This window comes from Cyclobacterium sp. 10D3-21, from assembly GCF_055809755.1.
The window spans coordinates 6669385-6727055 of record NZ_CM147924.1 but is presented as its reverse complement, the minus strand read 5'-3'; the positions used below and the strand labels follow the sequence as shown (position 1 = coordinate 6727055).

Sequence of the window (57671 nt, the reverse complement as noted above, 5' to 3'; positions counted from 1 at the left end):
ATCTTTCGAGTTTGCCCTGATTCATTGCCACACCACCTGATGTCTTGTCTGCCAAAAATAACAGCTTCAGGGGCTAGTTTTCTGATTAAGGTTTTCCAGGAGGAGTAATCATAGGTTTGGCCACCTTTTCTTTTCGGGTGGGCGCCATCAAACCAAACTTCTTTTATAGAACCATACTCGGTAAGTAATTCAAAAAGTTGATTAAGGAAATATTCATTATAATCATCTACCTCAAATTCGAAAGTAGTTTGGTTTTCAAAAGGCCTTCCTTTTACAACTGCAGGGATGGTTCTTTTCGTTTTTTTACTAAGATTTCCATACAGACCCAAAGGGTTTTCGATTTGGTACAAATCTGCAGGAGAAAGGTATACACCAAGGTCAAGCCCATATTTTTCGCAAGAGGCAGCGAGGTCTTTCAATACATCGCCTTTGCCATTTCTAAAACCTGTAGACATCAGGCCATGTGTGGTGTACCTTGATTGCCATAATACAAAGCCATCATGATGTTTGGCAGTAAAGATCACCTTGGTCATGCCAGCAGCTTTCATTGCTTCGCACCATTGGTCCGTATCAAGTTCTTTTAAATCAATTGAATAAGGCACTTATCAAATAAAGGATTTGTATGGATAAGGTGGCTTTGCCACCATCCTTTGCATTAGGTTTTCAAAAATCCCTTCTTTCATTTTGTGCCTATTGTATCTGTAGGTATACTCATTGATATAAGGTTGAAGGTTCCTAACAGAATGATGAGTTCCCCTCAGCCAGGCCTTGAACATCATTATCACCCGATGCATCTGTTTAAAATTTTCGCCTTTTTTTCCAGATTTTTCACGTACAAGTTTCGGGAAATGTTCCTCCATACCCTTGTAGCCACTCCAGCAGTCAGTCTTAACTTCGGCGTCCTTATCGATGTAATCTTTCATAAATCCTCCAAGATTGACCTTTGAGGCGGTTTCTATAACTCTTCCGTACCAACGAGAAACACCGCCTAATCCCCTTTCTATGCCCACCACCATGATTTTCTTTTTCCCCTCGTTTCTTCCCAATGCTTTGTCGTCCTGACCGCCTACGTATGATTCGTCTACTTCTACTTTCCCCATCATCGGGAAGTTCTGGCTGCTTTCCATCGCCTTCATCACTTTCTGCTTAAAGAACCAGCAGGTCTTTTGCCTAAGCTCAAGCCTACGGCTTAATTCACCGCTACTGACACCATTCTTGTCTGTAGAAACATAATAAACGATATAGAATGCTTTAAGAAGTGAGAACTTACATTTATGAAAAAGGGTACCAGCCTTTGGAGACTCTAGCCGGCCACATTTAGTACATTGCCTATCAAACTCATTAATCCCCTTGCAATAGTGGTTATGGTTACACTTTTTACAAACATATCCATCCTTCCACTTCATATCTGCCAAATATTCATAACATGACCTGTCATCAGGGAACCGCTTCTGAAATTCAAATATTGATAGACTCTTATATCTTTTTTCCATAAAATCAGTGTTTAAAGGAAATATAGCCCTATTTTTATCATTTAACAAACGCCTTATTCAATAAATCAAATACGGTAGGATCCTCCATGCCGGAACCCCATTCTTTGGCCGTAAAAGTATTTGGGCCAAAATGAACAAAACCAATAAACTCATCTTTAAGCGCATTGTATAGGTTTTCTGTCGGTACAACATGGGCAGCCTTGAGACGAATGCTGTCTTGGTTGTCATCCTTGTCAATGTCATAAGTTGATCTAGGTGCTAATAAAAAGCCATTCTTTGAAGGACTGCAAGCAATAGAGATGAGCAGGCAAAGGCCTATCAAGATTTTCGTAGGCTTCTTTGGGTCTAAGGCTGATTTCATATTGAATGTTTTGTTATTTTTTTATATAAAAAACCAAACATAATAAAAAAATTTATTTTTCTGTAAAGGGTTTGGTCTTATATTAGGTTTTATTCCTTGGGAGGTAAATAATATTTTTCTACCTTGGAGTTGTGGAATAGATCGCCTCCCAATTGTCATTCGAAACGAATGAATGGATGAAAACAAGGGAATATTGAAAAGGGGAGTTCCCAAAGAAATGAATATAAAATAGTAAAAAAAATATCGACAACCATTCATATGGGAGTTCATATGTATTGGTTTGAATAGTAGGAGATTAAATATAAATTCATTGATAAACCAAGTACCTCTATAAATAAAATGAAAATTCAATTCAAAGTTTTTTTAGCCTCATTGTTGGCATGTGTTTGCTTTCAATCAGTGGCACAAGTAATAGAGATTAAACCCTACCTACAAGATGTAGAGCCAAATTCTGCCATAGTAATGTGGCAAACATCTGAAGGAGAAGAAAGCATTGTAGAATGGGGTTCAAGTCCCAAGCTAAACAAAAAAGCCAATGGCACTTCTGAAGCAATTAATTTTGATGAGGTACAAGTTCATACCGTTAAAATCACAGGATTAGAGCGATTTACTGAATATTACTATCGGGTACGTACTGGAAATGCCATATCAGATATTTTTCAATTTAAAACCCCACCTTTTTCAAATGATGGGGAAGATTTTAAGATAGTTGCAATGAGTGATATGCAATATGACCACAATCAACCTGATAAATTTAGTGAAGTGTTGAATGAAGGGGTGATCGGCTATCTTGAAAAAGAGTTTGGGGGATCTTTGCCTGACAATTTGGCCATGGTGCTTATACCAGGAGATTTGGTTCAAACAGGATCTAAGTTTTACCAATGGAAAGATCACTTTTTTAATCCGGCAGAGAAATTGTTTTCTGAAGTGCCCGTATATCCTGTACCTGGAAATCATGAAAGGAATTCGGTGTATTACTTTAAGTATTTCAGTTTGCCAGAGAATGGCACTCCGGCCTATGCCGAACATTGGTGGTACAAAGATTATGGTAACACACGTGTAATTGGTTTGGATTCAAATGATGGTTACAGGGATTTAAGGGAACAACTTGATTGGCTAAAAGAACTACTTGCAGACACAGAGAAAGACGACAATATCGATTTCGTTTTTGCTCAATTGCATCATCCCTTTAAATCAGAACTTTGGATTCCTGGTGAAGAAGATTTTACAGGCCAAATCGTTAAAGAATTGGAACAGTTTTCAACCAAAACAGGAAAGCCTAGTATTCACTTTTTTGGACATACACACGGCTATTCAAGAGGACAATCCAGGGACCATAAACACCTTTGGGTAAATGTTGCTTCGGCAGGTGGCGCAATAGACAATTGGGGTGAATTTGAAGGTAGGGATTACGATGAGTTTACTGTTACCCAGGATGAATACGGATTTGTAATGGTGTCAATTGATGGTGATAGAAAAGACCCTAAATTCACCATGAAGCGAATCAGCCGTGGGAATACCGTCGAACATAGGGAAAATGAATTGAGAGATAGTATTACTGTATGGAGAAAAGAACGCAAGCCAAATGCTCCTGAAGCCCTTTCCCCTGCTGGAGAAGGAGTTTCAATAAAGGGTGCTGTTTTGAAAGCGGGAGAGTTTAAAAGTGATTTTACAGGTACTTTTCACGCCGCCTCGCATTGGCAGGTGTCAAAATCAGAGGGGTTCGAAAATCTTGCCTATGAGAGCTGGCAACAGTTTGAAAACTGGTATTATAAAGAAAACCGACAAAAGGACGATGACTTAACCGATGAAAAAACGGAGCGACTTAATCCAAATACTACCTATTATTGGAGGGTGCGCTATCGGGATCAAAACTTGAATTGGAGTGATTGGTCTGAGGTTAAGACTTTTAAAACAGAGTAAAATTATACAGCCATTTGGGTGTAAGCAATCTGGGAGGAATAAATCTACGAAAGTTGGGTTTGTTCTTCCCAGATTTATTTAGAGGGCTACTGGTTTTCTAATGGAGATTTGTTGTCAGTATGTTTTTCCTAATAGAATTATACCAATTCAAAAGCGTGGTCCATTTACTATAAATCATGGTATGCACTAGAGGTCAAAATATTTTCATTTACCCAAAATATGACAATACATGAGAAAGATTATAGCGACAGCTTGCTGTCTATTTTTTATTTTCGCAAATACCATAGCCCAGGAATCTCTCCTAGAGAAAGCGTTTTCAGTGCAAAAGAAATTACTATTATTCCCGATTAACAGCGATGGACAAAAGTACAACCTGGACTTTAATGCGGGCGATTTCAAGACTTATTTTGACCTGAGGCTTGCTTTTCATGAAGACAGCACCGACTATTGGGTATTTATGGACGTAAGCAAGTTCCATGGTCAAAAAGTGAACATTAGTGGCGAAAAAAGCGCAGGGCTAAGTGACGGGTTCAAGCTTATTCACCAAAGTGATGAAATAAAAACAGATGTCCCCATTTATAGTGAAAAACTAAGGCAACAAATTCATTTTTCCAGTAAGCGGGGTTGGATCAATGATCCCAACGGCTTGGTGTACTACGATGGGGTGTACCATTTGTATTACCAGCACAATCCGTATGACTGGGCATGGGGAAATATGCATTGGGGCCATGCAGTCAGTAAGGATTTGGTGCATTGGGAGGAAATGCCAATTGTATTGCATCCAGATGAGATGGGAACCATGTTTTCTGGTTCAGCAGTGGTGGACAAAAAAAATACCTCAGGTTTCAAGACCGGTAGTGAAGATGTTATTGTTTATGCCTATTCAACCAACTTGGATAAAGTGGCCCAGGCGCAGAACCTGGCCTATAGCAATGACGGGGGAAAAACGCTCCAGAAATACGAGAACAATCCAGTGCTTCCCGCAATTAAGCGGTTTGGTACAAACGACGAGCGTGATCCCAAAGTATTTTGGTATGCGCCGAACAATAACTGGGTGATGGTTTTGCATGAAGGCCTAGGACAATCGATCTATACCTCCAATGATCTGAAAAAATGGAATTTTGAGAGCCATGTAAAAGGATTTTGGGAATGCCCAGAACTATTTGAATTGCCAATTGATGGAGATGAAACCAATAAAAAATGGGTGCTGTCTGGTGCTTCAGGGAATTATAAACTTGGCTCGTTTGACGGCAAAGTATTCATCCCTGAAACGGATAAATTGAATTACCTAAAAGGGGAAATGTATGCCGCACAAACCTATAATAATAACCCTGACGGAAGGCGCATTCAAATTGGTTGGGGCACTGTTGATTTTCCAGGAATGCCATTTAACAAGATGATGGCTTTCCCAACTGAATTGTCGTTGAAATCCACAAAACAAGGTCCGCGTTTGCACTTAAACCCTGTAAAAGAGATCGCTAATTTGTACAAAAGCTCGAAGTCATACAAAGACTTGATATTTGGAGACAAGGATGTCAATAAGGAAATCGATGCTGTGAGTACGCCTTTGCTTCATATAAAAACAAGCATAGAACCTGTTACAAATAGGAAGTTTACGATCTTGATTAATGGTTATGAGTTTAATTATAACCTCAATGACAATTTGCTCAATGATGTTTTTGTACCGCTGATCGACTACACTATCGATTTAGAGTTTATTGTTGATATCAACTCTATTGAAGTGTTTATAAATGGTGGTCAGCAAGTGATGGTCATTCCGCATGATTCCAATCAACAAAAACCGGGAATCACCTTTTCTAGCAAAAATAAAACACTAATAAAATACCTGGAAATCCATGAGTTAAACTCCATTTGGTAATTGGGTACAAGAAATCAAAAAAAAGACCAGACTACTAAAGTCCGGTCTTTTTTTTGATCCATTGAAATCGGAAATAATTCAAAAGGGGAAATGCTACTGATAAAAGCCAATAAACCCTAAATCACATTTCGATTTCCAATTGATACTTAATAACCAACCAGCTATTCTTTATATTGAGAAGTGAATTTCGATAATTGTGAAATCCGAATCTTTAAAATCATTAGCATGGGAGATTACACTTCATTTTGTCATCGTCTTTCATTCTAAAACATGCGCATTAGGAATGTGCTGAAGTTCCTGATCGATGAATTCATAGGACTCCAGCCTAACCTTCGTAGGGAAATCGTGGTCACCTTCCGGATATCGAACTGGTAATTTATCATCAACGTTGAAAAAATGATATACCCCTTTTACCATGTCCAAACCTTTGATCACGCCTCTTGGGTCAAAATATTGATCTTTTAAGGGTGCATTGGAAAAGAAGCCACGAGGCGCCAGCAAGGCGATTATTTCATGGTAATCAATTGGGATGAGCGCTCCATCCAAATTGTATTTGTCTCGAAAAAGGGGCATATATCGATCTTGTGCATAAGCGCCCAAACGGCCACCGAACTGTGTAATACCTCTTGGGCCAAGATCATAATATTCCAATTGGTTCCAGCCCCCACTGCTAACGATGACTTTCAATCGTTCATCAAATGCACCAACAAACATGGCATTGTGTCCACCCAGGGAATGACCAATTGCTCCAATACGGTTAGGATCTACATCCCCACGCTCCATCAACAAATCCACGCACCGCATATGATAAAAAATACCAGCCATAGTCCCTGATTGGTAGCGGTCTTTATTAAAATCGTAATCAGATAAATCACCCAAGCTGGGGTAATCAGGTGCAATGACTATATACCCTCGTTCGGCGAGCTCTTTTGCATAAGCCCGATTTGGCAATCCCTCTCCGTCCACAATCTTTTTGCCTTCATTTCCTGTGGGGTGAAGTGCCAGCATGGCGGGTAACATTCCAGTAATTGAACTGCGATTAGGAATGTACAAATAGGCCGGGACCCGCTCTCCTTTGACTGCCAGGAAGTCAATGGTCAATCTTAAGTATAGGTCTGTCTGAAGAGAGTCCTTGATACGGATATCCAGCTCTGGTAAATTATGCCGCTTGGGTAGTTTCCCCATCACGGCCTCCATATTTTGCTTCAGACGCCAACGGTATTGCTCCCATGCTGCCAGATTATTTATTTGAACCATCTCGTGTGTCTCGCTTGAGTAAATAGAAAATCCTTTATGGTTCAGGGATTTATTAGAAAAGTCTGCTGCCTGTTGTGCCAATATTGGAAAAGAAAGGAATGCAATCAATCCTGAAAGGACAATCCATTTAAAGGTCCAATTTGAAATTTGAAGCATTCTAATTCGGTTTATATCATCAGTTTGAGTCATTGTTTTGAGGTTGCTTCCTTGTTTGGTTTGCCTTTCTTTTTTGCTGATAACATTTTTAGATGTCGGGGTTGTATTTACTCCAGTTCGTTCCTCTTGCAGGACGAGGTGTGGGTTTTATTGTATGGTAAAGAATCTTTTCGGCTTTTGGCCCGTAAGGTCCATTAAGCATTTCCTTACCATCGGGACCGACAAGTAAAGAACAACCTATGGTGTTCCAATTCTCCCAAGGTCCTGCAGTTATTGGCCCCACATTACTTGCTGCAGCAATCCAGACAGAGAATTCTCTTGCCACAGGCATGTAAAATCCACGCCAGGCATCGCCATAAGGATCGGTCTTATTATTGTGATCTGGTGGAACTGCCCAGCTTGCAGGAGATAAAATCACATCCGCACCCATATAACAAAGCGATCGGCTTAGCACGTGGTCTTTGGCAAATGCATCCGCACATATCATCAAGCCGAGAGTACCAAATGGAGTATGACAAACTCCCAAACGATCTCCCTGGTCATATACATCTTGTCCAACAGAAAGTTCGTTGAGTTTACGATGTTTGATTAAGACCTCTCCTTTGTTGTCAATAATTACTGCGGTATTATAAATGGCGTCTCCATCTCTTTCAACTATCCCGGCACAGACATAAACATTGTTCTTTTTCGCCGCTTCACTAAGCCGTTGGCATGTTTCTCCATTGGGTATAGGTTGGGCAAACGCCTTGGCCGAGGGATGGGTCCAACCAAGATCCATTACCTCAGGGAGAAGTACCACATCGGCTTTATTAGCGGCGGCTTCCTTTATAAGTTCTTCGGCATGGGCAAGGTTTTTATCCAATTCTCCTGGTTCAACATACATCTGAACGATTGCCAGGTTAAATTCTTTGGGCATTTTGGTCGTCTGAGAGTAAGAATTAGCGGTAATAAAAAGGAAAGATCCAATGAATAATGCCTTTAAAAGGCAATTTAATCGCTTGTCCATAATTGAAAATTTATTTAATAGGAACGCTATAAATTACTCTTTTCAGTGGCGTTCTTTAGCTTAAAAGTATTTAATAACCTGAGTTTAAGCTAATTTAATAAAATAATCGATCTTCGAAGCTTAGTGTTAGTTTTAAGACAATCTTATTAAGAACAATACAATTGGAACCGTGGGTATAAAAAAAATGGTTTTGGTTTTTGAGCATAAAAAGAATTGGAAGATAGGTTAAAGCTAAACCTATCTTCCATGCATTTATAATTTTTCAATTAAAGCTTCCTGCTCCAACTGGGTAATGATTCGTGTTACATAATCATCTACAGTCGAGGTAATATTTACTGGGTCAACGATGCTAAATGTACCGACCCAAACCAAAGATTTATCCTCATCATCTTTGATATTATAAATCGAAGTCTCAATATGGAAAACTTTATAGTCCTCATAATAGTCTGGGGTAGTATAAATATCCTGAAATCTATAAAAATAGGGTCCGAACCGGTACCACCTGTTGTACCCAAAAGTGTAATGACCGGACCTGCGTATTGTTTTGTCATCGACCCCAACAACTGCAGTGATTACTACTGCATCAAAACCCTTTTGCAATAACTCTTCCTTCATGTTTTCTATTTCTTCTTCGCTTCTTTTTGAAGCTGTGAAAGATTGATCTATGGCCACATCACTTTCATATGCATTGATTCCATGGTTTATAAACTCTTCTTTAAGTTTTTCCTCAAAGATTTTCCGGGCCGTAAGGTTTTTCGTCATACCTAGGACTAAAAGCTTTTGGGGGTTGAACGAAGTTATTTCCTTGTTTTTCCAGCTATCCACAAATCGCGTTGAGGAACATGCCGTCAATGTCAGTATTCCGAGTATAAAAGCTATTTTCTTCATGATCTGTATGTTTAGTTATAATAGTATGATTTGTAGGTGTTTACAATACTAATATATCGAGTTATACAGCTCCCTAAAATGACCTAGATCAGGATATGTGTTTTTTTATGGGTTATTTTTCCAACAGATTGTTCGCCCAAACCTGCAATGACAAATCTTACAATTATCAAGCACTTTCGGGAACATTCTATTCCACTTTTAAAGTCTCCACAGGATTTTTATTGGCTATTCTTAGGCTTTGGGGCACCACTGTGAAAAGAGCTAATACTGTTACGATGAGTGAGCCAAGGATCAAAGTACCTATTCCAAAATCAGCTCGGACGATCATAAATTCCAACCAAAATTTGTTGAAAAAATAACTTGCCGGGGCAGCGATTAATATGGCGATCAAGATCATTTTTAAAAACTCTTTGGAAAGCAGGTAGTTCAATGTCAACAGGTCGGCCCCAAGTACTTTGCGAACTCCGATTTCCTTGGTCCGTCTTTCGGTACTATAAATCGCCATGCCAAATAGGCCAAGACAAGCAATCAATATGGCGATAAAGGCCAAAAATCCAATAATAGAAATGAGGTCTAAAATCGCTTGATTGTTAGCAGCCAGCTGATTTTCGTAATATTCATATTTTAAGGGGTGAATAGGATCAATTTTTTGCCAGGCAGCTTCTAAATTGGCCAGGGTTCTTTCTTGGTCTCCTTCGGAGATTTTAACTGTTGCAAACTTGAAAATCGAGGGATCATACTGGAAGACAATTGGACCTGTCTCACGACCTGTAAATAATAAAAAGAAATTGAAATTCTTGAAAACACCTGATACGGTTTTGTTATGGCCTCCGATTTCAAATGTTTCTCCAATAATTGAAGAAGGCTGTGCATAGCCAAGTTCTCTGACTGCCATCTCGTTCACCATAACGGAATTGGATATACTGTCATTTCCCATTGGTATTTTTTCACCGGCCAACAATTCAATTCCCAATATCTCCGCAAAATTCCGATCCACACTAAGTTTTATGGCCGATTTGCTGGTTTCTGAATCAAGTTTTTTTATTTCTGTATTGTCATTACGGCCATCAGCAGGAACATAGGCACAGGCAGAAACATCATCAACTCCGGGAACTTCAAGAAAGGCACTCTTTAAAAGTTGATAGTCGTTGCTCTGCAAATTAATATGGAGTATGTTTTTCGGTTTAAACCCATAATCGAATTTTGTAAACAATTCCATCTGACGGTAAACAAGAATACTTCCGATAATGAAAAATAAGGAAATGGCGAACTGTGAAACGGTAAGTATCTTTCTTAAGCCCATCTTTCCTGAGCCTAAATTCCCAATTCCTTTTAAGGCCTTAACCGAATTGAATTTTGACATGTGTATGGCTGGATACACACCCGCTAGAAACCCTACAAGCAAGGTGAATACCAGGATGAAACCAAATACTTTTAAATTGAAATCCAGACTAAAATTGAGATACTGGTTCATCCATAGCCCTAGAAATGCATTTTTCAGATAAATTAAAAATACAAAGGCCAGTAGCAATGAAAGGAAGACGGTAATAAAGGCCTCGCTCACAAATTGATAAATGAGATCAATCTTGGCTGCCCCATTCACTTTGCGTACTCCGATCTCATTGGACCGGGTAATTGCTCGTGCCACCGAAAGACTGGTATAGTTAAGGCAACTTGCCAACAAAATAATCAAGGCCAAACCTCCCAATATATAATAAGCGAAAAGTGGAAGGGTAGTGTCCGTTCCATTACCAGTGGCCTCTCCCGGGGTTATCTTGGTAAGTGGTTGGAAATTGTATCTAATCTTTTGTAAATATTCGTTTTCGCTTTTCTCCAAATAAGTTGAAGTGAAGGACCCCAAGGTATTTGTTAGCTCCTTTTCTCCAAAAGAGGGCTTTAGCATAACGTAACCATAGGTTTTGTGATCAATGCTCCAATTGTCACGAATATCTTCTATTTTTGATTCCTTGTAAAGGGTCTCCAAAGTTGACGAAGAAGCCATCACGTCAAATTTTAAATGTGATTTTGGCTGATCAGAGAAAACACCCGTAACAGTAAATAATCCCCAATCTACAGGATCCGTACTTTCATCTGTCCAGAAATTAAGTCCTCGATCGGTAAATTGCACCGTTTTACCTATGGGATTTTCATCGTCGAAAAGCTTTTGATTTACCTCATGACTTATTACTATCGAGTTAGGTTCACTAAGCGCTGAATTTTTGTCTCCGGCCTCCAAGGCAAAATCGAAAACATTGAAAAAGGAGGGATTTGTGAAATAACCCTTCATTTCCACATAAGACTTCTGATTGTTTTCATTTGTATAAATGGCGTCACCACCAAAGCCCGTTCGCAAGAAGGTGGCATCTTCAACTATGGCAGATTCGTTTTTCAAGGCATCAATGGTAGGGAAAGGTATTGTTGCCCGCATACGGTTGTTGTCAAGAGGGCTGGTAACGATTCTAAATATTCTGTCTTTGTTATCATGGAAATCATCATAGGACTTCTGATCCACCCACATCATAATAATCAACATACATATTGACATTGCCGCTGCCAATCCAAAAACATTGATTAGCGAATAGGTTCTGTTTTTGAAGAAAACCCTAAGTCCTATTTTTAAATAATTAAAGAACATGATACTGTTATTTATATTAACCGTGATAAGCGCAATGAGGGCATAACCTTAAAAGTTCTGCTTATACCAAATATACTATGTCTAATATTTGTGCCAAAAACATAAAAAGCTGTAGATCAGTTCATTATGTTTAAAAAGTATTAAGGTGCGCTTTAAAATGTAATATAATGTTACAACAAGTGTCTAATATTTTTACACTGTATCAGTTGGTCTGGTAGAAGATTTAACTTCACTGATTTTTTTATGTCAATTTCATAAAAAAAATGTTTTGAATTGACCATAAGGATTGCCTTGGTTACCTATTGTATTTCACTTTTACTTGAACGTCATTTTCCGGGTAAAATTAGAATGAATTGACCCAGGAAAATTTCTCATCAATCTAAAACCTTAGAGAGAAACAGTCGGCTAAATCAATTTTATTTAAAGGTAAATTTGGCAATTATTGAAAAGGAGGTTTAGGGTTTTGAGTCTGCGCTAGGTTTATTAAAGCGTTCATACATTTCAATGTCAAAGTAAGAAACGGTAACAAGGTTGTCTAAGGTTATGATCAAATCAACATCCAATTCATAAAGTGACTGGAATTTGACTTCTTCTACATATTCAGAATAAACATCAAGATAATGTGTTGTAAAGACCAATTTCTTTTGTACATCTCGATATCCGCTAAATACCGGAATGACTCTGATGTAGTTACTGACAGTAGGAATAGGTAATTCTTTTACCCATGCGATATAAAACTTATCAGTATCCAATGTGAATTCCAGAAGTTTAGCATCCTTGAATGAGGATCTAAGTAATAATTCGAGTTCATTTCCGACTACTTTGATAGCCTTCTCAATTTGTCTTTTAGGATCTCTGCAAAAAGTTAAGTTTCCAATTTCTGTTATCAACACAGCTATAAGAAACGAAAAAAACGTGGTTCCAATATAAGGGGTTTTTATTGGGAAATATCCGTGAATAAAAGGAATTAGACTAGGGGATGCCCATTGCACAATTAGGCGGGTAATAAATGAAAAAAATAATAACCAAGTTCCTATTAAAATTGTATCAAAAACAAGCCTTTGTCGATCTAGCCTTTGTTGCTTGAATTTGAATTTATTAAACCTGGATAATAAGTAGTACCCTCCTAATAGAGGCAGTATTAAAAGGTTCCAAGGCATTTGAAATTAGGTAATTTCGGGATTCAATTCCTTTTTTTTGGATTCTATTTCTTTGAAAATGGAAGACTTTTTTAATCTGCTGATAAGACTTTGAACTTTTTCTTGTTTGAAAAAGTCTTCATTTTCTATGTAAATTCTTCCTTCTTTGGTCGCTTTTACGACGTCTTTATTTTTCTTTACTTCAATCATATCAAAATCTAATATTTTTCTGTATAAATCAAAAACGTAATCAATGGTTTCTTGGTTTAAACACAATTATAAAAATCTAAAAAGCCATATAAATTGAAACTTGGTTTGCAAATTGGTAGAATTATCATAACATTAGTTTAAAGTAGTTGATTTTTTTCATTTATCCCAATTTTATTGGTGGGAACTTAATGGTCCAAACTCTCTAAGTAGACTTACATTGATTCCTCCTTTAAAATTTCAATATGCCGTTTTAGTCGCTCCAAATCCAACTCAAGGGTTCCGTTGTAAACGCCCCTGATATAGCCTTGTTTGTCTACGAGGATAAAATTTTCGGTATGGATAAAGGTTTCAGGATCCTGCGTCTTTGTAAAATCCTCATCGGCGAAATAGCCGTTTCTGGCAATATCATAAATGGCCTCTTTTGGACCTGTGACCAAATGCCACTTTGCGTCGTTTACTCCTTTTTCAACGGCATAATTCTTCAATACAGGCACACTGTCATTCCAAGGCATCACTGAATAGGACAGCAACATAAAGTCAGGATCATCTTTATAGGCTTCCTGCAAAAGGCTCATATTGCTCGTGAGCTTTGGACATATGCCGGGGCAAATGGTAAAAAAGAAATTGGCCACATAATTTTTCCCTGCATAGCTCTCATTGGTGATCCGCTCTCCATTTTGATTCAGGAATGAAAAATTGGGGATTCTATGCTCTTTGGTGTCCCAATCTGGCGTAAAGTCAGCAGAATTAAAGTAGGGCAATTTCGTGACTTCTGTAATTGCGGCTTTCTTGTTATTGCCTATCTGCTCCTTGCATGAATAGCCAACACCTATCAAAGCTAATGCTAAAAGGATGTTAATTCTAGTTCGTATCATGGCCATTTGTTTCAACAGGATTGCATTTCTTTAGTCCAATAAGTCCATACCGCTCACCATTTTTAGTGAAGTAATTGGCTTTTATCCGGCCGTCTTCCTGCCAAAGTTGTTGGCTTCCACTCTCTTTCCCATCTACATAGTTAAAAGCCATGAATTTTTGTCCTGAGGTATACCATTCTGTTACTGGTCCATTGTATTGCCCATTATTATTGAAATGGTATTCAAATTTAACATTGCCATTGGGCCACCAACCCTGGTGAGTTCCTACTTTATGCCCCTTCAAATAAACTCTTTTGGATTCCATGGTTCCTTCCGGATACCATTGTTTTTCCTCTCCATCTTTCCGTCCATCATTATAGAGCGCTTCAGATTTCTTGTTGCCATTGTCATAAGTGCTTATTAGTCTTCCTTTAAATAGCATTCCCTTATAATAGAGTGAGCCATTGTTCAAATGCAACTGTGGGTCAGCGGCATCCACAACAAGATTACCCTTGGTACTTTCACATGAAATGAATACCAATAAGAGGATCAAGGTGGTCTTATATAGGTAATTCTTTGGCATTATTTTGTGATGCTTCCCGGAGTTCCAAAATAACCGCTTCCATTAAGATAAGGGTCCTCACTACTGATATGATAATGGTAAATGCCTTCAGGAAAATCTTCAGTAATGGAGAAGTGTCCATGATAAGCATCCAGGTCATCATTGGTAATGGTGTGGCCATTTTCAACTGGCCCATATACAGGAAAGCCATCGGACAAAAGCCCTAAAAATGCGTCATTACCAAATTCGGATGTCAAGTAAGTTGGTTCAATGTGATAATGGTATTCGCCACGCATCTGCGGATGGCCTGCCCATTGATCAAAAGAATCGATTTCATTGGTCAATGGCTGGTCGGGACCGGCATATTGATTGTAGAAAACGACCCCATTTCTGGAAACGCCAATTGCTCCAAGAGGGGTTGACTGGTGAAAGCTTGCCTCAGAGGGATACAGCGGTATGGTCAAAACAATGTTTTGGCTGGCAATGGTATTCGGGTTTTTATTATAAGCTGGATTGTTGCCGCTATACTCACTGTATAAAGGATTGCTTGTGGGCCAATAAGGACTTGTGTGGTTAGGGAGATCCTGGGTAGTGAAAATCACATTGTCCCCACGTATTTCATAGGAAAGGCCAGTCCCTTCAAATTTTGTCAATAGGGCGCTGATGTCATACTCTGTAGAAGTTTCTTCCAAATCCATTTCTTCCATTTCATTGGAACAAGCCATGGTGAGGGCCATAATAATAAAGTAAATAGGCATTGTATTCTTTATTTGCTTCATTATGATAATTTATTTTAAAGATTTTAATCCTGTACTTATCTTAGTTTATCGGCAGCAGTTTTTTTCGTTTAATATAATACGCCAATAGTAAAAATGAAATAATCCCTACTAGCCAATAGTTGAAACTGGATTGTATTGTTTCATCCTGTAAAAGGCCAAAAATTAAGTTCGCTTCCTGAATTACAAATTGTTCCTCCTCTACTTTGAGATTGGCTGTATGCTGGTTCTCGTTGTTTAGGATAAATTGGACATTGTTCTTGCCTTCTCCCAAAACCATAAAAATACTTTGATTTCGATTGATATCCTTAAAACTTGGATTTTTTACGACAATGGTCTCAATGGTTTCAGGTATTCCTTCTGCCTGGAAAACCACATTGGTGTCGTGCCCCAGTTTTACGAAACCATTTTTAAGCGCAAGTGACTTGTCTTGTCCATTAATATTTATGGTAATATTATCCATTAAATACTCCATAACCAATTCCTGAAATTCTTCAGGGGTAGCAAAAGCTCCCTCACCATAATGCTGTTTAATTACATATTCAAAAGCTGTGAGAGGCGATCTTACTTGCAGTATCCAGCCCTGATGCGCTTGTTCTGTTAAAATTATAGAAGATATAGCAGGCTGGTGCGCTTGGGCAATCCCTGCCCAGGTCAATAGTATAAAACTTGCAATCCATTTAATCATTTTTTCTAATGTTTTAGTTGACGTAAGCACCCGCAAGGCAGTCAATGAAATTGTTATTCCCTGCTGCATCTACATGGTAATGGTAACCTCTTGTATCATCATAGTGACCTCTGCATTGGTCCAGGTCGCTGGGCTCTTCACCACTCTCATTGAGTTGGGTATGAATACTATGCCCATCCATGGCATAACCAATCATGGCTGCATGGCCGTCTTCCTGAGCAATTTCAGTACTGGTTCCGGTGGCGGCATGATAATGGTAGCCCTGATGTACATTGATATGACCACCCGCATCGTCAAAAGGAGCAAGGGTATAGGCAGATAGAATGGCATCTGTTGGGGCTGCTCCTGAAAATTCAATTCCATTAAATGCTATTCCTCTGACCGTTGGTCCGGAAGCACCCGTTGGTCCTCCGCCTACAGCAAAACTACTTGAGCTGCTTTGCTTCACCGGAGTAACAGGTATCACCCATGTCTGTGCCAGGTCCGTAATATAAGAAGGCAGGCATTCCACACAGAAATTTTGGTATTCAGCACCTACATTTGGGTTGGCTGCATTGATACAATCGTCTTCCGTGCTGGTAATGTAGATGTCCCCATTGTCATCATACATCATCCAGGTGTCGTCATTGTAAAAGGAAGCCAGGTTTTTAATGAATTCACCGTCAACATCATATACTTGTCCACTTTCTAACCAAATGCCCCCAGCCTCTTCTCCATCGGAAATATTGCTGGGACACCATGGCCCCATTTGATGATCAGAAGCGGTACTTGTGGTTACTATCTGGTAGCAATCCGTTACCGTGCCATCAGATAAAGTACATGGTATGGTGGATACAGTGGTTCCATCAAGAAAGAAAGACATATCAACATCTAAAACCAAACCATCAGAATTCAAAATGTCCTGTTCATTCTCATCATTGTCACAAGAAGAAAAAATTGCCAACGCTCCAATGATTAGGAAGCTTAATCTAAAATTTACCATAATGTTTTCGTTTAAAACCTTAAGTTTTGTCTTAGTATAGACGCAAACCACGTTGAATCCCCTCGGTCGCTTAACGATATTTTATTGAAAGCCTGAATAAATGATAGGGCTTGGAAAAAAAATCACTGAAAGGGGTTGGTCAATTATGCTTTTTGGACCAAAAGTGGAATGGCTTAAAAAATCTATTTCAAAGATAATACTTTATACTTTAAAATACAAAACCACGATTTTGTTAGAGGGCTGTATATGAGTTGGTTGGAAAGGATGATCAGTAGGGATCGATTGAATGTTAACTTTCTTTTTGTCAGTATTGTTGCACAAAAAAAGGCAACAATTCAGCCAAAATCAGGTTGTTCTTGTTGTTTTATTTTTCCAGGGGTTGGCACCCCTTTCTACAAAAGTTTCACTCCTTCGGAGTTTTGTATTCGTATAGTTTCGGATTTGATATTGACATAAAAAGTAATGTTAAGCGACCAAGGGCTGGGGGAGAATTCTAGTACCTCGAAAATCACGTTTTGAATTGCGCTTCCGGTGAGATTTTGTCAGCATTGTTGCACAAAAAAAGGCAACAATACCGCCAAAATCATAGTGTTTTCAATATGTTATTACCAAGGGCTGGCACCCTTGGCTATGTTATATCGCCCTGTCAGGGCTAGGGAATTTGGTATGATTAAATTTTCGTCCATCTCTGCTCGTCACTGCGAGCCCTTTTGGGTGGGCGATTCAGGTGGGAAAGGGTGCGGCAGTCTCTCGATATAGGTGGATTTCGAAATGATGACAAAGTCTCAATTGATTGCGAACTTCGATCGGGATTTTGTCAGCATTGTTGCAGAAAAAAAAGCAACAATACCGCCAAAATCAGGGTGTGCTTGTTGTTTTATTTTTCCAGGGGTTGGCACCCCTTTCTACAAAAGTTTCACTCCTTCGGAGTTTTGTATTCGTATAGTTTCGGATTTGATATTGACATAAAAAGTAATGTTAAGCGACCAAGGGCTGGGGGAGAATTCTAGTACCTCGAAAATCACGTTTTGAATGGCGCTTCCGGTGAGATTTTGTCAGCATTGTTGCAGAAAAAAAAGCAACAATACCGCCAAAATCATAGTGTTTTCCTTATGTTATTACCAAGGGCTGACACCCTTGGCTATGCTATTTCGCCCTGTCAGGGCTGGGGAATTTGATGCGAATAAATTCTCGCACCTCTCTGCTCGTCACTGCGAGCCCTTTTGGGTGGGCGATTCAGGTGGGAAAGGGTGCGGCAGTCCCTCGTAATACGTGGATTTCGAAATGGTGACAACGTTTCAATTGATTGTTAACTTAGGTTGTGATTTTTTCAGTATTGTTGCAGAAAAAAGGGCAACAATACCGTCAAAATCGGGATGTACTTCTTATCTATTTACCAAGGGCTGACACACCTGGCTATGGTATTTCGCTCTGTTGGGGCTGGGGAATTCGGAGTGCTAAACTTCCATTAATCTACATATGCACCTGAAAGGCAATTGATGAAATTGTTTTCGCCAGCAGCATCTACATGGTAGTGATAGCCCCTGGTTTCATCGTAATGCCCACGGCATCGGTCCAAATCTGTAGGTTCATTGCCATCCTCATTGAGTTGGGTATAGATTCCATGACCGTCCATGGCATAACCTATGAAAGGTGCATGTCCATCGCTTTGGATGATTTCGGTGCTTATGCCTGTTGCTACATGGTAATGATAGCCCTGATGTACATTGATATGTCCTCCTGCATCGTCAAAAGGAGCGAGGGTATAGGCAGATAGTATGGCATCCGTTGGGGCGGCACCAGAGAATTCTATTCCGTTAAAGGCGATTCCCCTAACATTAGGCCCACGACCTCCTCTAGGCCCCATGGCGAAATTATTTGGACTGGTAAGCCTCACTGGGGTAATGGGAATTAACCAGGTCTGAGAAAGGTCTGAGATATAAGAAGGCAGGCATTCCACACAAAAATTCTGGTATTCAACGCCCACATTTGGGTTCGCCGCATTCATACAGTCTTCTTTAGTACTTGTGACGAATATGTCTCCATTGGCATCATACATCATCCAAGTATCATCATCATAAAAAGAGGCCAGATTCTCGATAAAAGCACCATCAACATCATAAACCTGTCCATTTTCCAGCCAAATGCCGCCTGCTTCTTCACCATCAGAAATATTACGTGGGCACCAGGGACCCATTTGGTGATCTGAAGCAGTACTAGTGGTTACGATTTGGTAACATTCGGTTTCAGAACCATTTGAAAGTGTACATGGAACAATGGAAACGGTTGTACCTTCTAAGAAGAGGGAAGCGTCCACATCGACTACTATCTCATCTGTGATTAGAATTTCCTGTTTCTTTTTGCTACACGATGAAGCAATTGCAAAAGCGGTAAAGAGCAAAGCAAAAAATTTATAATTTACCATAATCGTTTGTTTGTAAGCTTAGACGTCGTTCCAGCTAAAATCCCTCGGTAGATCCCAATTATTTTTATTTGTATAAAAATTCAGGGATAAGACAAAGGTCTTGTTATTGAACCATCTAAGGATTAGAAACCTGGCTTCACTTAGTGATTTAAAAATAATATGATCGGGAAAAAAGGTCAAGGGGCAAAAGTATGCTCTGCTAAAAATCCCCTAAATTGCTAAAAGGAGGCTTGGTATTAAGGGTTAAGTGGCAAGTTCCCTGGCGAATAAATGGTGACACTTCGCTTTTCTTCAGTGCTTGTACCATTTTGATCAGTGACGATGATAAGGAAATCATAAATGCCTTCTACAGCATCTTCAGGAATATCGAAGTGTTTGTGTACATTGGCATTTTTTGTCCCCTTGTATTCCTCCCAAGTTAATTCAAAGTCCCAAAAACCTTCATAGGTTTTGTCATCTTGTGGGGCAATCTTTACCTGTACTTGTTCGATTAATTCTCCGGCCAGGATGTCTGCATTCAAATGAAAATCACTACCTATTACCCCGATTTCATTGTTGTTCAGCCCAATTTCTACATTTTCTATTGTGGGTGAAGGAAGAACAGGCTCAGCTTCTTCCTGGCATGAAACCAGGGCTAAGATGGAAATTACGGTAATGATGAAATGGTTGAATTTGCTTTTCATGGTTTTAAATAAATTGGTTCAATAATAATTCTGCGAAGAAAAAATAGTGCGCTAAATACCCTATCTAGGATAAATACACCAGTTTCTAATTTGCAATATTGTTGCAAATATATAACTTATTGATAATGAAACAATGTTGCATGTGAGTTTAAGGTTATAATAATTTTTTCGTTTCAAAATGAGATTTATCCTTGTTAATGCAATACTATTGCATTATGTTTGCGCAACAAAGTTGCATTAATTAACCAATTAAAACTTATTGAAAATGAACAGAATTAGACTAACGTTTATTATTTCACTTTTTGCTTTGGCTTTGTTTTCTTGCGAGGAAGACGAAGAGCTGATTTTTGATTCTCCGGAAATCATCACTTTTGAAATGGGTGAGGGAAGTGCACATGCTACAGAGCCTGTAGCCTATAGAGGAGCGGATTTGCACATGGAAGCTACTATCTTAGCCTCAGCCAATGTGTCCTCCATTAAGGTAAGTATACATGGGCATGACCTGGAAGTTGAGGAAGAAGAAACAGCATGGGATTTTTCACAAACCTACACCAGTGAACAATACCTTAGCACTAGCTTCGAGTTTCATGAGCATATTGATATTCCGGCCACCGCACCTGTTGGAGAATACCACGTGGTATTGGAAGTCACAGATATTGCAGGGAATACTTCGGAGATCGAAGGACACTTGGAGTTAAGGTCTTTGGTTCATATTAGTGGCTTCGAAATGGATGCCGATGTACAAAGGGGAGAAGATTTTCATGTTGAATTTTTAATCGGGGCTGCCCATGGCATTCATTCCATTACCGTTGATATCCATTCCCACGGACTGAATCCTGCTGCAGGAGAAATAGCATGGGAATTTGACAAAGTGTTTGAGGAAGGGTACCATGAATTGTCGGAGGTTGAATTTCATGAGCATATAGATGTGCCTGCCAATGTTACTCCGGGAGAATACCATGTAATGTTTACTGTTGCCGACGAAGAAGGAAATGAACAGGAATATGGTGCCTATATTGAGGTTGTAAGCAATTGATAACTTCAATTCAAAGATGCGAAATAAGCCGGTAGGTTCCGGCTTATTTCCTATTATTCACCTGGGTTCGGTTTTAGGATGTGTTTACGAAAAATCCTTCCCGACTCTGCCGGAACCGGAACTACGCCCCTTTGCTAGAAGGGGATTTGTGGCAAAATGAATTTTATGCTCTTTTGGTGGAATTGATGTGGACTGAAGAAATGCAAAATCAGATTTGCACTCGTTAGTCCTGAAAAAAACGAAATCCCCCTTTTCTAAAAGGGGGCTGGGAATTTTAACGGGAACAATAAGCTATTACCAAATCGAAAATATATTATTAGGTTCGAATTTATTAGCGCATTATAGAGCCATTCCATCCCCGGAATTGCTTTCACAAGAAAAACTTTTTACTAAAAACCACCCCAATAGCCATATCAAACAGCACTGGCGCTTCTTAGATTAAATGTCATGATGTAAACTAAACTGGAGCTGGTTTTTGCTCCAGCTATCGGTGGATTGTCGCATACCACCAAGTTGGATTTTTAGGTCTTTATTGACCATGTATCCCAGGGCAGCATAAAACCTGTTGCGGTCAAAAATTTCGATCGAATTCCCGTTACCTATATCACGTTGTCCATTGATAAATATTTCATTGTAAAGGGCCAGGTAGATGGTGTTTTTTTTCATGGCCGCTTTATTCAATGGGATATTTAAAAATAAATTGTACCTGAAGCGGGTTCTGAAATCCTGATTTTCAACAAATCGTTGCTCATAGCGAAATCTATGGGTGGCATAAAAGCGGTTGCCAAATTGAGAAGGGAAAAGGGCTTCTTGATAAATTCTGGTCTCGGAGGAAGTGCTATTGTCATCTCCATAAGCCCCTGAGGTAATATTGGCAAGACCAAGGGTGAATTTGATGTCCGTTTTCTTGGGTTTAAAGGTTAAGCCTCCGCGCAACAACAATTGTTCAAGGTCTCCTCCCTTGTTCCAGTTGCGGTATTGGATATCTCCTTGAAAGCCCCATTGACTTTCATTAAATGTTGAATTGAAAAAATACATGTACCAGGCCCCTGTTTTGTCCGTGTCTATTTGGGCTTTTACAGAGAAGGGTACAAGTAGGGCAATGATTATGGGCAATAAAAATAAACGCTTTTTCATTTTAGGGTTTAAATTGTGATAATGGAGTTTGAAAATAGGAAATTCTCTTATTTGAGCAATATGAAATGATAAAGATAGTTCAAAAAGTTGGTTTAGAATGCCTTCTGTACCTTAGAATGGCGGATAAATGATCATTCCAGATGGCTTAATAAATTAATGGTCACCCCATTTGGGTCTTTAATAAAAAAGCGCCTCACGCCCCAATCTTCATTAGAAATCGGGTATTCAATGGCTATTTTTTGTTGCCTGGCTTTTTTATAATAAGTGTCAATGTTTGAAACTTCTATGGATAAAAATATAGCGGAATTATCCAGAGGGGCATTGTGCTTGTTTTGGAAGATTGAGATTTGTGCCGTAGGGTTTTCTTTGGAGACAAAGGTCAGCACCCAGCCCATGTCCATGGCCAATTCCATGCCTAAAAAATCAATGTAAAAGTCTTTGCTTTTCTCCAGGTCATTGGAATAAATATTGGGGACGATTCTGCGCATGGCGAATTGGGGGTATCAGTCAGTTAGGATATCAATGTATGGTTACGCCTTCTAATTTAAAGGGTTTTGAAACTAATAATAATATTGAATAAGGATAGCGATCGTGATTTTGTCAGCATTGTTGCAGAAAAAAGGGCAACAATACCGCCAAAATCGGGATGTGCTTGTTGTTTTATTTTACCAGGGGTTGCCACCCCTTTCTACAAAAGTTTCACTCCTCCGGAGTTTTGTATTCGTAAAGTTTCGAATTTAAAATAGGCAAATAATGTAATGTTAAGCGATCAAGGGCTGGGGAGGATTTCTAATACGAGGATAGGCGCATTTTAAAAAAGAGCTTCCGTTGAGATTTTGTCAGCATTGTTGCAGAAAAGAGGCAACAATACCGCCAAAATCATAGTGTTTACCTTATTTTATTACCAAGGGCTGACACCCTTGGCTATGCTATTTCGCCCTGTCAGGGCTGGGGAATTTGGTATGATTAAATTTTCGTCCATCTCTGCTCGTCACTGCGAGCCCTTTTGGGTGGGCGATTGAGGTGGGAATGGGCGCGGCAGTCTCTCGCTATAAGTGGATTTCGAAGTGGTGAAAATGCTCAATTGATTGCGAACTTTGATAGAGATTTTGTCAGCATTGTTGCGGAAAAAAAAGCAACAATACCGCCAAAATCGGGATGTGCTTGTTGTTTTATTTTACCAGGGGTTGGCACCCCTTTCTACAAAAGTATCACTCCTCCGGAGTTTTGTATTCGTGAAGTTTCGAATTTAAAATAGGCATATAAAGTAATGATAAACTATAAGGGCTGGGGAGGAATTCTAATACGAGGATAGGCGCGTTTTAAAAAAGAGCTTCCGTTGAGATTTTGTCAGCATTGTTGCAGAAAAAAGGGCAACAATACCGCCAAAATCGGGATGTGCTTGTTGTTTTATTTTACCAGGGGTTGGCACCCCTTTCTACAAAAGTTTCACTCCTCCGGAGTTTTGTATTCGTGAAGTTTCGGATTTGATTTTGACATATAAAGTAATGTTAAGTTATCAAGGGCTGGGGAGGAATTCTAATACGAGGATAGGCGCGTTTTAAAAAAGAGCTTCCGTTGAGATTTTGTCAGCATTGTTGCAGAAAAAAAAGGCAACAATACCGCCAAAATCGGGATGTGCTTGTTGTTTTATTCTACCAGGGGTTGGCATCCCTTTCTACAAAAGTTTCACTCCTCCGGAGTTTTGTATTCGTAAAGTTTCGAATTTAAAATAGGCAAATAATGTAATGTTAAGCGATCAAGGGCTGGGGAGGAATTCTAATACGAGGATAGGCGCGTTTTAAAAAAGAGCTTCCGTTGAGATTTTGTCAGCATTGTTGCAGAAAAAAGGGCAACAATACCGCCAAAATCGGGATGTGCTTGTTGTTTTATTTTACCAGGGGTTGGCACCCCTTTCTACAAAAGTATCACTCCTCCGGAGTTTTGTATTCGTGAAGTTTCGGATTTGATTTTGACATATAAAGTAATGTTAAGCGATCAAGGGCTGGGGAGGAATTCTAATACGAGGATAGGCGCGTTTTAAAAAAGAGCTTCCGTTGAGATTTTGTCAGCATTGTTGCAGAAAAAAGGGCAACAATACCGCCAAAATCGGGATGTGCTTGTTGTTTTATTTTACTAGGGGTTGGCACCCCTTTCTACAAAAGTATCACTCCTCCGGAGTTTTGTATTCGTGAAGTTTCGAATTTAAAATAGGCATATAAAGTAATGATAAACTATAAGGGCTGGGGAGGAATTCTAATACGAGGATAGGCGCGTTTTAAAAAAGAGCTTCCGTTGAGATTTTGTCAGCATTGTTGCAGAAAAAGGGGCAACAATACCGCCAAAATCATAGTGTTTACCTTATTTTATTACCAAGGGCTGGCACCCTTGGCTATGTTATATCGCCCTGTCAGGGCTGGGGAATTTGATGCGAATAAATTCTCGCACCTCTCTGCTCGTCACTGCGAGCCCTTTTGGGTGGGCGATTGAGGTGGGAATGGGCGCGGCAGTCTCTCGATTTAATGGGGTATCTGTCGACCTTCTTTGATCAAAGCTTTCCCTAAACCTACTATTATCAAATTTTGGCCAGCCAAACTTAATCCTAAAGTATTGACGCAATAAGATTTTTTTTGGACGCTATTTAATTTTTGAATTGTTAAGGTACTCCTAGTCGGAATATATGCTGTGGATACAATTAGGACAGCTATATAACCTGAAAAGACTCATTTTTGGCCAATTAAAAAAGAACTGGTGTATAAATTAAATAAAAGAAAAAAAGACCCCCCATAGCTTTTAATCAATGATTAATAGATGCATTTCTGATCGAAAAGATAGTTGTGTAAACCCATCAATGCTAAAACAAATTCAGCATGATTTAGGTTATCTGAGCATAAAAAATTGTAGAAAGTTTCACCATTTTATGAAAGGCATCCCGAATTGTGATTTTTAAACTGGCATAAAATTTATGCATTATGTAAATATAAATTATCAATTAATTTGGATTTCATCGATTAGAACATATAGATCATGATTACTACAGCTAATGTTGCGAATGTTGCCAGTAATATAGTTGCAACCATAGGGGAGACTCCTCTGGTACGTCTGGACAAACTTTTTCCAGACAGCCATGCATCGTTTTATGGTAAATTGGAGGCCGCCAATCCTTCTGGAAGTTTGAAGGACAGGACTTCGATTTTTATCGTCAAAAAAGCACTTGAAGAAGGAAGAATAAATAGAGGGGATACCATTATAGAATCGAGTTCCGGTAATATGGCCTTGGGCCTGGCACAGGCCTGTATTCATTATGGATTAAAGTTGATCGTGGTGGTCGACCCTAACCTGAACGCGCATACGGAGAAGTTATTGAAGACCTATGGCGCCCGACTGGAATTCGTGAAAACACCTGCTAAAAAGGGAGGTTTTCTAGCTGCTCGCTTAAATAGGGTACAGGAGCTCCTGCAAGCCATACCCAACAGTTTTTGGACCAACCAATATGGGAATCCCAACAACCCTTTGGCACATCATAAAACCATAGACGAAATTATGAGGGACTTGGGTGGAGCCGTGGATTACCTTTTTGTATCCACAAGCACCTGTGGTACATTGATGGGCTATGCCGATTATATCAAGGAGCATAATCTAGGTACCAAAGTGATCGCGGTGGATGCTTTAGGAAGTGTATTGTTTGGAGGGAAGGCGGCACCAAGACTTATACCCGGGCATGGGGCAGGTGTACAATCACAGTTTTTCGATACGGATAAATTTGAAGGCCATGTGAAGGTCAGCGACCTGGACTGTATTGAAGGCTGCTGGTCCTTGCTCAAAAAAGAAGGAATACTCTGTGGAGGTTCTACAGGAGGGGTAATTGCTGCCATCGATCGGTACATCAAATACATCCCCAATTCCAGTAATTGTGTGTTTCTATTGGCAGATAGAGGAGAGCGGTACCTCGACACCATTTACAATCCGGATTGGGTATTGTCCAATTTTCCTGAAAGTGAGCCCATGCTAAAAACTGCCATTGGATGGTAAGAAGGGAGGCTGAGGAAATGCAGGATGTTCCAACATTTAATATTGCCATCGTTGGATTGGGACCTAAGGGTTTCTATGCTTTTGAGCGCCTGTTGGCGCAGCTAAAAGCCCGTGAAATCCAAGAGCCTGTAGCGATACACCTGTTCAACCAAAACCAATTCTTTGCTGCCGGGAATGTTTACCGCCCTGATCAAGCGCCCTACCTGTTGATGAACTATGCGAATAAAAACATCAACTGCTGGACGGATGAATTGCCCACGGCCATTCTTGTCGAAAGGCCTGATTTTGTCAGTTGGCTGCAAAATAAAACGGAGGAGCCGAATGAAGCATTGGAAGAAGACTTTGCTTCTCGAGCAACAGTGGGCAGCTATCTGATAGAGGGATTTGATCGCTTGTGCAATAATTTGCCTGAGAATATACAGTTGGTGAAACATGTAATGACGGTAAGCGAAATCGGCATACAGGGTGAAAAATTTAAGCTTATTACCCCGGGAAAAGAAGCAGATGAATTTCCTGCATTCGATAAGATTCTATTAACCACTGGGCATTTAGGTTGCGGGGCTGGATTTCTTGAGGGAAATCAAACCAGCCGTTTTATCGACTTTGTTTACCCTACTCATCTGGCTTTGGGGCATATCGAAGCGGGTGCAAAAGTGGCCGTAAAAGGCTTTGGCCTGACTTGTATTGATGCCATTTTAGCCCTTACCGAAGGAAGAGGAGGGGAATTTGCAGTGAATGAGTCGGGTAAAATGACTTATAAGGCTTCAGGAAAGGAACCCCACAAAATTTACCCTTATTCCAGAACCGGCCTTCCCATGATGCCACGTACTGGAGGGGCAGCAGACAAGAGCCCGCTTTATTTTCTCACAGAAGACCGTATTGCCTCGCTCAAGCGATCAAAGCCCGTTTCCTTTGAAAAAACTTTGCTTACCCTGATTATAAAGGAGTGTACATTTAGCTATTACAGGGTACTTTTCAAGGAATACCGGTGGAGATTGCTTTTTCTAGAAAAATATGACGGCATTCGCGAGCAAATTGAAGTTTTTCACAAATATCATCCTGAAGTGGAAAGGTTCAACTGGGAAACTCTTTTGGATCCTTTTTCGAATCAATCGGCATTGACACATGCAGAGGTTTCTGATTATATAGAAAAACTGCTTTTTGAAGCCGAAAAGGGCCCTGAGGAAAGTCCTTTAAATGCCGCATTTGGCACTTGGCGCAGGATTAGCCAAGGGTTCAATGAAATTTATAGCTTTGGGGGTTTGGATGCCGCTTCACATAAACTGTTTGACCGAAACTATTTCGGCCTTTTTAACCGCATTGCCTATGGACCTCCGGTAAAGAACATGAAGAAAATGCTAGCACTTGCCGAAGCAGGAATATTGGACTTTGAATTTGTGCGAGGGGCGACTTTTGAAGTCGATGAATCCTCCGGCGCTTATGGCTTCTTGAAGGGTGAGAACCAAAATGAGCAAGCCATAGACTGCCTGATCAATGCCCGAATTCCCAGAAACAATGAAAGCGAAACACCTAGCCCCCTTTATCGTTCAATCTTGGAAAAGGGTATTGGAAGAAAATTCCTGAACGCCAGTGGAGGCACTTATACACCCGGTTGCATGGATATGGATGCAAGGGGAAAAATGATTGCAATAGACGGAAAGGTGCAGGAAGGGATTGCCCTATACGGAACGCCTACAGAAGGGTTGACTTTGGACAATGACACCTTGTCGAGAAAACGAAACAATTTTGCCTCCCAATGGGCAGAAGAGGTCGCTATTGCCATTGAACTTAGAGAACCAGTAAACCACCAGTAAAAAATTGTATTGAAAATGAATCCTAACTATACCAAAGGTAATCCGAATGCTGGGTTGACTCCCATTACTTCTCCATGGATGCACCGTATTTTTGAAGATCAGAAAATCATCAGTGGACTGATTGAAAAACATGGTTCGCCCATCAACCTGCACCACCTGCCCTCATTTTCCGATAACATCGCTTCCTACAAAAAGCTTTTTGAAGCCTATGGATTAAAGCATCAAATCTACTATGCACGCAAAGCCAATAAATCAAAATCCCTGGTAAAACAGGCTTTGGATGTAGGTATAGGTGTGGATACAGCCAGTCAAAAGGAACTGGAACAATCCATCGCTTTGGGTGGAAATGGGGAAAATCTGGTGCTCACTTCTGCCATCAAAACAAAAGCGCAATATGCATTGGCCATCAATGCACAGGTGCCGATTGTTTTGGACAATGAGGACGAGTGTGAGCAAGCCCAAAGCATAGCAGAGGAACTGAATAAAAAGGCCATAGTGGGTATTCGCATAAGCGGTTTTACTGTAGAGGGAAACAAGCTTTACAGTCGTTTCGGTTTTGATATAGCTGCTGTGGAGGCCTTTATTCTGGAAAATTTCGGGGAAAAAGGGCGTTTTAAAAACCTCTCCCTACAGGGTTTTCATTTTCACCTAGATGGCTATTCTACCCTTCAGCGTGGCAAAGCCCTTTCCGATTGTATAGGTTTGGCCAAGCGCCTCAAGGAGGCTGGTTTATCCATCGCTTTTATAGACATGGGAGGCGGGATTTTGATGAACTATCTGGAAAGCGAGCAGCAATGGAAAGCCTTTGACCAGGCCCTGCAAGAAGGAGTGAAGGCCAATGACAATCCCCTTACCTTCAATGGGCATGGCTTGGGCTATGAAATGATCAACAATGAATTAACAGGCCAACTCAAAACCTATCCCTATTACAATCGCATCAATGGCACGACTTTCCTAAAGGAGGTGCTGGACTATAAAGATGCGGAAACCCATGAGAGCAATGCACAAAGACTGAAGGCCATGCAACTTGAAATCCGCATAGAACCGGGCCGTTCCCTGCTTAACCAAACAGGAATGACAATTGCTAAAGTGGCCCACAGAAAACAAGATGCCAGGGGACAGTGGCTGGTAGGATTAGAAATGAACATGAGTCAGATGATGAGTTCCAGTGAGGATTTTCTTTTGGATCCCTATGTGATGTATGCCGATAAGGAAGAGTCAAACGCTCCTGTAGAGGTGTTTTTCACAGGTGCCTATTGCCTGGAGAGAGATGTGCTGCTCAAGCGCAAAATCTCCCTGCCGCAATTACCTGCCATAGGTGATTATGTCGCCTTTGTAAATACCGCCGGTTATATGATGCACTTTTTCGAAACCGAAGCCCATCTTTTCGAACTGTCCCAAAACCTAAGTTTTAGTAGTGAGGGTAAGTTATCGGTATCCGATTTTATTGCTGATGATTTGATTGGGTAATTATTTTTTAGGGAGTTTGATTTTTAGTGGGTTCAACGATATTATTTTTTGATTTTTATGTAAAGTGCATGCATTTAGCGTCTTTAACTTATGGGATACGAGTGTTATTGCCGTGTGAACCTGTGTATTTCCAAATATATTCCTTCCGTTTGTGTAAAAGTGTGTTTGATACACTTGAGTTTTAGTCCTAAATAGTTAATTTGTTGTTTTATTAAGTTTAATAAGATGGGTGTATAGTTAATATATATGCGACTCCTCCAGAAAACTTGGTTATATACAAATGTTAGTCAGAAGGCTAAAACGAACTGCAAACTTGAAACAAAAATTAAGTGTCAAAGACTTCAATACCTGAAAAAATAAAAACACAATTATGGACTTTATCAGCTGGTAGATGCGAATATCGAGGATGTAATAAACCTCTATGGAAGGATGAATTGTCTATGGCTAAAATGAACAATGCTTATATTGCTCACGTTGTTGCGGACAGTTCTGATGGACCAAGGGGTGATAAAAAACGTTCTCTATTACTTGCAAAATCATTTAGTAATCTAATGCTAATGTGCGATGCACATCATAGACTAATTGATAAAGAAGATGTTGATGGACATCCTGAAAGTTTGTTAATTGAAATGAAAAAAGAACATGAGAAAAGGATTGAATTGCTTACTTCTCTTTCATCGTCAAAGAAAACACATGTAATTTTATACGGTGCAAATATTGGAAATCAAGGTTCTCCTCTCAACTATGAATCTGCATTTCAAGCAATAATTCCAGATAAATTCCCAACGGAAAGCTATGGAGTTGAATTAGGAATAACAAATAGCATTATCAAAGATAAAGAAGATTTGTTTTGGGAGTTAGAATCCCAAAATCTTGATAGGCAGTTTAAGGAGAAAGTTGAGAATTTTAAAATACACAGTCCAATTAAATCTTTTTCGGCGTTTGGACTTGCACCTCAGCCACTTCTTATAAAGTTTGGAACGTTATTTAATGACTTGTATGATGTGCAGGTATTTCAGAGACATAGAGAACCTGAAACTTGGAAATGGCAAGATGGAACCGATTTTGATGAATTTAATCTAATTGAACCAAAAGAATTTGATGGATTACCTGTTTTGAATATATCGCTAAGCGCCACAATTACAAATGATAGAATTGAAAAACTATTTGACTCAAAGATTTGTATTTGGACAATTACCCATGACAAACCAAATAATGACTTCTTGAAATCCAAGATTATTTTAGCCAAGTTTAGAAAAATATGTCGACATTTTTTTGAAATAGCAAAAGCCAAACATGGTCAAGATAATAAACTGCACGTATTCCCTGCAATGCCAGTTTCTTCAGCGATAGAATTTGGTCGTATATGGATGCCAAAGGCTGATATGGATTTAATCATCTACGACCAAAACAAAGAAAGAAATGGTTTTTACAAAACAATTGAAATATAAACCTAAATCCTATGCTCACTTTAAAACAAAAAGAACAATTTAACGAGATTTTGGAATCTTTAGGAGAAAACCTTGATATTACCGAAACTCAGTTTAACGCTGCTGTTAGTAGTTATAAATCTGTTGGAAATTGGCTTTCAAAGGATGACTCTGAACTAGCGATGTATAGCCCAACGATAAAACCTCAAGGTTCGTTTATACTTGGTACCATAATTAAGCCAATATCAGACAATGATGATTTGGATATTGATTTGGTTTGCGAATTGAGTAAAAAAAATGCTTCATGGACTCAATTTGACCTAAAGAAAATTGTAGGTAACCAACTAAAAGCTAATAAAAGAATAGGAGATTTATTAGATGAGGAAGGAAGAAGGTGTTGGACATTAAAATACCGACAAGAATCCGATAAACTAAAAGAAAAATATCATATGGATATTTTACCTGCAATTACGAGTGAAGGGTATAGTGCTATTTTGAATGAATCCTATACAAAAGCTTTTAGTGCAACAGAAGTAAACAAACTAAGAATAAGTATAACTGATAAAGAAAGTGATAATTATCACACTTCTAATATGCCGGAAGATTGGAATAAAAGCAATCCATTTGGTTATGCCCAATGGTTTTTTTCAAAAGCCTCCGCACAACAATCCAAAAAAATGTTTTCATTTCATGAATCTGTAAAACCCATTCCTACTTTTCAAAAAGAGCGCTTTCCACTTCAAAGAGTTGTTCAAATATTGAAAAGACACAGGGATATATTATATCTAAACAAAAGTGAGAAAGAAAGAAAGTGTAAACCTATTTCTATAATTATTACAACATTGGCTTCCCATGCTTATAAGGGAGAAACAAACATTATAGAAGCTCTTTTAACTGTGATTAATTCAATGCATGAATATATTGAGGACAATAACCCAAATACAGGAGAAAAAGAAAAATGGGTTGGTAATCCGATCAATAGGTTAGAAAATTTCGCTGACAAATGGAGAGAATTTCCAGAAAGGCAGAACCATTTTTATGATTGGTTAGATAAGGTTAAAATTGATATTGATAATATAACATCACAAGTTGATAGAGATCTAAATTATATTAATGAATCAATGAATAAGCCTTTTGGCGAAAAATTGATTGAAAAAACCTTTAGCAACATAAAGAATAAAGGATTACTTAAATCAACTTCTACCATACTGTCGGCAAATGTAGCTCAAAACATAGACACAGAACTACCTAAAAAACTTCCCAAAACTAAAAGAGAAGGCTTTCAAAAATGAATTGGTGGGAAGACAAAAAGCATATTTTTGCTAGAGAAAAACTAAGGCTTGAAAAAGAATGGGAATCAAATGATTTTGAGTTTTTTATTCGAAAAGAATTATTATGGTTATCTGGGACAATTTATCTTCCAACTAAAACTAAAAATTTAATAGAATTCCCTTTTGAACTCAAATATCCTCAAAATTACCCTTTTTCTATTCCTTACATTTACCCTAAAGGAAGAGAGAAAAATTGGGTAGGAAACCATCAATTCATTAGTACCGCTTTTTGTCTTGATATAAGAGACAAAACTTGGAATTCTTCATTATCGGCTGTTGATATTATTAAGAGTTTGGAAAAGTTATTATTAGCAGCTTTAGTGATGATTGAAAATAAAACAGGAAAACTAGATGTTTACGAAGAAACTGAACCAACAAAATTAGATATTACAAAAAGGACTATCAGATGTGTAGTCCCGTATCCTCTACCTCTGTCTAAAGATTTTATAATTGGGAATTTTAACTATTTCAGTCCAATGGGAGATAGCAGAATAATTGTAAGTCCCATATTACCAGTAGAAAAACCAGATGAAGATTATTTAAAAAAACTTATCGATAGTGAATACTTAAAAATATGGGGCCTAATTCTCTTCTTTTCAAAAAACATTGGAACCTGGATTAAAGCATCTCAAAATCATCTCAACTCAATTGTTTTTAAAGAAGATTTAAAAACGTTCAAAGATTTTTTAAAAAGTCAACAAATTCTAGCATTTGAAGAGATACAAGAGAAACTTGAAAAAGATAAAACTGAGCATATTATTTTTATTACTGGTAATAAGGCAGAATTATACGCTAAAATCAATTACAAAGACAGTAAAGTTGAATATTTTGGATGTTATAATGCTGATTTAACCCAACTCAACTCAAGGACTCCCGATTCTAAAAAAAACACATTAATAAGCAAAAAGAAAGTCGCCATCATTGGTTGCGGTTCTTCAGGGAGTGTCATAGCCGAAGAATTTGTGAAATCTGGTGTTTCTGAATTGACACTAATTGATGATGATTATCTAACTGTGGAGAATGTAATTAGACATACATGTGGTCTTGAAGATGTTGGCTTAAAGAAAACGCAAGCCTTAAAAAATAAATTACAGAGAATTAATCCATTTATCAAAGTTGATTGTATTAACACTAAAATCATTACAATACCAAGTCATTTAAGTGAGAAAATAAAAAGCGCGGATATAATTGTAAATGCAACGGCAGAGATAGAAGAAGTAATTAATGAATTTTGTTGGTTATATAAAATACCATCACTACACTCTAAAGTCTATCCACTGGGATATGGCGGGGAGATTATTAGAATTATTCCAGGAATAACACCTTGTTTTGAATGTATCAACAATAAGTTATCTAGAATATTAGAAACACAAGATGGTTTTAAGGACATACCAGAAACCAAATTTATAAATTATAACGAAACTGAGGAAGGTGAAATACTTCCTACTCCAGCACTAAGTATCGATGCTAAATACATTTCGCTTTTTACCGTAAAAATGGCTATTGAAATTCTTCTTTCAGAAAATTTAGAAGTTTTCAAATCAAAACCAAATATTATTTTATGGGGAAATGAAAAGAAATGGATTTTTAAAGAAGAATTTGAATGTATAAAAGTTGACACAACAGACTTTAAGTCATATTCAAACTGTTTTGTTTGTTTTGGTAACGAGCAAATTGAGAATGAACTTGGTTTGACAGAACAGGAGATTTTAAACATCGCAAATGATTCAATTTTAAAGAATGATGAAGATTAATTTTAAAGTTACTCCTGATGTGGAAGCTAAAATAGAAAGAGCTTTGAGAAAATCTGGTGATTTTGAAACAGGTGGAATACTAATTGGTAAAAAGGTTGAAGACAATAGTTTTGAAATAATTGATATTTCTATTTCAGATGAAGACAACAAATACTCAATAGCATCTTTTATTAGAGGTGTAAAAAAATCCGATTTGCTTTTAAGAAAACACTATAAGAAAAAAACAGGATATTATATTGGAGAATGGCATTCTCACCCCAAATTTAGCTTGTCTCCCAGTCATCAAGATATTGCGACGATGCTAGGCATTCTTACGGATGATAACTATGGAGTAATGTTTAATATTCTTATGATTACTAAATTGAATAACAATAAACTGGATTATCAGGCATTCTTTTTTCATCGAAATTTACCTGAAATAATTGTGCTCGAAAAAAGCCCAGCCCCGAACAATTAAGCTACAATGATGCGATGTAAGACTTCGGCCAATGTAGTCCTGAGCAGTCAGGATTAGGACTCAGCCTCCGGTAGCTTTCTTCTATGGGGAATGGATAAGTTTTTTTGGTTGGTTAAGGGAATTACGTTGAAGTAAAAATTATTAAAAAGTAGAAGAATTGATTGTTTAGTAGCATTTTTATGTCCTCGCTTCATTGATTTTTGAGGTCTTAAAAAATCTAAGACATAGGTGTTCTAGGGCTTCAAGTGAAGCCTTTTTGATAGCGTGTGATTATTGGCGAGGTTATACATTTTTAAGTTAGCGTATGGTTGGTCCTCGCTCTGTGCGCGATTAGCTTAGTTGTAATAAGCGTTTCATTTCCACAGCAGTGGCACCTTTCAGGATTGTAATTGAGTTTTTCCTTCGCAATTTGTATCCACGAGTATTTAGACCTTTGTTCTAGATGCCAAGAATCCATAATGGAGTATTCTAACTGAGCCTGTCCAAGTCAGCCGGATCTGGTTTAATTTGTTCAAATTACATGTTTTAGTGATTGTTGCATCAATGAAAGTTGAAAACTTTCTTTTTTTCGGGTCTAAGTTACGCTTCGCTAAACTTAGACCAGCGGGTGCTCGTCCCTGTGTAAACTGAAAATCATAGGATCAAGTACGTTGGCCATTTCGCTTTTTTTGGGGATATAGCAGGTTAAACTTGATCTTTCAAAAGTGGCACGGTTCGAACCGAAATCTACCTTGGAAATGGCACAGTTTAAACCAAAATGCCTGGCACAGTTTGACCGAAAAGGGTGGCACAAATCAAACCGTTATATCCACCTATTCTAGTGTAGCAAAAGTATTATCGATTCAACCCAATGTTAAATACGCAGATGACTTTGTATTAGCAATCCTTAATTTTACTTTTACCCTATTATCTTTGAACCTTGATAGGCTTCTAAAATGAATAAAACATATAAATATTTTCTTGTCCTTCTTGTCTCGATAATCGTTGCTTATTATAATTCCGGTAAGGAAGAAGCTGAGCTTTCGGGTTTGATGCCTGTATCCAGAGTAGTGGATGGTGATACTTTTTGGGCTGAGGATGGGTCGGAAAAAGGAGTAAAAATTCGATTGATTGGAGTGGATGCTCCTGAAACAAGAAATGGGAATTATAAGAAAATTGGCTTTTATGGACAAGAAGCCAAAGCTTACCTTACTGATTTATTAAGCAATCAAGAAGTTTTGTTGGAATATGGTGTGGACAGTTTAGACCGGTATGGAAGAACGCTTGCCTATGTATATTTGTCGGATGGAACATTTGTAAATGAGGAGTTGTTAAAAAATGGTTACGCAAAAGTATTATCGATTCCGCCCAATGTTAAATACGCAGATGCCTTTGTATCCTACGAACGTGATGCCAGAGAAAGTAATCGTGGGCTGTGGCAAAAGGAACATGAATAATCAATAGGCTTATAAGAATGTTGGTCAGCATTGTGGAAAACAAAGCATATTGATCGCATTGTTCTCTAAATTTTGGCTAAAGCCGGATGATGCGACTTTACCCTATAAATGGGCTAAAGCCCATACTTTTTAAATTGATTTCTTTGGTCAATTGGTTTAGTTTAGGCTAAAATCAAGGAAAACGAAACGATTCCTCCTTTTCAATAGCCTCCTGCTTTATTTGATGAAAATTGGGTAATTCGGCACCGGTGGCTGAGCCTGTCGAAGTCAGCGGTGTGGAAGTCAACTTGAGGAGCTCTCTACCTATTTTAATGATGGTGGCATCAATAAAAGTTGAAAATTTTCCTTATTTTAGATCCAAGTTACGCTTTGCTAAACTTAAACCAGCGGGTGTTGTCGGATTGAGGGATAACCTTAGTGCGTTTTATTCAAGAGCAGCTAATGGCTAACTTTCTTGTCACAAATTATTGCTATATTTGTGACAATAAACCAGCCGTATGATGCAACAAAACATTGAAACACAAATACTGGAAAGGGTCAAGCGAAAAGCAAAATGAACACTTTTTTTTACTGACAATATCCCAAAGGAGCTTTGTGCTAAATCCGTAAATACGAGACCTCTATGTTAAAACATGAATATGGAATTACCAATAGGCAATAAAAATCACGCCGTAAGTAAAATATTAGCCCTGTATTTATTGCTTATTACCGTATCAATATTTTATGTTTTTAATAATAGATTCAAGGTTAATTGGGAAATTATTATTGCTGTTTATTTAATATCTATTGTCTCAAGTTATTTTTATATCAAAAAGCAAAATATTTTGAAAGGGACCCTTTTGGAAGACAAAATTGTATTAAATTATAATAATAAAATCATTGAAATTCCATTGTTTCAAATTCAAAACATAATAGACTCTCTCAATTACTATATGAAATTTCATGGAAACTTGTCATTATTGTATAAGATTGAATTAAATACCGATTATAAATTTGGGAGAATTATTTATTTGGAATTTGATAAAAAGGACGAATTAGGTGTGGATCCTATGGAAGTCTCAATTTTGAAGGAGAGAATTAAAAAGGTGCAAAATATCTAAATATCATTGCTTTCTGGTGGCTTGAAGATCCCATTCTGAATGCTATGTTAAACCTTTTATAAGGCTTAATGAGGGATAGGGAGTGGTTTTTTCTTTTGGTAATTTTTATTGCAATCGCTAAAGTAAGGGCGCAGTGGCCGGGCCAAAACTACGAGTGTGCGAGGGCCTGCGCGTGGAAGATTAGTTTTGGCTAGATTTTTCTTTGGTTCGTTTCTTTTCATCATGTTTACCCTGTCTTATTCAGGGCCTGCCCTGAAGCGTAGCAACTCAGGGGAAAAGAAACGAACGTTTAATTGTCAATTAAATGTGTAACTTTTAAATGCAGCCTGATTAAGCAAAATTAACCATATGCTTTTCTATTTGTTCCCTATTTGGCATTGTTGGCTGAGTCATGACTTTACTCCCCGTTTTTCTCTATACAAATTCATTAACCATGGCTGTTGTCACTTTTTTGCTGCAGGGCCAAAAAGTAACCAAAAAACCCCGCCGCTGAGTATCTTTTCGGCTAAAATTTAAGGCCTCCCGCGCACAGGCAAACTAGGTTAGTTTAGGGTTTATATATTTCGATTGCTTTTCCGGTATTTAATCCCATAATTGATAGGCTAACCATGCCTGTGCCCTTGCCATCGCATCCTAAATTTCTTAACGCCGAAAATCTACAAGGCGGGATTAAAATATCATTTGATTAATGATGGGCGATTTTTAACGCAATCGCTGAACTAAGGGCGGGGTGGCCGGGCCAAAACTACGAGGCGGGGTTGGGCCTTGCGGGGGGAAGATTAGTTTTGGCTAGATTTTTCTTTGGTTCGTTTCTTTTCATCAATGGAAAAGAAATGAACGTTTAATTGTCAGTTACATGTGTAACTTTTAAATGCAGCCTGATTAAGCAAAGTTAACCATATGCTTTTCTATTTGTGCAGCAATTGGCATTGTTGGTTTAGTCATGATTTTACAATTCCTTTTTTTCTATACGATTTCATTTACCTTGACTATTGTTACTTTTTTGCTGCAGGTCAAAAAAGTAACCAAAAAACCCCGCCGCTGAGTATCTTTTCGGCTAAAATTTAAGGCCACCCGCGCACAGGCAAACTAGGTTAGTTTAGGGTTTATATATTTCGATTGTTTTTCCGGTATTCAATCCCATAATTGATAGGCTAACCATGCCTGTGCCCTTGCCATCGCATCCTAAATTTCTTAACGCCGAAAATCTACAAGGCGGAATTAAAATATCATTTGATTAATGATGGGCGATTTTTAACGCAATCGCTGAACTAAGGGCGCGGTGGCCGGGCCAAAACTACGAGGCGGGGTTGGGCCTTGCGGGGGGAAGATTAGTCTTGGCTAGATTTTTCTTTGGTTCGTTTCTTTTCATCAATGGAAAAGAAATGAACGTTTAATTGTCAGTTAAATGTATGATTTTAAAAGCAGTTCTATACCATAAAGCATTACTGTTTCTACTATACTAAGTCATTGATTATGGACATTGTCACTTTTTTGCTGCAGGCCTGCCCTGAAACGCAGTAACTCAGGGCCTGCCCTGAGTTTATTCAGTGGGCCAAAAAGTAACCAACCTGCCCTGAAGCGTAGCAACTCAGGGCCTGCCCTGAGGCGTCAGGGAAAACCCCGCCGCTGAGTATCTTTTCGACTAAAATTTAAGGCTTCCCGCGCACAGGCAAACTAGGTTAGTTTAGGGTTTATATTTTTCGATTGCTTTTCTGGTATTCAATCCCATAATTGATAGGCTAACCATGCCTGTGCCCTTGCCATCGCATCCTAAATTTCTTAACGCCGAAAATCTACAAGGCGGAATTAATATATCAACTTATTAAAGAATGATTATGAGCATTGGATATTCCAGAGCAGGTTGACCCTTGGATTTAGATTCTATAAAATCTCATTGATGATGGCTTCCTTTTCTTTGGTATTATTTAATGCAAACGCTGAACTAAGGGCGCGGTGGCCGGGCCAAAACTACGAGGCGGCGTTTGGCCTTGCGGGGGGAAGATTAGTTTTGGCTAGATTTTTCTTTGGTTCGTTTCTTTTCATCAATGGAAAAGAAATGAACGGAAAACCTCAGGTTTCAGGTATAAATCATTTTAGAAAGCCAAACTTCTCTAGCAACGTTTACCCAGTAACAGTTCTATTAATTCTTTACTTTCCTATTTGTAAAGATTTTAAATTTGGCAGTTATTATTTTTAAATAACAAACCAGTTTTCTACTACACCAAGACATTTACTAAATCCTTTGTCACTTTTTTGCTGCAGGCCTGCCCTGAAACGCAGTAACTCAGGGCCTGCCCTGAGTTTATTCAGTGGGCCAAAAAGTAACCAACCTGTCCTGAAGCGTAGCAACTCAGGGCCTGTCCAGAGACATCGGGAAAAACCCCGCCGCTAAGTATCTTTTCGGCTAAAATTTAAGGCCACCCGCACACAGGCAAACTCCTTTGTTTTTGGCTTTCCCATTTTCGTTGATTATTGGATGTTACGTATGCCAAAAACTTCGTCAAACAGTGCCTGTGTCCTTGCCATTCCCTGCTTAAATTTCTTTACGCCGAAAATCTACAAGGCGGAAATTAAATACATCAACTTACATAAAACTGATTATTAACGTTGGATATTCCAGAGCATATTGACCTTTTATATTTAGATTTAATAAAATCCTTATGCTCTCTAAATTTTGGCTAAAGCCAGATTACACGATTTTACCCTGTAAATGGGCTAAAGCCCATTCCTATTGAAATGATATCTTTGGTCCATCGGTTTAGGTTAAAATCTAGTAAATGAAATGGTTCTTCTATTTTAATAGCCTTCAGCTTTAGCTAGCGATAATTGGGTAATTCGGCACCGGTGGCTGAGCCTGTCGAAGTCAGCGGTGTGGAAGTCAACTTGCAGGAGCTCTCTACCTATTTTAATGATGGTGGCATCAATAAAAGTTGAAAATTTTCCTTATTTTAGATCCAAGTTACGCTTTGCTAAACTTAAACCAGCGGGTGTTGTCGGATTGAGGGATAACCTTAGTGCGTTTTATTCAAGAGCAGCTAATAGTTAACTTTCTTGTCACAAATTATTGCTATATTTGTGACAAGAAACCAGCCGTATGAGGGAACAAAACATTGAAACACAAATACTGGAAAGGGTCAAACGAAAAGCAAAAGGAACACTTTTTTTTACTGATAATATTTTAAAGGACGCCAATCCTGATGCAGTTCGTAAGGCACTTGAACGCTTAGTGAAAGCCGGTAAAATTGACCGCGTAGCTACAGGTATCTACGTACGTCCTGTGATCGATGACATTATTGGAAAAGTGATGCCTGACATCGAGGAGATAGCCATCGCCATTGCCAAAAGAGACAGGGCCCGTATTCTTCCAACGGGAAGTTTCGCAATGTATAAATTAGGATTAACCACACAAGTTCCTTTGAACGTGGTTTACTATACAGATACTTCTGCCAGAAAAATAAAAATTGGTAAACAGACCATTAACTTTAAAAAATCAAGCTCAAAAAACTTGGCTTTCGTTGGTGAGTTAAGCAAATTAGCTATTCAGGCAATGCGGACAATCGGTAAAGACCAAATAACAGATAATGAGCTTCGGCAGATCAAAAACATTTTAAAGAAGGAGAATCCAAAATACCTGCAACACGATTTACAAATAGCACCAGTTTGGATTAGGGTATTACTCAAAGGCCCAATCAATGATTGATTTTTCACATATAAGCGAATGGTTTAAGCTACCCGATAAAACCAAAGTTAGAATTTTTTCAGAAACAGCAAGACAACTTCCCTTGCCTTCTCCATCAGCTGCAGAAAAAGACTGGTGGGTGACACATACTCTGGCTGTAATCTTTACTATGGATTGTGCCAAGGCTTTAGTTTTTAAAGGAGGTACTTCATTAAGTAAAGGTTGGAAACTCATTCAACGATTTTCCGAAGATATTGACTTGGTTTTAGATAGGGAGTATTTGAATTTTACAGGAGATTTATCCAAAGGTGATATCCGAAGACTGAGAAGAAAGTCGTACGCTTATATCAATGAAACTTTCACCCATGAATTACAGGAAAAGTTCAAGGTATTAGGTTTTAGAGATGTAAAAATTAAACCCCGTGAGGTTGAAAACCATGACCAAGACCCATTGATTATCGAAATCTATTACCCAAAATTAACCGAAACGGATACTTATCTTAAACCAGGTGTTTTGGTTGAAGTGGGGAGTCGTTCACTCAAAGAACCGTACACTCAACGCACTTTCGGGACATTCGTTTCTGAAATTTACCCTGAAAATATATTCGCCGATAATCCCGTTACTATTCCTACGGTAAACCCTGAACGTACCTTTCTGGAAAAGATATTCCTTTTACACGAAGAGTTTCAGAAAACACCTGAAAAAATCAAGGTTGAACGACTAAGCCGGCATCTTTACGACATAGAGAAATTGTGCCAATCTGAATTTGTAGAAACAGCATTACAAAACGAGAGATTGTATAATACCATCGTAACACATCGGAGTAAATTCACCCCAATTTCTGGAATTGATTACGACAACCACGCCCCAAAAAATATAAAGTTTGTTCCTCCTGAACACTTATTACCTCTATGGAAAAAAGATTATGCTGATATGTCCGAAAGTATGTTTTATGGAAAGTCATTATCATTTGAAAAACTTATTGAACGATTACTGGAATTACAAAAGAAAATCAACGGACTTGCCCAACGCTAAAGCCATATAAAAACCTTATTTTCTCTAAATTTTGGCTAAAGCCTGATGAATACGATTTGACCCTGTAAATGGGCTAAAGCCCATTCTGACGGCAACCTGATGATTATTTCACTAAAGTTGAAAACTTTCCTTATTTTGGGTCCAAGTTATGCTTCGCTAAACTTAAACAGGTAGAAGAGATGACACACAATGAAAAGAAAGGCAATGCATAAAATATTAATTACTGGATTATTAATACTTTTTGGACTTCAAGGGTTTGGCCAATCGAATGATCTAAATTTATCGGAAAGATTCGGTAAGTGTGATTCTACACTGACTGATTATGAAGTGATGGATTTATTATTTCATTATAGAGATGTCGCTAAAATGAACCAAAACGATGGAGTATTAGAGGACTTACAAAACCTTGAATGAAATGATGCATTCCCAGAAATTGAGAAGATATGTTCTGAAATACTTGATAATAACCCAGTTAATTTAACTGCCTTAACTTACTATGCAATAGCGCAACTAGGGCAAGAGAAAGAAGAAAATATTACCTCTTCTTGGGATAAAACACAAATGATATATAATGCTGTAAAGCGATTTGGTAAAGGAACAGCGTCTGCACCATTTATTGTTTCCGACTTAAATGATGCAAAAGCTTTAATTTATCTGTACTGGGAAAAAGGAACAGAAATTAATTCTTTGAAAAAAAGTCAAGAGGGAATTGTGAATATTTTGATCTCTAACCCTAAAGGTGTAAACGATACTGTTAGCTTTAATTTTGATAAAAGTCTGAATATTAGAGAATTGTATTTTGATTATCACCGGGACTTTCAATTTTATCTAGCAGAATCAGCAAGCCCTCAATCTGAATTTTACTACGAAACGTTGCTGGACCGATTTCAAAGTCATGATAAGTCCTTGAAAAACAATGAAATCATTGCTTTAATGATTGGTTTTACGAACAATCAGAATTATCACCCCTATAAAAATGTCGAGAAGCAGCGTGGAATAATGGAGTTAGTGGGCGATAAGAATTATGATAAAGCATTGATGCTAAGTAAAGAGCTTTTAAAAACCAACCCGGTAAACTTTACAGCCCTTATGGAAGAGGGTTTTTCTTTATGGAAAATTAACGATGACAAAAGTTATTTCCCCTCTGTAAAATCAAGAATGATCGTAGATGCCATATTGTGGAGTGGAACAGGATCAAATACACATTCCTATTTTGTTCTTAGCCCAATTGATGGTCAGACGATTATTAGTTATATATTCGGAGAAAACATTGGGACTATGGGGTCTGGTGATGATTCAAATGGTTATTTTCTTGACATGCTAGATATGGAAAAAGAAGGACAAGAAACAATAACCCTTTATTTTAATATTGACCATGCAATAAATAATAGCGAATTTAAAAAGCAGATTGAAAAATCTTTAGACAAGGAATAGTGTTATTTGCCAAACCATCCTGGTAGCATTTTAATTTGCTATGGTTTTATTTCTCATTGTCATTCTTAAAGCTCATAATACTATAAGAAATCACTAAACTCAGAACGTGGTGGCCGGGCCAAAACTACGAGGCGGGGTTGGGCCTGCGCGTGGAAGATTAGTTTTGGCTAGATTTTTCTTTGGTTCGTTTCTTTTCATCAATGGAAAAGAAATGAACGGAAAACCTCAGGTTTCAGGTATAAATCATTTTAGAAAGCCAAACTTCTCTAGCAACGTTTACCCAGTAACAGTTCTATTAATTCTTTACTTTCCTATTTGTAAAGATTTTAAATTTGGCAGTTATTATTTTTAAATAACAAACCAGTTTTCTACTACACCAAGACATTTACTAAATCCTTTGTCACTTTTTTGCTGCAGGCCTGCCCTGAAACGCAGTAACTCAGGGCCTGCCCTGAGTTTATTCAGTGGGCCAAAAAGTAACCAAAAAACCCCGCCGCTGAGTATCTTTTCGACTAAAATTTAAGGCTACCCGCGCACAGGCAAACTAGGTTAGTTTAGGGTTTATATTTTTCGATTGCTTTTCTGGTATTCAATCCCATAATTGATAGGCTAACCATGCCTGTGCCCTTGCCATTGCATCCTAAATTTCTTAACGCCGAAAATCTACAAGGCGGAATTAAAATATCATTTGATTAATGATGGGCGATTTTTAACGCAATCGCTAAACTAAGAGCGCGGTGGCCGGGTCAAAACTACGAGGCGGGGTTGGGCCTTGCGGGGGGGAGATTAGTTTTGGCTAGATTTTTCTTTGGTTCGTTTCTTTTCATCAATGGAAAAGAAATGAACGGAAAACCTCAGGTTTCAGGTATAAATCATTTTAGAAAGCCAAACTTCTCTAGCAACGTTTACCCAGTAACAGTTCTATTAATTCTTTACTTTCCTATTTGTAAAGATTTTAAATTTGGCAGTTATTATTTTTAAATAACAAACCAGTTTTCTACTACACCAAGACATTTACTAAATCCTTTGTCACTTTTTTGCTGCAGGGCCAAAAAGTAACCAACCTGTCCTGAGGCGTCAGGGAAAACCCCGCCGCTGAGTATCTTTTCGGCTAAAATTTAAGGCTACCCGCGCACAGGCAAACTAGGTTAGTTTAGGGTTTATATATTTCGATTGCTTTTCTGGTATTCAATCCCATAATTGATAGGCTAACCATGCCTGTGCCCTTGCCATCGCATCCTAAATTTCTTTACGCCGAAAATCTACAAGGCGGAATTAAAATATCATTTGATTAATGATGGGCGATTTTTAACGCAATCGCTGAACTAAGGGCGCGGTGGCCGGGCCAAAACTACGAGGCGGGGTTGGGCCTTGTTTTAGAAGATTTCTTTTGGCTAGATTTTTCTTTGGTTCGTTTCTTTTCATCAATGGAAAAGAAATGAACGTTTAATTGTCAGTTACATGTGTAACTTTTAAATGCAGCCTGATTAAGCAAAGTTAACCATATGCTTTTCTATTTGTGCAGCAATTGGCATTGTTGGTTTAGTCATGATTTTACAATTCCTTTTTTTCTATACGATTTCATTTACCTTGACTATTGTTACTTTTTTGCTGCAGGCCTTCCCTGAAACGCAGTAACTCAGTGCCTGCCCTGAGTTTATTCAGTGGGCCAAAAAGTAATTAACCTGCCCTGAAGCGTAGCAACTCAGGGCCTGCCCTGAAGCACAGCAACTCAAGGGCTGTCCTGAGGCGTCAGGGAAAACCCCGCCGCTGAGTATCTTTTCGGCTAAAATTTAAGGCCTCCCGCGCACAGGCAAACTAGTTTAGTTTAGGGTTTATATTTTTCGATTGCTTTTCTGGTATTCAATCCCATAATTGATAGGCTAACCATGCCTGTGCCCTTGCCATCGCATCCTAAATTTCTTAACGCCGAAAATCTACAAGGCGGAATTTAATACATCAACTTATTATAGAATGATTATGAGCATTGGATATTCCAGAGCATGGCGACCTTTTATATTTAGATTTAATAAAATCCTTATGCTCTCTAAATTTTGGCTAAAGCCAGATTACACGATTTTACCCTGTAAATGGGCTAAAGCCCATTCCTATTGAAATGATATCTTTGGTCCATCGGTTTAGGTTAAAATCTAGTAAATGAAATGGTTCTTCTATTTTAATAGCCTTCAGCTTTAGCTAGCGATAATTGGGTAATTCGGCACCGGTGGCTGAGCCTGTCGAAGTCAGCGGTGTGGAAGTCAACTTGCAGGAGCTCTCACCTATATTAGTGATTTGATATTAACGAAAGTTGAAAACTTTCTGTAATAAGGGGCCAAGTTACGCTTCGCTAAACTTAGACCAGTTGAGGGTGTATTAATCTGTTTTATAGTTAGATATAAAGCCATGTATTCAATATTTTATATAAAAACCCACTCTCTTTCCTTGAAACCTTGCATTGATTGCTTAATTTAACAAGTGAAATTGTGGGTCGAGAATTGGTACCTATTTCTTATATACGCAACTCCTTTGCTAAAATAGGGGTAGATATAGATGTTACATGCAAGCTTAAGAAAACAAATTGCAAACATGAAACTGACTGAAAAACAAATAGATGAAATTGCCGAAAACTTGGAATGCGGGATGAGATGTTTTTATAACCTCAAGACTGGTGAGATTAAAGTATTATTCAATTTTGACAATTGGACCGATGCAGATGAAGAACCTTGGGAGGCAGAATCTAAAGAGATTGAAGATAACTGCGCTGATTATTTTGAATTCGAAGGATTTAATTCTCATGATTCTTTTAAAATAATGTTTGACTTTGCAGAGAATATTGCTGATACCAGGCTGCAGGACAAATTGATAAAAGTATTAAGCAGACCCAAACCTTTTCAAAACTTTAAATGGCAAATTGACAATTCTGGCGAGTACCGACAGCAATGGTTTGATTTCAAAAAAATGCGTTATGTACAGTGGGTTAAAGAACAGATAAATTTAAAAAATGCAGATTAAGATTTAGTACATCAGGGGATTAAGCTATTGGGGACAAATTCGTAGCATATTTTATGATAAAAATAGAATGAAAGAAAAGAAAGCCAGCAGGTAACATTATTTAAAAATAAAAGCTGGTTCAATAGTCAATTAAAGGGCTGAAACCCGTTTTAATTTTTGTGCAATTTAATAATTTTGAAGCCCACTATCGGCTATTATTCTTATCCTAACCGTTAACAATAATTGACTTATTCTAATGACCAGGGATTTTATCGACATCAACGACTTTACAATTTTAGTTGAGACTGCCTTCTCCAAGGAAGTCACTAAAGATTCTTGTAAATTTGATGAGCCCGTTATTGCGGTGGCCTTTTATGGCTCTGGTAATGTGAATTTAGAAATGAACTATCCCACTGGGAAACGTGAATTTAATTATACCAAAGGTTTAGCGCTCTCTTTTTTTGCTGATGAACAGGTTGATTGCATTCATACTGTTTCAAACGACAAACCACTTGAATGCATTCTTATAGCCACAGCCACTAGAAATTTACAAAATCTTCCCAACCAGGAAGGAAAAATATTTTCTGAGCTTCTGGATAATTTGGTTAATCCCAAGGACCATTATGTTGAAGGGCCAAGCTTTTATATGACTCCTGAAATGCATCAGATTATCGATAGCCTTTTCAATATTACCTACAAGGGTAAAACTAAAATGATGTTTTTTAGAAGTCAAATAACCGCTTTATTGTCGCACTTCTTTGGTCAATTGTCATTGAATCCTGCACAAAGATTCCAATCAGAAGATAGGAGACGCCTTGAAATGGCAAAAGAGATTCTGTCCAATAATTTGGATAACCCACCATCGTTAACAGAGCTCTCAAAAGAGTTGGGTTTAAATACTACCAAGCTTAAAAAGGAATTTAAGGAGGTTTTCGGCCTTCCTGTGTTCAAGTATCTTCAGAATGAAAGACTAAAAACAGCTCACAGCCTTATTTGTGAAAAACAAGCCACCGTACAGGAAGCGGCCTGGCATGTTGGCTATGACAGTCTGAGCTCTTTCTCCAACGCCTTTGAGAAAAAATTTGGATACAGACCCAGCCAAATTAAATAACTCGTCCTTTCAAACAAATCATGCATCTTTTTGAATAAATAGTTTTCTGGTGGCTAAGCTAATTTTGTTTTGTAATCAAAATGGTATTAGACATGAAAACGATCAAAGCAATTTTAATCGGTATAGGAATTTGGGTAGTGGCAATAGGCTTCTATACCCTTTCCTTCCAATTCCAATTTCTGGAAGACCCAAATCAACAAGCCAATATGGTTTTGTTTACTGTAGTTATGCCATTGGTGTGGCTGGGATCCCATTTATACTATCAAAAGGGAAGTAAAATCCATGGTTATTTTGTAGGTCAGGTATTTTTGCTGGTTGCGGCATTTTTAGATGCGCTAATTACGGTTCCACTATTCGTTATTCCCATTGGTGGAAATCACTTTACCTTTTTTACTGACTTAGGATTTTGGATCATCGCATTTGAACTCCTTGGAGTGGCCGTTCTCTATTACTACATAATGGTCTACCCGAAAACAAAAACATTTAAAGTATAATCGGAATGGAATTCAATATAGAAACAGCATTGCTATTTATGACCTTCTTATTGACTGGTTTAACGGCTGGTTTATGCTTTACCTGGACCAATGCCATAACTCCAGGGATTGGGAAAATGGATGACATTGGGTTTTTACAAGCATTTCAGCAGATGAACAGGGTGATTATTAACCCATTATTTATGATCGTGTTCTTTGGACCTTTCCTCCTTAACATTATCCTTATTTACCTTAAATATCAAAATCAAGACAAGTCGTTCTGGGTCTTCGTGGTGGCGACAACACTTTTTATTCTGGGAGTAGCTTTTGTAACTGTATTCAAGAATGTTCCATTAAACGAAATGCTTGATAGGACAGAATTGGCTTCAACCTCAGCCGAAGAACTAAAGGCCCTTCGCCAAAGATTTGAAAATCCATGGAAGCAATGGCATATGGTCAGGACACTAAGTGCAATTGCATCATTTTCACTGCTCTTATTTGGCCTTTTAATGAACAATCAATCATCATAAACAATTAAAATATACATCATGAAACGTAACATTTTAGTCATTGGAGGAACCGGGAAAACCGGAAAACGAATTGTAAAATTATTAAGCAAGTTGGGTCATAATGTTAGGGTGGGATCCAGGGGAGGAAGTCCTGCATTCGATTGGCACAATTCTCAGGGATGGTCAGCAGCCATTAAAGGAATGGAGGCCATTTATATCAGTTATCAGCCAGACCTTGCAGTGCCCGGCGCCTTAGAGGCCATCGAAGAACTGGTAAAAGTTGCTAAAAAAAGCAATGTAAAAAAGCTGGTATTACTATCTGGTAAAGGAGAGCGAGAGGCCCAATTGTGCGAGCAGCTTGTGATCCATTCTGGTTTGGACCATACTATAGTAAGGGCCAATTGGTTCAACCAGAATTTTAGCGAGAACTTTTTGGTTGAAGGAGTATTAGAAGGCCATGTTGCTTTGCCATATGCAGAAACAAAGATCCCATTTGTTGATGCCAATGATATTGCTGAAGTGGCTGTTAGCGCATTGACTGAAGACCAACACAATGGTAAAATATACGAACTAACCGGACCTGAAGGATTGACCTTCGAGGAAGCCGTTTCGATAATTGCCCAAGCCAGTGGAAGAGAAATCCATTTCACAGGAATTAGTGTTAAGGCTTATGTAGCAGCAATGCGGCAACAAAATGTTCCCGAAGATTTTATTTGGCTGATAGAATATTTGTTTACTGAAGTACTTGGGAATCCTGACAACTCGGAAATTACGAATGACATTGAAAAAGTACTCGGCAGGAAACCTATTGGTTTTAAAGAATATGTAGAAAAAACAGTCTCTACAGGTGTTTGGAACCCTGTTGTAGCTTCATCCCATTAAACAATTTTAGCTGAGGGTAGCTTATAGCTAAAACTATCCTCGGTTATTTGTTTTTTTAAGTATTAATAAACAAATATTCTGACTACTGAAACTGCCTGGTATGACCCTTCGACAGGCTCAGGGTTCACTTCAATGAATCAAAGCAAGGGCCTTTGGAATGAGGGTTATTTTTTAGAGGTGGTTTTTCTACTTAGGCAATTGTTAATGCAATTGCTAAACTCAGGGCCTGCCCTGAAGCACAGCAACTCAGGGGCTGTCCTGAGGCCTCAGGAAAAATTCCGCCGATGAGTATCTTTTCGGCTAAAATTTAAGGCTACCCTCACACAGGCAAATACCTTTGTTTTGGGCTTTGACTAGTCCACTTGCTTTTCCAGTACTTAAAACATCAATCTAGGTCAAACATGCCTGTGCCTTTGCTGTCCCTACTCAAATTTCTTTACGCCGAAAATCTACAAGGCGGGAATTAATATATCATTTGATTAATGATGGGCGATTTTTAACGCAATCGCTGAACTAAGGGAGCGGTGGCCAGGCCAAAACTACGAGGCGGGGTTGGGCCTTGCGTGGGGAAGATTAGTTTTGGCTAGATTTTTCTTTGGTTCGTTTCTTTTCATCATGTTTACCCTGTCTTATTCAGGGCCTGTCCTGAAGCGTAGCAAGTCAGGGCCTGTCCTAATGCGTAGCAAGTCAGGAGAAAAGAAATGAACAACAATCCAGTGGTTTGATCAATAAAACCATCAAAGCTCGCCAACCATCCTAGTAACATTTTTCATGTAATGGGTTAAATAATTCTTTTCATTTCTAAAGTTCGTATTCATTAAATAAATCCAAAGTCATTGAATTATCCAGACCTAAACCCTTGAGAAAGGTATGTTTAATAAAAATCATTATGTTCTCTAAATTTTGGCTAAAGCCGGATGATGCGACTTTAACCTATAAATGGGCTAAAGCCCATTCCTATTGAATGGATTTCTTTGGTCGATTAATTTGGTCTTAACTCTGAAAAGGTAAAGTGAGAACAATTTTTAATTGCCTCATGCTTTAGCTGTTGATAATTGGGTAATTCGGCACCGGTGGCTGAGCCTGTCGAAGTCAGCGGTGCTCTTTTATTTTAGTGGTTGTGGTATCAACGAAAGTTGAAAACTTTCCTTATTTTGGGGCTAAGTTATGCTTCGCTAAACTCAGACCAGATGGAGATGAAAAAATAATTAATTCGATAGGTATTTTTGAATAAGTAAATGATTCAAAAATTTTAATCATTTGGTTATTTGGGGTTGGATAATGAAATTACATTATTAATTAATTTAAGGAGGTTATGAAATAGCCATTATCTTAAAATAATTGGCTTTCTAAACAGGGTACTTAAGCCTAATTCCCTAGCCGGATTCAATTAAACTAAATAATGGTGAATACCCATTTCAAATTTCATAATTAGTGAAATTTTAATTTGATTCGATATATAAAAAAAATCTATTTTTTTTATATATTTGTCTACTTTGGACTCTACAGGTATAGGTCCAAAGTTAATACCTATAACCTCGATGGTTCAACGGATGTGAATCACCTATTAAGGCATGAAAAAAAAAATAAGTTAAAATTTAGAAATATTAATCACATAATAATTAAAGGTAATGAAAAATACAACTATAATGTTTATCGTATCAATTTCATTGGTTTTGATCTCTTGCAATAGAGGAATCGTTAAATATGGAGAAAATGGCACAGTCATAGATGGAAAAGGAAGAGCCAAATGTGAAAAACCAGATAAAAGATATGCAAAAGGACTTGATACCTCCGTAAAGGCAGAAGTAGATGAACTTAAAAATGTGCCTTCTGCAGAATTGGATGCTAAATTAAAAACAACAGTGGTTAAACTATCAGATTACACTTCTCAGGGACTTGACAGAGATCTATTACTCTATAGGATTTGCGAATTGAGTATAAATAGAGGATTAACCAATCAACAGACAACTGATTTGATAAATAATTCTATGGGAATTTGGGATGCAGAGTTAAAAAAAAAGAAATAACAAGTAGACTCTTACTTCCTGCCAATGGTTCATTTGATTCTAAAAATTATTCAACAGCTAAAATTTATTTTGATGAATTGCTGAGTATTTATCCAAATAATGTAGACTTTTTAGAAAGGAGGGGTATTTGTAATCAGCATATAGGTAATTATCAGAGTGCTATTTTAGATTTTTCAAATGCTATCGATATAAATAGTAAAAAACCGACGCTTTATTATTTCAGAGGGAATATTTGGGCAAAGTTAGATGAATATGAAAAATCAATTGAAGACTATAAAAAAACGATAATATTAGATCCCAAAGCATCATCTGCATATAATAATATAGGAATGAGTTATATCAATTTAAATCAGAAAGAAGAAGCTTGTGTCTATTTTGAAAAAGGAAAAAAGCTGGGAGGTAGATCTTCTCAAGATCACTTTATCAAATATTGCTCTGAACGGGAATAGCTACATGCCGCACCGTCATATTTAAATTAGGGAAGAGAAAAAACTGCTGAAATTAAAATGCTCTCGTTTTTAATGAGCAAATACATCCATTAGTGATGTCCTGCCTCGGAGGATAAATTAGCTTTTTAGTGCATTGTTAAAGCACCAACTAATTTACCATTATAGACGAGTCAGAGTTAAGAAGATGGTCTGTTAAGAATGGAACCACCACCAAATGCTATCCAACGAAACCCTTGAATACATTGCTGTCTTGGAACAGGAATTTAGCCGCAATGCCAATAGGGAACTGGCATTGCAGCAAAGGGCTTATTTGCGGAATCAATTTCAATTTTTTGGGATTTCTACTCAGCAAAGAAGGGCTATCCAAAGACCATTTTTGCACAAAGCCATGCTTCCTCCAAAGACCGAGCTTCATGAATTGGTAAAGGTTTTATGGAGTAAGGACGAGAGGGAATTCCATTACTTTGCCCAGGAGCTTTCATTGAAATACATGAAAGTCACAGAGAAAGAGGACATCCATCTTTATGTCCACATGGTGGCTCATCAATCCTGGTGGGATACGGTAGATATGATTGCCAATAAATTGATGGGCAATTACTTTCTGCTTTTTCCGGAGGAAAGGGAGGAGCATATAAACAAATGGTTACACACCAATAATATTTGGTTGCAAAGGAGTGCGCTGCTGTTTCAGTTAAAGTACAAAGACAAAATGGACCTTGCCCTTTTAGTGAAGTGCATTCACCATTTATTGAGATCTGATGAATTTTTTATCAATAAGGCCATTGGCTGGGTACTGCGGGAATACAGTCGCACCGATCCTATTTGGGTGCAGGAATTTGTAAATGATACAGCATTAAGTCCTTTAAGTAAAAGAGAAGCCTTGAGGTTGATTTCTTGATGTACCTAAGGATTAGGAGGTTGATGCTTTGCTTTTATATTACTATTTTTAGAAAGGATTAATGAATTCTGCCCTGGTCTATATAATTCAGTAACTGAACATTATGAAAACACTAACACTCTTTGCTACCCTGGTTTTCTTAATTTTGTTTAATTCATCCGGAAATTCACAACAGATTAAATCTCTTGAATGTTTGGATAAACAGCAGTCTGAATTTGTAGCGGTTGTAGTAGAAAAGTTTAATAAACAACTTCTAAAACATTACGGCGAAATTGATTACAAAATGTTTTTGATCGATAGGAGTAGTATGTCTTTGCCTCCTGACTTTTTTGTCACATCAGGTTTAGCAGAATTTCTGAACGACAATAAAAATAAACCCTTTTTTCAGGATATTTGGAAGAATAATGACGGAGCTTATGAACTGGACCATGAAAGTAAATATTTTGAATGTTTAAAATCAGTTTGTGAATCCGAAACGCTTTGTGAGGTTTTTTCAGCGATGGATCAGTTTAGAGAAGTGAGCAGGGGACTCATTGCTGGAGCAATTGCCTCCAAACTTCCTGATGAGCAATATAATAATATGGATGTACGCATTTTCATTGCCATCAATCTTTATGCTGAATTATCCATCAAGCTTTTCGACCGATTTAAAAATCAAGTCAATATTTAAGAAGACCCTCAATCTAAAAAGTAACGTGGAAATAGATAAGAAAAATCTAGATGAGAAAACAATTGAAAATTTATTTGTCACGATTCCGAAAGGTACTGTGGAAATGAGGGACGACCGGGTAAAGAAAATCTGGAAACGTGAAATTGAATCTTTTAGACTCTCCAAATTTCCAGTTACCCAGGACTTGTATACTGAAATAATGAATGAAAATCCGGCTACTTTCAAAGGTGAAAAGTTACCTGTTGAGACCCTTTCCTGGATTGAAACAGTTAAATTTTGTAATAAACTGTCTGCGGCATTGGCAAAAAGCCAATGCTATGCCATTGATTTAACCTCACAAGAAGTAAGCTTTGATGCCAATGCAAATGGCTTCCGGCTTCCAACTGAAGCTGAGTGGCAATATGCCTGTCAGGCTGGCGCAAAAAATACCAGATATGGAGAATTAGAGAAAATAGCTTGGTTTAAAGATAATGCCGACAACCGTAGTCATAAAGTTGGACAAAAGCAGCCCAACGCATGGGGACTTTATGACATGCTTGGAAATGTTTGGGAATGGTGTTCGGATATTTATGATGAAACCGTTTATGGTTCCTATCGGGTTTTTCGTGGCGGAGGTTGGTGCGATGTTGAAAGAAGTGTAATGGCAACAACCAGAAGAAGGAGCCATCCCTACGCTTTTAAAATTGATGATTTAGGGTTTAGAATTGCTATGAATATTGATTAAAATTATATTAAACCCGAAATATGCAATAGACAATCTATTACGTGCTGAAATCGCTTCAAAATACCCAATCGTTGCTGTTTTCAATTTCACCATAGCGGTGCTATGCTAAAATCTCCAAACAGCCTGATTTTCTTGCGATTGCAACACTTCCCGTAAACACGGGACAGGCTATCACGAATCCTATTACATAATCCGGGTTAAAGAAGGTATCTGAAATCATTGGTATTAATTCATCAAATTAAATGAATAATTAACCGCCTAATATGATTTGGAGGCTTAAGCTAATTGTTATTGATATCTCTTCCTGTTCATTTTTGGCCACTGATCCCCAACCTTCATTGGAAGCGTTTTTAAGTAAGAGGGCATTTGATTATGTGGTTTTTCCGGATCAAGAAGAATTGATTATTGATCAATTGAATTTAGAGGCCTATCCCACCCATCTGGTGCTTGATAAAAATGGTAACATCAAGAAGATTTTCAATAAAGCCTCCGAATTAATGGCCTACATCGATGGGAACCAATCGTTTTTTCAAAATTAGGTAATTTTGCATCAATACATCTGAACTTAATCCAGTAGGTTTTTGATAAGGGAGCACTGAAAGTTTACTATTTATTACTATTTTTAACCGTAATGATAGATTAAGCGATTAGGAACTATGCGCTGCATCATTTTTCAGAATGAAATTTAATTAAGACCATTGAATTCTAATCGCTTCAAAGATAGCGATCCATTAGGTAGGTACGTGGTTTCATTTGTAGGTGATCTCAGCTGAATACATTGGCTTATCAGGCCATATAGTACGATCTCAATTAAACTTTATAATTTAGCACAATGAATTTAATACCATCAGAATCAGTCGGAAGTGTTCCACGTTCCCGAGAATTACAAGAAGCAATGGTCGCCTTTTCTCAAGGCAACTTACCGGAAAGGGAAATGAACGAATACTTCGATGAAGCGGTGAAGGATACCATTCATCGCATGAAAAATACCGGGTCACCAATAATTTCAGATGGTGAACAAACTAAATCAAGTTTTGTTACTTATCCTTTAGATGGGCTTACCAATTTGGCCAGTGATGGAATTTCCATTCCTTTTGAAGATGGGCATACCCGGCAATTGCCCAGGCTGACAAAAGGACCATTTCATTATTCAACTTATGCCGGAAGTTATTTGCCCAGGGCAAATAAATACACCACACTTCCATTAAAGCAGGCTGTGATCTCTGCCTCTGCCATGAGTTTATTGTACCCTTCAGAAGGCTTGGCTGATTACACGCAACAACAGTTCATAACTGATCTGGTAAACCAATCTGTGGCGGATATCAGAAGTTGTTTTGATAATGGTGCACATCATGTCCAAGTGGATTTTACGGAGGCTCGTCTGGCGATTAAGCTGGATCCATCTAAAGCACTTTTAAAACAATTCATTGATTTGAACAACCAAGTATTATCTAATTTTTCTTACCAGGAACGCCAACGAATAGGCTTTCATACCTGTCCTGGTGGGGACCATGACAGTACCCATAGTGGTGACGTAGATTATGCAGCGCTTATCCCGCTATTCTTAACCTTAAATTCCGGGAATTTTTATATGCAAATGGCAAGTGAGAAAGATCCTACAAAGGCATTAAAAATTATCGGTGAAAATATCCAGCCAAATCAAAGGGTTTATATTGGCGTAATTGATGTAATTAATGAAGCAATTGAAACCCCTCAAATGGTTTATGAGCGAATCATGGCTGCAGCGGAGTATATTCCGCTAAATCAATTGGGGACAACAGACGATTGCGGATTTTCACCATTCAGTGATGACATGGCCACCAGTAGAGATACTGCCTTTGCTAAAATAACTGCTCGTATTGAAGGCACCAAAATGGCAGCTGAAAAGCTAAAAAATAAGGCTTAATATAAGCAATCAGCAAACCTCAGGACCGCCGATTACCTGCAAAGGATTTGCGATAATTAGAAAACAGCATTATGCACTATTTATCCTTTAGTATTTCAATAACAATCATTTCGTGGGTTATTGGAATGATTTTGCATGCAATGATAAAGAACCAACCTTATTATACCCATCTTTCAAATCTTAATTTGATTAAAAGCAAAAGCCTGAATAAAGGAATTGGTCTTGGGGTTTTTAAATGGATAGTCAAAAACACCTTTTTCAAATACTTCAACCCAAAGATTAAACTTGAAAGAAGAATTCAGGTAGATGAACTGTATGAATTACGGAAAGAAATGTCAATATCTGATATTAGTCATTTGTTGGGCTTTGCTGTGGTGACTCTTTTTGCTTTAGTGAAATTCATCTATGGCAACTATTCCTTTGGATTGGTTATGATGGCCGTGAATATTGTATTGAATTTATATCCCTCTTTATTGCAACAGGAGAATAAAAGACGGATAGACAAACTGATCAGCATCTATAGCTAATATCTCGACTTACACAAAACGCTGCCAAACAATGGTAATCGCATCCGATTTTTTTTAAAAAAATTCTAAAAAAAAAGCCGTTCCAAATCGGAACGGCTTTTACACTATAACTTTTATATTAAGTTTTATTAATCAACGTCCCACCACAAATAAGTAGCACCGTCATCTCCTCCAATGGCTTGTCCTGCCGCAGAACGGTTGGTGCCATTTAGGGTTTGCTCATTGACAGGATAAATCACCCTTTTTGGAATTGTCAGTTGACTTGCTCCTTCTATAGCCGGAGGTTGTAAAGCTGGCCAATCCAACCTTCGCCATTCCAACCAGGCATCATACCCGCGATTGTACAGGGAAATCCATTTTTGATTGCCAATCTTTTGACGCCAATCTCCTGAAGCTGTTGAATAATTAACATCCTCTTGTGCAAGATAGGCTGTAATTTCGCTGTCCGTTCCACCCCAGTAGGCTATGGATGCAGCAATCGCATTGTTATAATGTTCCTCTGCAGTTCCTGGCACATTAAAGCCCCTTTCAATCGCTTCAGCAAGCAGGAATTCCACTTCTGAATAATCTACTAACAATGCCTCGAAAGTAGGGTCTGTGATCATTGGGTTGATGGTTGAGAAATCAGAATAGGAATTTGAAAAGCCATATTTCCCTCCTATATATTCACCATCTACTTGTGTGAAATAAAAGACCCTTCTGGGATCATTCAGTTCGTTCATTGCATCAACCAAAGTATTGGCCACAACATAATCCTGTCTGGAAGTAAATAATGGGTTTATTTCTTCAGAAACAGGGTTATTATTAGGGGGTGCACTCAGGTATGGAAAGGCACCACTGTCCATATTAGCGGTGAATACATTGGGCGCAGCCGCTTCCACTAAACCCTGAGCAAGGCTTGGGTTTACATCCGCAATGACCATCGCCAATTTTAGTTTTAGAGAGTTACCAAATTTTACCCACATGTCCATATCTCCTGAATACATGATATCCGCCTCCTCAAAACCTACAGCATCTACGTTAATCTTGTTCAAGCCCTCATCAAGTCGGGTAAGGATGGCACTATAAACTGTTTCAGCGTCATCGTAGGAGGGTAGAGAATTTTCTGGATTCAAAGCCTCTGAGTAAGGGACATCTCCGAAAGTATTCAGCAATACAGACCAGGAAAACACTTCCATAATTTCTATCTGTGCCAATTGGTTGCTTCTGACCTCCTCTGTGATATTGATGTCTAATGCCACCAATCTTTTGGATTCTTTTAAATCTGCTAAAACATCCCGATAAAGGGCTACCCATACGTTTTGTGGAATAAGTCGGGTAGTCATATTATACCTTGGCTCATCCAAATATTGAGTAGTAGTCCAATGCTGCACATAGAACCTATAATTATTTACGTTTACGTCTGGAGTGGTAATCACATCCGTGAGTTCCTTAA

The 57671-nt window shown here is 38.2% G+C and carries 49 protein-coding genes (2 of these 49 only partly in view); 30 read left to right on the top strand and 19 right to left on the bottom strand.

Annotated features, from left to right (window positions below; translation table 11 throughout):
- The 3 genes in view from AC0L7T_RS26235 to AC0L7T_RS26225 are tightly spaced (at most 37 nt apart) and all read right to left on the bottom strand, a layout consistent with a single transcriptional unit that may run on beyond the window.
- Positions 1-602 carry the 5' portion of an alpha-L-fucosidase gene (locus tag AC0L7T_RS26235; protein ID WP_473339630.1) on the bottom strand. Its footprint begins 1381 nt before the window's first position, so 602 of the gene's 1983 nt are visible here — the first part of the coding sequence; the start codon lies at positions 600-602; the stop codon falls past the left edge of the window.
- Between the two features lie 3 nt (positions 603-605).
- The gene (locus tag AC0L7T_RS26230; protein WP_473339628.1) at positions 606-1493 is read right to left on the bottom strand and encodes an IS1595 family transposase; all 888 of its coding nucleotides are present in this window, start codon (positions 1491-1493) and stop codon (positions 606-608) included.
- Positions 1494-1530: 37 nt separating this feature from the next.
- The gene (locus AC0L7T_RS26225) at positions 1531-1854 is read right to left on the bottom strand and encodes a hypothetical protein (protein ID WP_473339627.1); all 324 of its coding nucleotides are present in this window, start codon (positions 1852-1854) and stop codon (positions 1531-1533) included.
- Between the two features lie 339 nt (positions 1855-2193).
- On the opposite strand from AC0L7T_RS26225, the gene AC0L7T_RS26220 reads away from it, so the two are divergent.
- Both AC0L7T_RS26220 and AC0L7T_RS26215 read left to right on the top strand, forming a co-directional pair.
- Positions 2194-3777: a fibronectin type III domain-containing protein gene (locus AC0L7T_RS26220; protein ID WP_473339625.1), complete on the top strand. Its 1584-nt coding sequence runs from the start codon at positions 2194-2196 to the stop codon at positions 3775-3777.
- Between the two features lie 229 nt (positions 3778-4006).
- The gene (locus AC0L7T_RS26215) at positions 4007-5656 is read left to right on the top strand and encodes a glycoside hydrolase family 32 protein (RefSeq protein WP_473339622.1); all 1650 of its coding nucleotides are present in this window, start codon (positions 4007-4009) and stop codon (positions 5654-5656) included.
- 258 nt (positions 5657-5914) lie between these two features.
- Here AC0L7T_RS26215 and AC0L7T_RS26210 read toward each other — a convergent pair whose 3' ends face one another.
- The 13 genes from AC0L7T_RS26210 to AC0L7T_RS26150 all read right to left on the bottom strand — a co-directional run bounded on the left by AC0L7T_RS26210 (position 5915) and on the right by AC0L7T_RS26150 (position 19917).
- On the bottom strand, positions 5915-7069 hold the full coding sequence (locus tag AC0L7T_RS26210; protein ID WP_473339620.1) for a dienelactone hydrolase family protein: 1155 nt from the start codon (positions 7067-7069) through the stop codon (positions 5915-5917).
- 88 nt (positions 7070-7157) lie between these two features.
- On the bottom strand, positions 7158-8075 hold the full coding sequence (locus AC0L7T_RS26205) for a carbon-nitrogen hydrolase family protein (protein WP_473339618.1): 918 nt from the start codon (positions 8073-8075) through the stop codon (positions 7158-7160).
- 252 nt (positions 8076-8327) lie between these two features.
- Positions 8328-8963 (bottom strand): hypothetical protein, encoded by a 636-nt coding sequence (locus AC0L7T_RS26200; RefSeq protein ID WP_473339616.1) that lies wholly within the window; start codon positions 8961-8963, stop codon positions 8328-8330.
- Between the two features lie 187 nt (positions 8964-9150).
- Positions 9151-11598: an ABC transporter permease gene (locus AC0L7T_RS26195; RefSeq protein ID WP_473339615.1), complete on the bottom strand. Its 2448-nt coding sequence runs from the start codon at positions 11596-11598 to the stop codon at positions 9151-9153.
- A gap of 455 nt (positions 11599-12053) precedes the next feature.
- Positions 12054-12590 (bottom strand): hypothetical protein, encoded by a 537-nt coding sequence (locus tag AC0L7T_RS26190; protein ID WP_473339613.1) that lies wholly within the window; start codon positions 12588-12590, stop codon positions 12054-12056.
- A gap of 174 nt (positions 12591-12764) precedes the next feature.
- The gene (locus AC0L7T_RS26185; RefSeq protein ID WP_198249269.1) at positions 12765-12947 is read right to left on the bottom strand and encodes a hypothetical protein; all 183 of its coding nucleotides are present in this window, start codon (positions 12945-12947) and stop codon (positions 12765-12767) included.
- A 212-nt stretch (positions 12948-13159) separates the two neighbouring features.
- Complete coding sequence (locus tag AC0L7T_RS26180; RefSeq protein WP_473339611.1) at positions 13160-13822, bottom strand: SCO family protein; 663 nt, start codon at positions 13820-13822, stop codon at positions 13160-13162.
- Positions 13809-14384, bottom strand: a complete 576-nt coding sequence (locus AC0L7T_RS26175; protein ID WP_473339610.1) for a toxin-antitoxin system YwqK family antitoxin — start codon at positions 14382-14384, stop codon at positions 13809-13811. Before AC0L7T_RS26175 ends, AC0L7T_RS26180 begins: the two co-directional genes overlap by 14 nt.
- Complete coding sequence (locus AC0L7T_RS26170; RefSeq protein ID WP_473339607.1) at positions 14384-15142, bottom strand: YHYH protein; 759 nt, start codon at positions 15140-15142, stop codon at positions 14384-14386. The genes AC0L7T_RS26175 and AC0L7T_RS26170 overlap by 1 nt, the downstream gene beginning before the upstream one ends.
- Positions 15143-15182: 40 nt before the next feature.
- Entirely contained in the window at positions 15183-15827 is a 645-nt protein-coding gene (locus AC0L7T_RS26165; RefSeq protein WP_473339605.1) for a DUF6702 family protein, read from the bottom strand.
- 13 nt (positions 15828-15840) lie between these two features.
- Positions 15841-16809 carry a YHYH protein gene (locus AC0L7T_RS26160; protein ID WP_473339603.1) on the bottom strand — a complete coding sequence of 323 codons (969 nt, stop codon included), beginning with the start codon at positions 16807-16809 and terminating at the stop codon, positions 15841-15843.
- Positions 16810-18277: 1468 nt separating this feature from the next.
- Positions 18278-19234, bottom strand: coding sequence for a YHYH protein (locus AC0L7T_RS26155; RefSeq protein WP_473339602.1), 957 nt, complete (start codon positions 19232-19234; stop codon positions 18278-18280).
- A gap of 236 nt (positions 19235-19470) precedes the next feature.
- The gene (locus tag AC0L7T_RS26150; RefSeq protein WP_473339601.1) at positions 19471-19917 is read right to left on the bottom strand and encodes a DUF4625 domain-containing protein; all 447 of its coding nucleotides are present in this window, start codon (positions 19915-19917) and stop codon (positions 19471-19473) included.
- Positions 19918-20182: 265 nt separating this feature from the next.
- Here AC0L7T_RS26150 and AC0L7T_RS26145 point away from each other — a divergent pair, with 265 nt between their 5' ends.
- The gene (locus tag AC0L7T_RS26145) at positions 20183-20953 is read left to right on the top strand and encodes a DUF4625 domain-containing protein (RefSeq protein ID WP_473339599.1); all 771 of its coding nucleotides are present in this window, start codon (positions 20183-20185) and stop codon (positions 20951-20953) included.
- A gap of 438 nt (positions 20954-21391) precedes the next feature.
- On the opposite strand, the gene AC0L7T_RS26140 is transcribed toward AC0L7T_RS26145, so the two are convergent.
- Both AC0L7T_RS26140 and AC0L7T_RS26135 read right to left on the bottom strand, forming a co-directional pair.
- On the bottom strand, positions 21392-22090 hold the full coding sequence (locus AC0L7T_RS26140; RefSeq protein WP_473339598.1) for a DUF2490 domain-containing protein: 699 nt from the start codon (positions 22088-22090) through the stop codon (positions 21392-21394).
- 131 nt (positions 22091-22221) lie between these two features.
- Positions 22222-22578 (bottom strand): VOC family protein, encoded by a 357-nt coding sequence (locus tag AC0L7T_RS26135; protein ID WP_473339597.1) that lies wholly within the window; start codon positions 22576-22578, stop codon positions 22222-22224.
- 2539 nt (positions 22579-25117) lie between these two features.
- Here AC0L7T_RS26135 and sbnA point away from each other — a divergent pair.
- The 27 genes from sbnA (at position 25118) to AC0L7T_RS26000 (ending at position 56236) form a co-directional block, all read left to right on the top strand.
- Positions 25118-26122, top strand: coding sequence for a 2,3-diaminopropionate biosynthesis protein SbnA (gene sbnA, locus AC0L7T_RS26130; protein WP_473339595.1), 1005 nt, complete (start codon positions 25118-25120; stop codon positions 26120-26122).
- Positions 26116-27936, top strand: a complete 1821-nt coding sequence (locus AC0L7T_RS26125) for an FAD/NAD(P)-binding protein (RefSeq protein WP_473339594.1) — start codon at positions 26116-26118, stop codon at positions 27934-27936. The genes sbnA and AC0L7T_RS26125 overlap by 7 nt, the downstream gene beginning before the upstream one ends.
- A 15-nt stretch (positions 27937-27951) precedes the next feature.
- Positions 27952-29406, top strand: a complete 1455-nt coding sequence (locus tag AC0L7T_RS26120) for a type III PLP-dependent enzyme domain-containing protein (RefSeq protein WP_473339593.1) — start codon at positions 27952-27954, stop codon at positions 29404-29406.
- Positions 29407-29735: 329 nt separating this feature from the next.
- The gene (locus AC0L7T_RS26115) at positions 29736-30857 is read left to right on the top strand and encodes an SAVED domain-containing protein (protein ID WP_473339592.1); all 1122 of its coding nucleotides are present in this window, start codon (positions 29736-29738) and stop codon (positions 30855-30857) included.
- 11 nt (positions 30858-30868) lie between these two features.
- On the top strand, positions 30869-32128 hold the full coding sequence (locus AC0L7T_RS26110; RefSeq protein ID WP_473339590.1) for a nucleotidyltransferase domain-containing protein: 1260 nt from the start codon (positions 30869-30871) through the stop codon (positions 32126-32128).
- Positions 32125-33921 (top strand): ThiF family adenylyltransferase, encoded by a 1797-nt coding sequence (locus tag AC0L7T_RS26105; RefSeq protein WP_473339588.1) that lies wholly within the window; start codon positions 32125-32127, stop codon positions 33919-33921. Before AC0L7T_RS26110 ends, AC0L7T_RS26105 begins: the two co-directional genes overlap by 4 nt.
- Positions 33908-34378 carry a Mov34/MPN/PAD-1 family protein gene (locus AC0L7T_RS26100; protein WP_473339587.1) on the top strand — a complete coding sequence of 157 codons (471 nt, stop codon included), beginning with the start codon at positions 33908-33910 and terminating at the stop codon, positions 34376-34378. Before AC0L7T_RS26105 ends, AC0L7T_RS26100 begins: the two co-directional genes overlap by 14 nt.
- A gap of 935 nt (positions 34379-35313) precedes the next feature.
- A complete protein-coding gene (locus tag AC0L7T_RS26095; protein ID WP_473339584.1) occupies positions 35314-35814 on the top strand; it encodes a thermonuclease family protein in 501 nt (166 codons plus the stop codon).
- A gap of 632 nt (positions 35815-36446) precedes the next feature.
- Complete coding sequence (locus tag AC0L7T_RS26090) at positions 36447-36914, top strand: hypothetical protein (protein ID WP_473339582.1); 468 nt, start codon at positions 36447-36449, stop codon at positions 36912-36914.
- Between the two features lie 1900 nt (positions 36915-38814).
- Complete coding sequence (locus AC0L7T_RS26085; RefSeq protein ID WP_473339581.1) at positions 38815-39114, top strand: hypothetical protein; 300 nt, start codon at positions 38815-38817, stop codon at positions 39112-39114.
- Between the two features lie 897 nt (positions 39115-40011).
- Complete coding sequence (locus tag AC0L7T_RS26080) at positions 40012-40617, top strand: DUF6088 family protein (protein ID WP_473339580.1); 606 nt, start codon at positions 40012-40014, stop codon at positions 40615-40617.
- Positions 40610-41632, top strand: a complete 1023-nt coding sequence (locus tag AC0L7T_RS26075; protein ID WP_473339578.1) for a nucleotidyl transferase AbiEii/AbiGii toxin family protein — start codon at positions 40610-40612, stop codon at positions 41630-41632. Before AC0L7T_RS26080 ends, AC0L7T_RS26075 begins: the two co-directional genes overlap by 8 nt.
- 204 nt (positions 41633-41836) lie before the next feature.
- Positions 41837-42046, top strand: a complete 210-nt coding sequence (locus tag AC0L7T_RS26070; RefSeq protein WP_473339577.1) for a hypothetical protein — start codon at positions 41837-41839, stop codon at positions 42044-42046.
- A gap of 147 nt (positions 42047-42193) precedes the next feature.
- Complete coding sequence (locus AC0L7T_RS26065) at positions 42194-43066, top strand: DUF4919 domain-containing protein (RefSeq protein ID WP_473339576.1); 873 nt, start codon at positions 42194-42196, stop codon at positions 43064-43066.
- A 2586-nt stretch (positions 43067-45652) separates the two neighbouring features.
- A complete protein-coding gene (locus AC0L7T_RS26060) occupies positions 45653-46078 on the top strand; it encodes a UPF0158 family protein (protein WP_473339575.1) in 426 nt (141 codons plus the stop codon).
- Positions 46079-46313: 235 nt separating this feature from the next.
- Complete coding sequence (locus tag AC0L7T_RS26055) at positions 46314-47168, top strand: helix-turn-helix domain-containing protein (protein ID WP_473339574.1); 855 nt, start codon at positions 46314-46316, stop codon at positions 47166-47168.
- Between the two features lie 92 nt (positions 47169-47260).
- Entirely contained in the window at positions 47261-47662 is a 402-nt protein-coding gene (locus AC0L7T_RS26050) for a DUF5367 family protein (protein ID WP_473339572.1), read from the top strand.
- A 5-nt stretch (positions 47663-47667) separates the two neighbouring features.
- The gene (locus AC0L7T_RS26045) at positions 47668-48171 is read left to right on the top strand and encodes an anthrone oxygenase family protein (protein WP_473339571.1); all 504 of its coding nucleotides are present in this window, start codon (positions 47668-47670) and stop codon (positions 48169-48171) included.
- Between the two features lie 18 nt (positions 48172-48189).
- Complete coding sequence (locus tag AC0L7T_RS26040; RefSeq protein ID WP_473339570.1) at positions 48190-49032, top strand: NmrA family NAD(P)-binding protein; 843 nt, start codon at positions 48190-48192, stop codon at positions 49030-49032.
- A gap of 1631 nt (positions 49033-50663) precedes the next feature.
- Entirely contained in the window at positions 50664-51062 is a 399-nt protein-coding gene (locus tag AC0L7T_RS26035) for a hypothetical protein (RefSeq protein ID WP_473339569.1), read from the top strand.
- Entirely contained in the window at positions 51032-51511 is a 480-nt protein-coding gene (locus AC0L7T_RS26030; RefSeq protein ID WP_473339568.1) for a tetratricopeptide repeat protein, read from the top strand. Before AC0L7T_RS26035 ends, AC0L7T_RS26030 begins: the two co-directional genes overlap by 31 nt.
- Before the next feature lie 214 nt (positions 51512-51725).
- Positions 51726-52409 carry a DNA alkylation repair protein gene (locus AC0L7T_RS26025; RefSeq protein ID WP_473339566.1) on the top strand — a complete coding sequence of 228 codons (684 nt, stop codon included), beginning with the start codon at positions 51726-51728 and terminating at the stop codon, positions 52407-52409.
- Between the two features lie 103 nt (positions 52410-52512).
- Positions 52513-53079 (top strand): hypothetical protein, encoded by a 567-nt coding sequence (locus tag AC0L7T_RS26020; protein WP_473339565.1) that lies wholly within the window; start codon positions 52513-52515, stop codon positions 53077-53079.
- Between the two features lie 25 nt (positions 53080-53104).
- On the top strand, positions 53105-53803 hold the full coding sequence (locus AC0L7T_RS26015; RefSeq protein WP_473339563.1) for a formylglycine-generating enzyme family protein: 699 nt from the start codon (positions 53105-53107) through the stop codon (positions 53801-53803).
- A gap of 263 nt (positions 53804-54066) precedes the next feature.
- Entirely contained in the window at positions 54067-54342 is a 276-nt protein-coding gene (locus AC0L7T_RS26010; RefSeq protein ID WP_473339561.1) for a TlpA family protein disulfide reductase, read from the top strand.
- 293 nt (positions 54343-54635) lie between these two features.
- Positions 54636-55709, top strand: a complete 1074-nt coding sequence (locus AC0L7T_RS26005) for a uroporphyrinogen decarboxylase/cobalamine-independent methonine synthase family protein (RefSeq protein WP_473339559.1) — start codon at positions 54636-54638, stop codon at positions 55707-55709.
- 140 nt (positions 55710-55849) lie between these two features.
- On the top strand, positions 55850-56236 hold the full coding sequence (locus tag AC0L7T_RS26000) for a glycosyl-4,4'-diaponeurosporenoate acyltransferase CrtO family protein (protein WP_473339558.1): 387 nt from the start codon (positions 55850-55852) through the stop codon (positions 56234-56236).
- Between the two features lie 128 nt (positions 56237-56364).
- Here the strand turns inward: AC0L7T_RS26000 and AC0L7T_RS25995 are convergent, their stop codons facing one another.
- Positions 56365-57671, bottom strand: the 3' portion of a protein-coding gene (locus AC0L7T_RS25995; RefSeq protein WP_473339557.1) for a SusD/RagB family nutrient-binding outer membrane lipoprotein. It continues 130 nt past the right edge of the window; 1307 of the gene's 1437 nt are visible here — the last part of the coding sequence; its start codon lies off the right edge, out of view — the gene reads right to left on this strand; its stop codon occupies positions 56365-56367.

What these genes read in the sequence shown, in the direction of transcription:
- AC0L7T_RS26135 (WP_473339597.1), bottom strand. Translation starts at nt 22,578, where the DNA reads ATGCGCAGAATCGTCCCCAATATTTATTCCAATGACCTGGAGAAAAGC.
- AC0L7T_RS26230 (WP_473339628.1), bottom strand. Translation starts at nt 1,493, where the DNA reads ATGGAAAAAAGATATAAGAGTCTATCAATATTTGAATTTCAGAAGCGG.
- AC0L7T_RS26225 (WP_473339627.1), bottom strand. Translation starts at nt 1,854, where the DNA reads ATGAAATCAGCCTTAGACCCAAAGAAGCCTACGAAAATCTTGATAGGC.
- AC0L7T_RS26160 (WP_473339603.1), bottom strand. Translation starts at nt 16,809, where the DNA reads ATGGTAAATTTTAGATTAAGCTTCCTAATCATTGGAGCGTTGGCAATT.
- AC0L7T_RS26180 (WP_473339611.1), bottom strand. Translation starts at nt 13,822, where the DNA reads ATGATACGAACTAGAATTAACATCCTTTTAGCATTAGCTTTGATAGGT.
- AC0L7T_RS26105 (WP_473339588.1), top strand. Translation starts at nt 32,125, where the DNA reads ATGAATTGGTGGGAAGACAAAAAGCATATTTTTGCTAGAGAAAAACTA.
- AC0L7T_RS26055 (WP_473339574.1), top strand. Translation starts at nt 46,314, where the DNA reads ATGACCAGGGATTTTATCGACATCAACGACTTTACAATTTTAGTTGAG.
- AC0L7T_RS26210 (WP_473339620.1), bottom strand. Translation starts at nt 7,069, where the DNA reads ATGCTTCAAATTTCAAATTGGACCTTTAAATGGATTGTCCTTTCAGGA.
- AC0L7T_RS26020 (WP_473339565.1), top strand. Translation starts at nt 52,513, where the DNA reads ATGAAAACACTAACACTCTTTGCTACCCTGGTTTTCTTAATTTTGTTT.
- AC0L7T_RS26050 (WP_473339572.1), top strand. Translation starts at nt 47,261, where the DNA reads ATGAAAACGATCAAAGCAATTTTAATCGGTATAGGAATTTGGGTAGTG.
- AC0L7T_RS26045 (WP_473339571.1), top strand. Translation starts at nt 47,668, where the DNA reads ATGGAATTCAATATAGAAACAGCATTGCTATTTATGACCTTCTTATTG.
- AC0L7T_RS26060 (WP_473339575.1), top strand. Translation starts at nt 45,653, where the DNA reads ATGAAACTGACTGAAAAACAAATAGATGAAATTGCCGAAAACTTGGAA.
- AC0L7T_RS26065 (WP_473339576.1), top strand. Translation starts at nt 42,194, where the DNA reads ATGATATATAATGCTGTAAAGCGATTTGGTAAAGGAACAGCGTCTGCA.
- AC0L7T_RS26140 (WP_473339598.1), bottom strand. Translation starts at nt 22,090, where the DNA reads ATGAAAAAGCGTTTATTTTTATTGCCCATAATCATTGCCCTACTTGTA.
- AC0L7T_RS26090 (WP_473339582.1), top strand. Translation starts at nt 36,447, where the DNA reads ATGAATATGGAATTACCAATAGGCAATAAAAATCACGCCGTAAGTAAA.
- AC0L7T_RS26200 (WP_473339616.1), bottom strand. Translation starts at nt 8,963, where the DNA reads ATGAAGAAAATAGCTTTTATACTCGGAATACTGACATTGACGGCATGT.
- AC0L7T_RS26075 (WP_473339578.1), top strand. Translation starts at nt 40,610, where the DNA reads ATGATTGATTTTTCACATATAAGCGAATGGTTTAAGCTACCCGATAAA.
- AC0L7T_RS26175 (WP_473339610.1), bottom strand. Translation starts at nt 14,384, where the DNA reads ATGCCAAAGAATTACCTATATAAGACCACCTTGATCCTCTTATTGGTA.
- AC0L7T_RS26100 (WP_473339587.1), top strand. Translation starts at nt 33,908, where the DNA reads ATGATGAAGATTAATTTTAAAGTTACTCCTGATGTGGAAGCTAAAATA.
- AC0L7T_RS26150 (WP_473339601.1), bottom strand. Translation starts at nt 19,917, where the DNA reads ATGAAAAGCAAATTCAACCATTTCATCATTACCGTAATTTCCATCTTA.
- AC0L7T_RS26145 (WP_473339599.1), top strand. Translation starts at nt 20,183, where the DNA reads ATGAACAGAATTAGACTAACGTTTATTATTTCACTTTTTGCTTTGGCT.
- AC0L7T_RS26040 (WP_473339570.1), top strand. Translation starts at nt 48,190, where the DNA reads ATGAAACGTAACATTTTAGTCATTGGAGGAACCGGGAAAACCGGAAAA.
- AC0L7T_RS26005 (WP_473339559.1), top strand. Translation starts at nt 54,636, where the DNA reads ATGAATTTAATACCATCAGAATCAGTCGGAAGTGTTCCACGTTCCCGA.
- AC0L7T_RS26220 (WP_473339625.1), top strand. Translation starts at nt 2,194, where the DNA reads ATGAAAATTCAATTCAAAGTTTTTTTAGCCTCATTGTTGGCATGTGTT.
- AC0L7T_RS26155 (WP_473339602.1), bottom strand. Translation starts at nt 19,234, where the DNA reads ATGGTAAATTATAAATTTTTTGCTTTGCTCTTTACCGCTTTTGCAATT.
- AC0L7T_RS26120 (WP_473339593.1), top strand. Translation starts at nt 27,952, where the DNA reads ATGAATCCTAACTATACCAAAGGTAATCCGAATGCTGGGTTGACTCCC.
- sbnA (WP_473339595.1), top strand. Translation starts at nt 25,118, where the DNA reads ATGATTACTACAGCTAATGTTGCGAATGTTGCCAGTAATATAGTTGCA.
- AC0L7T_RS26110 (WP_473339590.1), top strand. Translation starts at nt 30,869, where the DNA reads ATGCTCACTTTAAAACAAAAAGAACAATTTAACGAGATTTTGGAATCT.
- AC0L7T_RS26215 (WP_473339622.1), top strand. Translation starts at nt 4,007, where the DNA reads ATGAGAAAGATTATAGCGACAGCTTGCTGTCTATTTTTTATTTTCGCA.
- AC0L7T_RS26010 (WP_473339561.1), top strand. Translation starts at nt 54,067, where the DNA reads ATGATTTGGAGGCTTAAGCTAATTGTTATTGATATCTCTTCCTGTTCA.
- AC0L7T_RS26080 (WP_473339580.1), top strand. Translation starts at nt 40,012, where the DNA reads ATGAGGGAACAAAACATTGAAACACAAATACTGGAAAGGGTCAAACGA.
- AC0L7T_RS26205 (WP_473339618.1), bottom strand. Translation starts at nt 8,075, where the DNA reads ATGGACAAGCGATTAAATTGCCTTTTAAAGGCATTATTCATTGGATCT.
- AC0L7T_RS26125 (WP_473339594.1), top strand. Translation starts at nt 26,116, where the DNA reads ATGGTAAGAAGGGAGGCTGAGGAAATGCAGGATGTTCCAACATTTAAT.
- AC0L7T_RS26085 (WP_473339581.1), top strand. Translation starts at nt 38,815, where the DNA reads ATGATGGCTTCCTTTTCTTTGGTATTATTTAATGCAAACGCTGAACTA.
- AC0L7T_RS26000 (WP_473339558.1), top strand. Translation starts at nt 55,850, where the DNA reads ATGATAAAGAACCAACCTTATTATACCCATCTTTCAAATCTTAATTTG.
- AC0L7T_RS26070 (WP_473339577.1), top strand. Translation starts at nt 41,837, where the DNA reads ATGCATAAAATATTAATTACTGGATTATTAATACTTTTTGGACTTCAA.
- AC0L7T_RS26095 (WP_473339584.1), top strand. Translation starts at nt 35,314, where the DNA reads ATGAATAAAACATATAAATATTTTCTTGTCCTTCTTGTCTCGATAATC.
- AC0L7T_RS26025 (WP_473339566.1), top strand. Translation starts at nt 51,726, where the DNA reads ATGCTATCCAACGAAACCCTTGAATACATTGCTGTCTTGGAACAGGAA.
- AC0L7T_RS26035 (WP_473339569.1), top strand. Translation starts at nt 50,664, where the DNA reads ATGAAAAATACAACTATAATGTTTATCGTATCAATTTCATTGGTTTTG.
- AC0L7T_RS26165 (WP_473339605.1), bottom strand. Translation starts at nt 15,827, where the DNA reads ATGATTAAATGGATTGCAAGTTTTATACTATTGACCTGGGCAGGGATT.
- AC0L7T_RS26170 (WP_473339607.1), bottom strand. Translation starts at nt 15,142, where the DNA reads ATGAAGCAAATAAAGAATACAATGCCTATTTACTTTATTATTATGGCC.
- AC0L7T_RS26185 (WP_198249269.1), bottom strand. Translation starts at nt 12,947, where the DNA reads ATGATTGAAGTAAAGAAAAATAAAGACGTCGTAAAAGCGACCAAAGAA.
- AC0L7T_RS26195 (WP_473339615.1), bottom strand. Translation starts at nt 11,598, where the DNA reads ATGTTCTTTAATTATTTAAAAATAGGACTTAGGGTTTTCTTCAAAAAC.